Source organism: Pseudomonas sputi, from assembly GCF_021603585.1.
GTDB lineage: Bacteria > Pseudomonadota > Gammaproteobacteria > Pseudomonadales > Pseudomonadaceae > Aquipseudomonas > Aquipseudomonas sputi.
In genome coordinates this window covers 287,813-345,483 of the sequence record NZ_BQHI01000006.1, presented here as the reverse complement: position 1 = coordinate 345,483, position 57,671 = coordinate 287,813, and the positions used below count along the sequence as shown (strand labels likewise).

Annotated in this window: 45 protein-coding genes, 1 tRNA gene and 1 pseudogene (2 of these 47 running past the window's edge); 26 read left to right on the top strand and 21 right to left on the bottom strand. The window is 60.6% G+C overall.

What is annotated here, in order from left to right:
* The 5 genes from eprS to L6D81_RS11930 form a co-directional block, all read left to right on the top strand.
* Nucleotides 1–2,209 carry the 3' portion of an autotransporter serine peptidase EprS gene (gene eprS / locus L6D81_RS11950; RefSeq protein WP_236179616.1) on the top strand. 743 nt of this gene lie to the left of the window's left edge, so the window shows 2,209 of its 2,952 coding nt (coding positions 744–2,952); the start codon falls outside the window, past its left edge; it ends in the stop codon at nt 2,207–2,209.
* Nucleotides 2,210–2,318: 109 nt separating this feature from the next.
* The gene (locus L6D81_RS11945; RefSeq protein WP_236179614.1) at nt 2,319–5,405 is read left to right on the top strand and encodes an autotransporter serine protease; all 3,087 of its coding nucleotides are present in this window, start codon (nt 2,319–2,321) and stop codon (nt 5,403–5,405) included.
* A gap of 58 nt (nt 5,406–5,463) precedes the next feature.
* Complete coding sequence (locus L6D81_RS11940; RefSeq protein ID WP_236179612.1) at nt 5,464–7,152, top strand: polyurethane esterase; 1,689 nt, start codon at nt 5,464–5,466, stop codon at nt 7,150–7,152.
* A 100-nt stretch (nt 7,153–7,252) separates the two neighbouring features.
* Nucleotides 7,253–9,106: a polyurethane esterase gene (locus L6D81_RS11935; RefSeq protein ID WP_236179610.1), complete on the top strand. Its 1,854-nt coding sequence runs from the start codon at nt 7,253–7,255 to the stop codon at nt 9,104–9,106.
* A 159-nt stretch (nt 9,107–9,265) separates the two neighbouring features.
* On the top strand, nt 9,266–9,640 hold the full coding sequence (locus tag L6D81_RS11930; protein WP_236179608.1) for a hypothetical protein: 375 nt from the start codon (nt 9,266–9,268) through the stop codon (nt 9,638–9,640).
* Between the two features lie 58 nt (nt 9,641–9,698).
* Here L6D81_RS11930 and L6D81_RS11925 read toward each other — a convergent pair whose 3' ends face one another.
* On the bottom strand, nt 9,699–9,923 hold the full coding sequence (locus L6D81_RS11925; RefSeq protein ID WP_039768348.1) for a YgdI/YgdR family lipoprotein: 225 nt from the start codon (nt 9,921–9,923) through the stop codon (nt 9,699–9,701).
* A 197-nt stretch (nt 9,924–10,120) separates the two neighbouring features.
* Between L6D81_RS11925 and L6D81_RS11920 the strand changes: the two genes are divergently transcribed.
* The 4 genes from L6D81_RS11920 (at nt 10,121) to L6D81_RS11905 (ending at nt 16,634) form a co-directional block, all read left to right on the top strand.
* Nucleotides 10,121–11,773 (top strand): VRR-NUC domain-containing protein, encoded by a 1,653-nt coding sequence (locus L6D81_RS11920; protein ID WP_236179606.1) that lies wholly within the window; start codon nt 10,121–10,123, stop codon nt 11,771–11,773.
* Nucleotides 11,770–14,088 carry an ATP-dependent DNA helicase gene (locus L6D81_RS11915; RefSeq protein WP_236179604.1) on the top strand — a complete coding sequence of 773 codons (2,319 nt, stop codon included), beginning with the start codon at nt 11,770–11,772 and terminating at the stop codon, nt 14,086–14,088. The genes L6D81_RS11920 and L6D81_RS11915 overlap by 4 nt, the downstream gene beginning before the upstream one ends.
* A gap of 10 nt (nt 14,089–14,098) precedes the next feature.
* Nucleotides 14,099–16,018: a hybrid sensor histidine kinase/response regulator gene (locus L6D81_RS11910; protein WP_236179602.1), complete on the top strand. Its 1,920-nt coding sequence runs from the start codon at nt 14,099–14,101 to the stop codon at nt 16,016–16,018.
* A gap of 79 nt (nt 16,019–16,097) precedes the next feature.
* Nucleotides 16,098–16,634: a hypothetical protein gene (locus tag L6D81_RS11905; protein WP_236179596.1), complete on the top strand. Its 537-nt coding sequence runs from the start codon at nt 16,098–16,100 to the stop codon at nt 16,632–16,634.
* A 27-nt stretch (nt 16,635–16,661) separates the two neighbouring features.
* Here L6D81_RS11905 and L6D81_RS11900 read toward each other — a convergent pair whose 3' ends face one another.
* The 3 genes from L6D81_RS11900 to L6D81_RS11890 all read right to left on the bottom strand — a co-directional run bounded on the left by L6D81_RS11900 (nt 16,662) and on the right by L6D81_RS11890 (nt 20,256).
* Nucleotides 16,662–18,023 (bottom strand): cation:proton antiporter, encoded by a 1,362-nt coding sequence (locus L6D81_RS11900; RefSeq protein WP_236179595.1) that lies wholly within the window; start codon nt 18,021–18,023, stop codon nt 16,662–16,664.
* Nucleotides 18,024–18,154: 131 nt separating this feature from the next.
* Nucleotides 18,155–19,012 carry a glucose 1-dehydrogenase gene (locus L6D81_RS11895; RefSeq protein WP_236179594.1) on the bottom strand — a complete coding sequence of 286 codons (858 nt, stop codon included), beginning with the start codon at nt 19,010–19,012 and terminating at the stop codon, nt 18,155–18,157.
* A 95-nt stretch (nt 19,013–19,107) separates the two neighbouring features.
* Nucleotides 19,108–20,256 carry a MalY/PatB family protein gene (locus L6D81_RS11890; RefSeq protein ID WP_236179592.1) on the bottom strand — a complete coding sequence of 383 codons (1,149 nt, stop codon included), beginning with the start codon at nt 20,254–20,256 and terminating at the stop codon, nt 19,108–19,110.
* A gap of 218 nt (nt 20,257–20,474) precedes the next feature.
* Between L6D81_RS11890 and fdnG the strand changes: the two genes are divergently transcribed.
* Genes fdnG through fdhE form a run of 4 tightly spaced genes read left to right on the top strand, consistent with a single transcriptional unit; the run spans nt 20,475 to nt 26,070 of the window.
* Complete coding sequence (gene fdnG / locus L6D81_RS11885) at nt 20,475–23,540, top strand: formate dehydrogenase-N subunit alpha (protein WP_236179590.1); 3,066 nt, start codon at nt 20,475–20,477, stop codon at nt 23,538–23,540.
* 14 nt (nt 23,541–23,554) lie between these two features.
* The gene (fdxH, locus tag L6D81_RS11880) at nt 23,555–24,490 is read left to right on the top strand and encodes a formate dehydrogenase subunit beta (RefSeq protein ID WP_236179588.1); all 936 of its coding nucleotides are present in this window, start codon (nt 23,555–23,557) and stop codon (nt 24,488–24,490) included.
* The gene (locus L6D81_RS11875; RefSeq protein WP_236179586.1) at nt 24,487–25,140 is read left to right on the top strand and encodes a formate dehydrogenase subunit gamma; all 654 of its coding nucleotides are present in this window, start codon (nt 24,487–24,489) and stop codon (nt 25,138–25,140) included. Before fdxH ends, L6D81_RS11875 begins: the two co-directional genes overlap by 4 nt.
* Before the next feature lie 3 nt (nt 25,141–25,143).
* Nucleotides 25,144–26,070, top strand: a complete 927-nt coding sequence (gene fdhE / locus L6D81_RS11870; protein WP_236179584.1) for a formate dehydrogenase accessory protein FdhE — start codon at nt 25,144–25,146, stop codon at nt 26,068–26,070.
* A gap of 3 nt (nt 26,071–26,073) precedes the next feature.
* Here the strand turns inward: fdhE and L6D81_RS11865 are convergent, their stop codons facing one another.
* Both L6D81_RS11865 and L6D81_RS11860 read right to left on the bottom strand, forming a co-directional pair.
* Nucleotides 26,074–27,405, bottom strand: a complete 1,332-nt coding sequence (locus tag L6D81_RS11865; protein WP_236179581.1) for an ATP-binding protein — start codon at nt 27,403–27,405, stop codon at nt 26,074–26,076.
* A complete protein-coding gene (locus L6D81_RS11860; RefSeq protein ID WP_236179579.1) occupies nt 27,402–28,127 on the bottom strand; it encodes a response regulator in 726 nt (241 codons plus the stop codon). The genes L6D81_RS11865 and L6D81_RS11860 overlap by 4 nt, the downstream gene beginning before the upstream one ends.
* A 149-nt stretch (nt 28,128–28,276) precedes the next feature.
* Between L6D81_RS11860 and L6D81_RS11855 the strand changes: the two genes are divergently transcribed.
* From L6D81_RS11855 to L6D81_RS11835, 5 genes are all read left to right on the top strand, one after another.
* Nucleotides 28,277–28,588 carry a hypothetical protein gene (locus L6D81_RS11855; protein ID WP_236179578.1) on the top strand — a complete coding sequence of 104 codons (312 nt, stop codon included), beginning with the start codon at nt 28,277–28,279 and terminating at the stop codon, nt 28,586–28,588.
* A 17-nt stretch (nt 28,589–28,605) separates the two neighbouring features.
* Entirely contained in the window at nt 28,606–29,286 is a 681-nt protein-coding gene (locus L6D81_RS11850; RefSeq protein WP_236179576.1) for a DUF3313 domain-containing protein, read from the top strand.
* Nucleotides 29,287–29,337: 51 nt separating this feature from the next.
* A complete protein-coding gene (gene selA, locus L6D81_RS11845) occupies nt 29,338–30,744 on the top strand; it encodes an L-seryl-tRNA(Sec) selenium transferase (protein ID WP_236179574.1) in 1,407 nt (468 codons plus the stop codon).
* Complete coding sequence (gene selB / locus L6D81_RS11840; RefSeq protein ID WP_236179572.1) at nt 30,741–32,657, top strand: selenocysteine-specific translation elongation factor; 1,917 nt, start codon at nt 30,741–30,743, stop codon at nt 32,655–32,657. Before selA ends, selB begins: the two co-directional genes overlap by 4 nt.
* Nucleotides 32,658–32,663: 6 nt before the next feature.
* Nucleotides 32,664–32,759 (top strand) — tRNA-Sec (locus L6D81_RS11835).
* Between the two features lie 9 nt (nt 32,760–32,768).
* Here the strand turns inward: L6D81_RS11835 and L6D81_RS11830 are convergent.
* Nucleotides 32,769–34,061, bottom strand: a complete 1,293-nt coding sequence (locus tag L6D81_RS11830; RefSeq protein ID WP_373874303.1) for an OprD family porin — start codon at nt 34,059–34,061, stop codon at nt 32,769–32,771.
* Between the two features lie 210 nt (nt 34,062–34,271).
* Between L6D81_RS11830 and L6D81_RS11825 the strand changes: the two genes are divergently transcribed.
* Entirely contained in the window at nt 34,272–36,467 is a 2,196-nt protein-coding gene (locus tag L6D81_RS11825) for an OsmC domain/YcaO domain-containing protein (RefSeq protein WP_236179568.1), read from the top strand.
* Nucleotides 36,468–36,691: 224 nt separating this feature from the next.
* Nucleotides 36,692–37,906 carry an aldose 1-epimerase family protein gene (locus L6D81_RS11820; RefSeq protein WP_236179560.1) on the top strand — a complete coding sequence of 405 codons (1,215 nt, stop codon included), beginning with the start codon at nt 36,692–36,694 and terminating at the stop codon, nt 37,904–37,906.
* Nucleotides 37,907–37,915: 9 nt separating this feature from the next.
* Here the strand turns inward: L6D81_RS11820 and L6D81_RS11815 are convergent.
* The 5 genes and pseudogenes from L6D81_RS11815 to L6D81_RS11795 all read right to left on the bottom strand — a co-directional run.
* Nucleotides 37,916–38,047 (bottom strand): annotated as a pseudogene (locus tag L6D81_RS11815) (magnesium chelatase subunit ChlI family protein); the annotation flags it as partial.
* 47 nt (nt 38,048–38,094) lie between these two features.
* Nucleotides 38,095–39,393, bottom strand: a complete 1,299-nt coding sequence (locus tag L6D81_RS11810) for a carbohydrate porin (protein ID WP_236179557.1) — start codon at nt 39,391–39,393, stop codon at nt 38,095–38,097.
* Between the two features lie 84 nt (nt 39,394–39,477).
* Entirely contained in the window at nt 39,478–41,883 is a 2,406-nt protein-coding gene (locus tag L6D81_RS11805) for a glucose/quinate/shikimate family membrane-bound PQQ-dependent dehydrogenase (RefSeq protein ID WP_236179555.1), read from the bottom strand.
* 423 nt (nt 41,884–42,306) lie between these two features.
* A complete protein-coding gene (locus tag L6D81_RS11800; RefSeq protein ID WP_236179553.1) occupies nt 42,307–43,071 on the bottom strand; it encodes an SDR family oxidoreductase in 765 nt (254 codons plus the stop codon).
* A 23-nt stretch (nt 43,072–43,094) separates the two neighbouring features.
* A complete protein-coding gene (locus L6D81_RS11795) occupies nt 43,095–43,892 on the bottom strand; it encodes an SDR family NAD(P)-dependent oxidoreductase (RefSeq protein WP_236179551.1) in 798 nt (265 codons plus the stop codon).
* 106 nt (nt 43,893–43,998) lie between these two features.
* Here L6D81_RS11795 and L6D81_RS11790 point away from each other — a divergent pair, with 106 nt between their 5' ends.
* The 4 genes from L6D81_RS11790 (at nt 43,999) to betT (ending at nt 47,822) form a co-directional block, all read left to right on the top strand.
* Nucleotides 43,999–44,967, top strand: coding sequence for a GlxA family transcriptional regulator (locus L6D81_RS11790; protein WP_236179549.1), 969 nt, complete (start codon nt 43,999–44,001; stop codon nt 44,965–44,967).
* 110 nt (nt 44,968–45,077) lie between these two features.
* Nucleotides 45,078–45,308 (top strand): hypothetical protein, encoded by a 231-nt coding sequence (locus tag L6D81_RS11785; protein ID WP_085747576.1) that lies wholly within the window; start codon nt 45,078–45,080, stop codon nt 45,306–45,308.
* Between the two features lie 106 nt (nt 45,309–45,414).
* Nucleotides 45,415–45,654, top strand: a complete 240-nt coding sequence (locus L6D81_RS11780) for a hypothetical protein (protein WP_236179546.1) — start codon at nt 45,415–45,417, stop codon at nt 45,652–45,654.
* A 200-nt stretch (nt 45,655–45,854) separates the two neighbouring features.
* Nucleotides 45,855–47,822, top strand: coding sequence for a choline BCCT transporter BetT (gene betT / locus L6D81_RS11775; RefSeq protein WP_236179544.1), 1,968 nt, complete (start codon nt 45,855–45,857; stop codon nt 47,820–47,822).
* On the opposite strand, the gene L6D81_RS11770 is transcribed toward betT, so the two are convergent.
* From L6D81_RS11770 to L6D81_RS11750, 5 genes are all read right to left on the bottom strand, one after another.
* On the bottom strand, nt 47,819–47,962 hold the full coding sequence (locus L6D81_RS11770; RefSeq protein WP_236179542.1) for a hypothetical protein: 144 nt from the start codon (nt 47,960–47,962) through the stop codon (nt 47,819–47,821). The two genes, betT and L6D81_RS11770, sit on opposite strands and share 4 nt — an antisense overlap.
* A 17-nt stretch (nt 47,963–47,979) precedes the next feature.
* Nucleotides 47,980–48,285, bottom strand: a complete 306-nt coding sequence (locus tag L6D81_RS11765; protein WP_236179540.1) for a DUF6388 family protein — start codon at nt 48,283–48,285, stop codon at nt 47,980–47,982.
* A 66-nt stretch (nt 48,286–48,351) separates the two neighbouring features.
* A complete protein-coding gene (locus L6D81_RS11760; protein ID WP_236179538.1) occupies nt 48,352–49,512 on the bottom strand; it encodes a D-alanyl-D-alanine carboxypeptidase family protein in 1,161 nt (386 codons plus the stop codon).
* 165 nt (nt 49,513–49,677) lie between these two features.
* Nucleotides 49,678–51,015, bottom strand: coding sequence for a sensor histidine kinase (locus L6D81_RS11755; RefSeq protein WP_373874301.1), 1,338 nt, complete (start codon nt 51,013–51,015; stop codon nt 49,678–49,680).
* Between the two features lie 25 nt (nt 51,016–51,040).
* Nucleotides 51,041–51,721, bottom strand: a complete 681-nt coding sequence (locus L6D81_RS11750; RefSeq protein ID WP_236179530.1) for a response regulator transcription factor — start codon at nt 51,719–51,721, stop codon at nt 51,041–51,043.
* Nucleotides 51,722–52,107: 386 nt separating this feature from the next.
* Here L6D81_RS11750 and L6D81_RS11745 point away from each other — a divergent pair, with 386 nt between their 5' ends.
* Nucleotides 52,108–52,311: a hypothetical protein gene (locus L6D81_RS11745; protein ID WP_236179528.1), complete on the top strand. Its 204-nt coding sequence runs from the start codon at nt 52,108–52,110 to the stop codon at nt 52,309–52,311.
* Nucleotides 52,312–52,457: 146 nt separating this feature from the next.
* On the opposite strand, the gene L6D81_RS11740 is transcribed toward L6D81_RS11745, so the two are convergent.
* The 3 genes from L6D81_RS11740 to L6D81_RS11730 form a co-directional block, all read right to left on the bottom strand.
* Nucleotides 52,458–52,844, bottom strand: a complete 387-nt coding sequence (locus L6D81_RS11740; protein ID WP_236179526.1) for a DUF1850 domain-containing protein — start codon at nt 52,842–52,844, stop codon at nt 52,458–52,460.
* Nucleotides 52,841–54,868: a TRAP transporter permease gene (locus L6D81_RS11735; RefSeq protein WP_236179524.1), complete on the bottom strand. Its 2,028-nt coding sequence runs from the start codon at nt 54,866–54,868 to the stop codon at nt 52,841–52,843. The genes L6D81_RS11740 and L6D81_RS11735 overlap by 4 nt, the downstream gene beginning before the upstream one ends.
* A gap of 75 nt (nt 54,869–54,943) precedes the next feature.
* Nucleotides 54,944–55,894, bottom strand: coding sequence for a TAXI family TRAP transporter solute-binding subunit (locus L6D81_RS11730; RefSeq protein WP_236179522.1), 951 nt, complete (start codon nt 55,892–55,894; stop codon nt 54,944–54,946).
* 194 nt (nt 55,895–56,088) lie between these two features.
* Here L6D81_RS11730 and L6D81_RS11725 point away from each other — a divergent pair, with 194 nt between their 5' ends.
* Nucleotides 56,089–57,411: a chloride channel protein gene (locus L6D81_RS11725; RefSeq protein ID WP_236179520.1), complete on the top strand. Its 1,323-nt coding sequence runs from the start codon at nt 56,089–56,091 to the stop codon at nt 57,409–57,411.
* Here the strand turns inward: L6D81_RS11725 and L6D81_RS11720 are convergent.
* Nucleotides 57,400–57,671: the 3' portion of a DUF2254 domain-containing protein gene (locus tag L6D81_RS11720; protein ID WP_236179674.1), read on the bottom strand. Its footprint extends 1,024 nt past the window's final position; 272 of the gene's 1,296 nt are visible here — the last part of the coding sequence; the start codon falls outside the window, past its right edge; the stop codon is at nt 57,400–57,402. The two genes, L6D81_RS11725 and L6D81_RS11720, sit on opposite strands and share 12 nt — an antisense overlap.

Sequence of the window (57,671 nt, the reverse complement as noted above, 5' to 3'; positions counted from 1 at the left end):
GGATCTGGAAGGCCACTGGCTGGCGGTCTCCGGACTCGATCAAAGCAATCAGCAGAAGTACAACCAGTGCGGCATCGCCAAATACTGGTGCATCACCACGCCGGGGGCGAAGATCGACAGCACCATTCCCGACGGCGGTTATGCGATCAAGTCCGGCACCTCGATGGCCGCGCCGCACGCCACCGGTGCACTGGCGTTGGTGATGGAGCGCTACCCGTACATGAACAATCAGCAGGCTCTTGAGGTACTGCTGAGCACGGCTACCCAGCTCGATGGTTCGGTGACCGATGCACCGACCGAACGGGTCGGCTGGGGCGTGGCCAACCTGTACCGGGCGATGCGCGGGCCGGGTCAATTGCTCGGGGTGTTCGACGCCAATCTGGCGGCCGGACAGAGCGATGTCTGGAGCAATGACATCAGCGACAAGGCGCTGATCCAGCGTCAGAGCGAAGACCTCGCCGAGCACAGCGCCTGGCAGCAGACCCTGCAAAGCAAGGGCTGGCAGAACGGTGTGCCGGCCGGTGCCAGCCAGCAGGATCAGACTGATTACGCCGTGGGCATGGTTCGCGACGCAGCGGCGGCCGGCCGGGTGTATCAAGGCAGCCTGATCAAGTCCGGTGACGGGCGACTGGTTCTGACCGGGAATAACAGCTATCGCGGACCGACCACGGTCAACGGCGGCCTGCTGACGGTAAACGGTTCGCTGACCTCGGCCGTGACCGTCAATGACGGCGGCACCCTCGGCGGCTCCGGGCGCATTGGCGCACTGACCGCCAACAGCGGCGGCCGCGTGGCACCGGGCAATTCGATTGGCACCTTGACTGTGGCCGGTGACGTGACCTTCGCGCCGGGTTCGACCTACGCCGTAGAGTTGTCTCCCACCAACAGCGACCGCATCGTCGCCGGCGGCATCGCCTCCATCAACGGCGCCACTGTGAGCCTGTCGCTGGAAAACAGCCCGACGCTGCTCAGCACCACCGAGGCCAGAAGCCTGCTTGGCCGGCAGTACGACATTCTGCAAGCGGCGGGCGGCATTCAGGGTCGGTTCGGTGCGGTACTGCCGGATTATCTGTTCATCGGTGGCAGCCTGGCCTACAGCGGTAACGGCATCGGCTTGAATGTCGAGCGCAACGGGACATCGTTCGCCAGCGTCGGCCAGACGCCGAATCAACGCTCCGTGGCCACGGCCGTCGAAGCTCTGGGCGCGGGCAACTCCGTGTACGAAAGCCTGCTGTTGTCGGCCACCGCCAGCGACGCGCAACAAGCCTTTCAACAGTTGAGCGGCGAAATCTACCCGGCCCTGGGCTCGGTGCTGATCAATGACAGCCGCCAACTGCGCGACGCCATTGGCGAACGCCTGCACGATGCGCAAACCACGCAAAGCAATGGCTGGATCAAGGCCCTCGGCGCCTGGGGCACTACCGATTCGCGCCATGACACCGCCGGTTACAGCACCTCCATCGGTGGCTTGCTGGCCGGTGTCGACGGTGCCGTCGACGAGCAGACTCGCATCGGTCTGGTCACCGGTTACAGCGACAGTTCGCTGAGCATGGGCTCCGGCACCCATTCTTCGGCCAAGGTCGACAGCTATCACCTGGGCGCCTACGCCGGTCACGACCTCGGCGCCTGGCGCCTGAGCACCGGCGCTGCCTACAGCTGGCATCGCGCCGATGTGAAACGCGACCTGCAGTACGGCAATGTCAGCGCCAAACAGAAAGCCAAGGTCGATGCCGCCACCACTCAGGTATTTGGCGAAGCGGCTTATCGACTGAACCTGCAACCGCTGGCCCTGGAGCCGTTCGCCAACCTGGCTTACGTGCACCTCGACACCGACGGCTTCACCGAGAAGGGCGACGCTGCGGCATTGAAAAGCAATGACGATCAGCGCGACGCGGTGCTCAGCACCCTCGGCGTGCGGGCGATCAAGACCTTTGACCTGCCGTCCGCGCAGAAGCTGGCAGTCAGCGGCCATGTTGGCTGGCAGCACAGCCTGACCGACATCGACTCTGAACAACATCTGCGTTTCGCCAGCGGCCGTGCGCCTTACACCGTAGAAAGCTCTGCGCTGGTGCGCGACGCTGCGCTGGTTGGCGTGCAGGCCAGCCTGGCACTGACCCGCGACGTGCGGGTGAACCTCGATTACACCGGACAACTGGCCAGCCGCGAGAAGAGTCACGGCGTGGGCCTGAGCCTTAACTGGCAGTTCTGACTGATCGCAACTGATCGTGACTGATTGATCGTTCCCACGCGGGAGCGCGGGAACGATCACGAGGCTGAACACACGGATTTTTCGCAACATCACTAAGGAAGGTCGCTGGATGAAAAACAACAACACCCCCGCGCAATCGGGTGGCTGCTTTCGCCTGAAAACCCTCAACGTCGCCTTGCTCTGCGCACTGGCCACCTGGGGCAGCGCACACGCGGCGCCCTATGTGGAAAACGGTCGGGCAGGGGATCCGGGCAGTTGGCGCAGCGCCGAATTTCAGGCTGACTGGGGCCTGGGCGCCATCGGTGCCGATCACGCCTACGCCGCCGGTTACACCGGCAAGGGCGTGAAACTGGGAATCTTCGACCAGCCGGTCTACGCCGCGCACCCGGAGTTTTCCGGCAGCAACAAGGTCATCACCCTGGTGACCTCGGGGATCCGCGAATACACCGACCCGTATATCCCGGTCAAAGCCGGGGACGCGTTCCGCTATGACGGCTCGCCCTCGGTCGGTTCCGACGGCAAGCTCGGCGCCCACGGCACCCACGTCGGTGGTATCGCCGCCGGCAGCCGTGACGGCGGGCCGATGCACGGTGTGGCGTTCGGCGCACAGATCATCAGCGCCGACAACGGCGATCCGGGCCCGGAAGACGGCATTGTGCGCGGCAACGACGGCGCGGTGTACAAGGCCGGCTGGGATGCGCTGATCGCCAGCGGCGCGCGGATCATCAACAACAGCTGGGGGATCGGCATCACCGACCGTTTCGACCTCGGTGGCCGCGACCCGGCGTACCCGCACTTCACCGTCAACGACGCGCAACTGCAGTTCAACGAGATCCGCACACTGCTGGGCACCAAACCCGGCGGCGCCTACGACGGCGCAATCGCCGCCGCGCGCAGCGGGATCGTGACGATTTTTGCGGCGGGCAACGACTACAACCTGAACAACCCGGACGCCATCGCCGGCCTCGGTTATTTCGTACCGGACATCGCGCCGAACTGGATCACCGTTGCCGCCCTGCAAAAGAACCCGGATCTGGCCAGCGCCAACCCGTACATCATGAGTACGTTCTCTTCGCGCTGCGGCTACACCGCGAGTTTCTGCGTCTCGGCACCGGGTACGAAAATCTTCAGTTCGATCATCGAAGGCACCAACGCCGACAACCTGACCACCGGCTACAAGAACTACAACGGCACCTCCATGGCCGCGCCGCACGTGGCCGGTTCCATGGCGGTGCTGATGGAGCGCTTCCCGTACATGTCCGGCGATCAGGTCGCCAGCGTGTTGCGCACCACGGCCACCGATCTCGGCGCTCCGGGCATCGACGCCCTGTACGGCTGGGGCATGATCAACCTGCGCAAGGGCATCGACGGCCCGGCGATGTTCGTCACCGAGCAGGACATTCCCGAAGAGTTCCGCATCCAGGGCGCCTACGGCAGCGGCCAGTTCGTGGCCGATCTGCCAGGCATCGGCGCGATCATCGATGCAGGCAAGCCCACCGAGCGCGTGTGCAACGACATCACCTGCGGGCTCGACACCTGGCGCAACGACATCTCCGGCCACGGCGGTCTGACCAAGCAAGGCATCGGCACCCTGGTGCTGACCGGCAACAACACTTACAGCGGCCCGACCCTGGTCAATCAGGGGCGACTGGCAATCAATGGCTCGCTGCAATCGGCGGTCACGGTCAATGACGGTGGCATTCTCGGCGGTAACGGCCGGATCGCCGCGCTGACCGCCAACCGCGGCGGCACCGTGGCGCCGGGCAACTCCATCGGCACCTTGAACGTGGCCGGTGACGTGACCTTCGCACCGGGTTCGACCTATGCGGTGGAAGTGTCACCAACCAGCAGCGACCGGATCGTCGCCGGCGGCAAAGCATTGATTGAAGGGGCGACAGTGACCATGTCGCTGGAAAACAGCCCGACGCTGTTGACCACGGGCGAAGTGAAAAGCCTGCTCGGCACCCAGTTCAACATCTTGCAGGCAGCGGGCGGGATTGAAGGGCAGTTCGGCCAGGTATTGCCCGACTATGCGTTCCTCGGCGGCACCCTGGCTTACTCGGCAAGCGGTGTGCAACTGGACGTCGGCCGTAACGGCGCCTCGTTCGCCAGTGTCGGCCTGACGCCGAACCAGCGCGCGGTCGGTGCTGCCGCCGAACGCCTTGGCGCCGGCAATGCGTTGTTCGAAACCCTGTTGCTGTCGCCGTCGGCAGCCGCTGCGCAGGAGGCCTTCCAGCAACTGTCCGGCGAGATTCATCCAGCCATCGGCACGCTGCTGATCAACGACAGCCGCTACCTGCGCGATGCCGTGGGCGAACGTCTGCGCGAGCGCGATCTGTTCGATGCCGGCGCACCGACCGATGACCGCAGCAACGCCTGGCTCAAAGTGCTGGGCGCCTGGGGCAAGAGCGATGGCGGGTCGAAATACGCCGATTCCACCAGCTCCATCGGCGGCCTGCTGGCCGGGGTCGACGGTTTGATCGCTGAAGATACCCGCCTGGGTTTCGTTACTGGTTATAGCGACAGCTCGCTGAGCATGGGCGAGGGTACGCATTCGTCCGCCTCGGTCGATAGCTATCACCTGGGCGCGTACCTGGGGCATCAGATCGATGCACTGCGTCTGACCGCCGGTGCGGCCTACAGCTGGCATCGCATCGACGTCAAACGCGACCTGCAGTTCGCTGGCGTCAGCGGCAAACAGAAAACCAAGCGCGATGCGACCACCGCGCAACTGTTCACCGAAGCGGCCTACGACCTGGGCCTGCAACCGATGAACCTGGAGCCGTTCGCCAACCTGGCCTACGTGCACCTCAGCAGCGACAGCTTCACCGAGAAGGGTGATGCCGCCGCACTGAAGGGCGGTGAAGACAACCGCGATGTGGTGTTGTCGACCCTCGGTGTACGGGCCAAACGCACGTTTGCCCTGTCGGAGAAACACCAGCTGGAACTGGGTGCAAGCCTGGGCTGGCAGCACAACCTGAGCAACGTGGATGCCGACAGTCACCTGGCCTTCGTCAATGGCAACAGTGCGTTCACCGTGCAAAGTGTGTCGATGGATCGAGATGCAGCGGTGGTCGGCGTGCGCGCCGGGCTGGCGCTCAATCGCGATGTCCGGGTCAACCTGGACTACAACGGGCTGATCGGTTCCAACGAAAAGGACCACGGTGTGGGTCTGACGCTGGACTGGCAGTTCTAAGGTGTAGCGGCAGTTCTGCACAGAACTGCCGTTTTTTGAAAGGAAGAGAGAGCACAACATGGGATTGTTCGATTACAAAAATGCCGACGGCAAAGCGCTGTACAGCGATGCCATTGCCCTGACGCTGTATGCCTACACGCCGACCGGCCAGGCCTTGCCCGGCACCGGCTGGAAGCCGATCGGCGCCACGGCGCTGGGCTATCAGGGCAAGGTCGGGGCGCAGGGCACGTTCTTCGGCGAGAAGGACGGCTTCACCAGCGCCGAGGCCGAAGTGCTCGGCAAGTACGACGCCGCGGGCAAGCTGATCGGCATCGGCGTGGCCTTCCGGGGCACCGGCGGGCTGGGTTACAGCGACACCTTCGGCGACATGAAAAACAACCTGCTGGCCGCCATCGGCCCGTCGGACTACGCCACTCAGTACGCGAAGAACGCCTTCGACAACCTGCTCAAAGCGGTGGCGGCTTTCGCCGTCGCCCATGGCATCGCGGCCAAGGACGTGCTGGTCAGCGGCCACAGCCTCGGCGGCCTCGGGGTCAACAGTGTGGCGGAGTTGAGTGCGAGCAACTGGGGCGGGTTCTTCAAGGACGCCAACTACATTTCGTTCGCCTCACCGACCCAGAGCAGCACCGGCAGCAACGTGCTGAACATCGGTTACGAGAACGACCCGGTGTTCCGCGTGCTCGACGGCACCACGTTCAGTACCGCGTCGATGGGCAAGCACGACAAGCCGCACGATTCGACCACCGACAACATCGTCAACTTCAACGACAACTACGCGTCCACCGCGCAGAACCTGGTGCCGTTCAGCATCGCCAATCCGCTGAACTGGTCGGCCCACAGCTCGCTGGGGTATGCCGACGGCCTGAATCGGGTGATCGCGTCGACGTTCTACGGCCTGACGCACAAGGACTCGACGATCATCGTCTCCACCCTTGAGCAAGCGTCGCGGGGCAAGACCTGGGTCGAGGATCTGGGCCGCAGCGGCGAGCCACACACCGGCAGCACGTTCATCATCGGCACCGACAGCGGTGACTGGCTCAAGGGCGGGGCGGGCAACGACTTCCTCGAAGGTTTGGGCGGCGATGACCGTTTCCGTGACGACGGCGGCTTCAACATCCTGCTTGGTGGCCAGGGCCACAACACCTTCGAGCTGCAAAAACCGCTGCAGAACTTCAGCTTCGCCAACGACGGCGACGGCACGCTGTACGTGCGTGACGCCTACGGCGGCATCAGCATGACCCGTGACATCGGCGCGCTGGTGAGCAAGGAGTCGGGTTCGTGGTGGGGCAGCAAGGAAATCACCTGGACCGTCACCGCCAAAGGCCTGGCCAACGGCGCCGAACTGACCCAGTACAACCATTCGCTGAGCGGCGGCGCCATGGGCGACACCCTGAAAGCCACCGCTGACGGCGACTGGCTGTTCGGCCTGGGCGGCAACGATCACCTGCAAAGCGACAAGGCCCACGTAACCTTCGTTGGCGGCGCCGGCAATGACGTGATGAGCGCGGTGGGTGGCAACAACACCTTCCTGTTCAGCGGCGCGTTCGGCTTCGACGCGATCAATGGCTACCAGGGCAGCGACAAACTGGTGTTCATGGGCGTCGAGGGTGCGGGGCAGGGCTACGACTACAAGCAGCACGCGGCGCAGTCCGGAAGCGATACCGTGCTGAAGATTGGCGACTTTGCCGTGACGCTGATCGGGGTCGGTGTGGCTAACCTGTCGGATTCGAGTTTCGTCTTCGCCTGACAAACGAAAGTTGTACTGAAATGCTCCGGGGCGCCTCGGGAGGGGCGTTCTGGTTGTGAGCTATCTCTGAACAATTCCAACAAAGAGAGAGGCAACAGCAATGGGTGTGTATGACTACAAGAATTTCGGTACGGCGGATTCCAAGGCGCTGTTCAGCGACGCCATGGCCATTACGCTGTATTCCTACCACAACCTCGATAACGGCTTTGCCGTCGGTTATCAGCACAACGGCTTCGGCCTTGGCTTGCCGGCCACGCTGGTGACCGCGCTGATCGGCGGCACGGATTCCCAGGGGGTGATCCCCGGCATCCCGTGGAACCCCGATTCGGAAAAAGCCGCGCTCGACGCGGTGAAAAAAGCCGGATGGACCCCGATCACGGCCTCGCAACTGGGGTACGAGGGCAAGACCGACGCCCGCGGCACCTTCTTCGGCGAAAAGGCCGGCTACACCAGCGCCCAGGTGGAAATCCTCGGCAAATACGACGCTCAGGGCCATCTCACGGAGATCGGCATCGCCTTTCGTGGCACCAGCGGCCCGCGGGAAATCCTGATTGGCGACTCCATCGGCGACGTGATCAACGACTTGCTCGCCGCGTTCGGGCCCAATGATTACGCGAAGAACTACGTCGGTGAAGCCTTCGGCAACCTGATGAACGATGTGGTGGCGTTCGCCAAGGCCAACGGCCTGACCGGCAAGGACGTGCTGATCAGCGGCCACAGCCTCGGCGGGCTGGCGGTCAACAGCATGGCGGACTTGAGCACCAGCAAATGGGGCGGGTTTTTCCAGGATTCCAACTACATTGCCTACGCCTCGCCGACCCAGAGCAGCACCGACAAGGTGCTCAACGTCGGCTACGAAAACGACCCGGTGTTCCGCGCCCTCGACGGCTCGACCTTCACCGGTGCCTCGCTCGGCGTGCACGACGCGCCCAAGGAATCAGCGACCGACAACATCGTCAGCTTCAACGACCACTACGCCTCGGCGGCGTGGAACGTGCTGCCGTTCTCGATCGTCAACATTCCGACCTGGATCTCGCACTTGCCGACCGCCTATGGCGACGGCATGAACCGGGTGATCGAGTCGAAATTCTACGACCTGACCAGCAAGGACTCGACGATCATCGTCGCCAACCTGTCGGATCCGGCGCGGGCCAACACCTGGGTGCAGGACCTGAACCGCAACGCCGAAACCCACAAGGGCAGCACCTTCATCATCGGCAGCGACGGCAATGATTTGATCCAGGGCGGCAGCGGCAACGATTATCTGGAGGGCCGCGCCGGCAACGATACGTTCCGCGATGGCGGGGGCTACAACATTGTGCTCGGCGGTTCGGGCAACAACACCCTGGAGTTGCAGAAGTCGGTCAATACCTTCGATTTCGCCAACGACGGCGCCGGCAACCTGTACATCCGCGATGCCAACGGCGGGATCAGCATCACCCGCGACATCGGCAGCATCGTCACCAAGGAGCCGGGCTTTCTCTGGGGCCTGTTCAAGGATGACGTGACCCACAGCGTCACGGCGGACGGCCTGAAGGTCGGCAACAACGTCACCCAGTACGAATCGAGCGTAAAGGGCACCGGCGCCGCCGACACCCTCAAGGCCAAGGCCAGCGGTGACTGGCTGTTCGGACTGGACGGCAACGACCATCTGATTGGCGGGGCGGGCAACGACGTGTTCGTCGGTGGCGCCGGCAATGATCTGCTGGAGTCGGGCGGTGGGGCGGATACCTTCCTGTTCAGCGGCGGGTTCGGCCAGGATCGCGTGGTGGGTTACACCGCCAACGACAAACTGGTGTTTCTCGGCGTGCAGGGGGTGTTGCCGGGCGAGGACTTCCGCGCCCATGCCTCGACGGTAGGGCAGGACACGGTGCTGAAATTCGGCGCTGATTCGGTGACGCTGGTCGGGGTTGCGTTGAACAGCCTGAGTGCCGACGGGATTGTGATCGCCTGACCGCAAGGATGGGGAGGGAGCGTGCTCCCTCCCCACCGCGAAAGTGACTCACCAGCCATTCCCTGACTCCAATCCCTGCACCAACAGGAAATGCGGCCTAAAGCCATGACGGCAACGTTCGTCATTCAAGGGCTGCCAACGAGTACAGGAGATTCACACGTGAAAGGTTTCAAGGGGTATATCGGTGTTGCGGGGCTTGTGCTGCTGTCGGCCAATGCCTGGGCCGATCTGCCTCACAGCTCGATTCTGAGTCGCTATGGCGTGACACCCGATCAACTGCCGGAACCGGCCAAAAGCGAAGACGCCAAGCCCGTCGAAGAAAAAAGCCGTTTTCATATCCAGCCTGAACAACCGTTCGTGACCCTCCGCATCGGCGAAGACCATGAGCCGGAGATGACCGGCAACCTGAGTATCGACCGCATGGCGCAACAGGAGCGTCAGCGCTGCCAGCGCTTGCAGGAAGAACTGGTTCGCCGCGGCGAGCGTCCCTTCAGTTGCGACGGCTCCCTCCCGGGCATGGCGTTACCCCGCTGATGAATGCAAAAAAGGCTGCGATCCCACAGGGTCGCAGCCTTTTTTGATGTTTTATCCGTCAGTCTTCTTTGCGCACGGTTGCCACTTCGTCGGCACGTACACGCACCTTGGCGCCGGAAATATCCTTGAACTCGTAGAAGCCATCCTCGGTTTTGGTATCGGGCATGTCTTCGGTCAGGTACTGGGTGCCGTTCTGCAGGGTGACCACCGTTGGCGTCGAGCAACCGGCCAGCGTCAACAGCGCAGCGACTGCCAGCGGGATACCCAGGGTTTTGATTTTCATAGGACGGCTTCCTCATTCATTTCGACCATTGTCGGTCCTCTAACGCGGTTGGTGCCATGACACCCGAAAAAGTTCGATGGACACGTGAAAAAAACTGCGTTCACGGTGCCACTGATCCTTTTCCGTTTGCGCCCGCCGGGGCAGGCTGGTATCTGTACGCATAACCAGTACTCGCTTGCCATGGCCCCGAATCTACCGTGACTGCCAATCCCCTCGACGACCCGTTCTATTACCTCAACAACTTCCGCCAGGTGCTTGATTGGCTTGAGCTTCGTTATGCCGATGTCATGAGCGAAACGGAACATGCCTTCATTCGCGACTTCAAGGCACTGCCGCGTCCGTCCCAGGGTTTGCTGGTGCGTATGGTGATGCGCAAGGGCGTGCATTTCCGGGCCGGCAAGCTGAATTACACGGAAATCGGCGACATCGCCGAAGCGGCGCAACCGCTGCTGGAGCATGGCTGGCTCGATGAACAGGCACCGTTGTCGATGGCGGAGCTGTTCGAGATTTTGCTGAAGGCGGAGCTTCTGCAGGTCTTCGGCCCGGCCATCCACCAGCCCCGAGGCAAGAAAACCGACTGGCTAGCGCTGTTGCAGGAACAATTTCCCGAGCCCCGCAGTTTTCAGCAGTGGTGTCCAACGCTGGCGGATCGGCTGTTCAGCCTGACGCTGATGGACCTGTGCGATCGCTTTCGTCTGATGTTCTTTGGCAACCTCTATCAGGACTGGTCAGAGTTCGTGCTCGCCGACCTTGGCATCTTTACCTACGAAAAAGTCGAATTCAGCGCCGATTCCCGTGGCTTGCGCAGCCGTGCCGACGTCGATGCGTGCCTGTTTCTGCACAACTGCCAGCTGTATTTCGAAGCGGGCGAACCACTGGAGCCGATCGTCGAACAGGTCGCGGCGCTGCATTTCGACAACCCTTGGCTGCAACGCCGGCGCGGCAAACTGTTGTTCCAGATCGGCCAATACTGCGAGCGCCTCGGCGAATTTGCCCTGGCGTTGAAGATCTATCGCGATTGCGCCTACCCTGGCGCGCGATTGCGGATGATCCGTGTGCTGGAACGCAGCGCCGAATACGCACTGGCACTGGAACTGGCGGTCATCGCCGAGCAGGCGCCGGAAACCGCCACCGAACAACAGGGCCTGCAACGGCTGGTGCCGCGTTTGCGGCGCAAGCTCGGCGGGCCACCGATCAAGCGCACGGCGCCGGGCATGGTGGAACGGCTGGATCTGCACCTGCCGCGTCTCGATCCGGCGTTGTCGGTGGAGTATCACGTTCAGGCGCACCTGCACGAAGCAACGGGTCCGGTGCATTACGTGGAAAACAGCCTGATCAATTCACTGTTCGGCCTGCTGTGCTGGCCGGCGATCTTCGCGCCATTGCCGGGCGCGTTCTTTCACCCGTTCCAGCGTGGCCCGGTGGATTTGCTCAATGAAGACTTCCAGCTCCGACGCGCCGAGCTGTTCCAGGCTTGTCTGGCCGAACTCGACGACGGCCGTTATGCCGACACCATCCGCGTGCGGTTCGCGACGAAGTGGGGGGTGCAATCGCCGTTCGTGTTCTGGGGTGCGCTCAATGAAGAACTGCTGGAGCAGGCCTTGGCCTGTCTGCCGGCCGAACACCTCAAACACTGGTTCAGCCGTCTGCTGCTGGACATCAAGGCCAATCGCGCCGGCATGCCGGACCTGATCCAGTTCTGGCCGCAGCACAAGACCTACCGGATGATCGAAGTCAAAGGCCCGGGCGATCGCCTGCAGGACAATCAGCTGCGCTGGCTGGAGTTCTGCAACACGCATCGGATGCCGGTCGCCGTGTGTTACGTGCAATGGGCGGAGCAAGGCGCTTGAGCTACAGCATCGCGGTGCGGGCGCTGTGCGAATTCACCGCAAAAACCGGTGACCTCGACTTGCGCTTCACGCCGTCGCCGACCGCGCTGGAGGGCATCGCCGGGCATCGCACGGTGGCGTCCCGGCGCAACGACGCCTACCAGAGCGAAGTGGCGCTGGAGGGCACATTCGGGCCGTTGAGGGTCAAGGGCAGGGCGGACGGCTACGACCCGACGCAGAACTGCCTGGAAGAAGTCAAAACCTACCGCGGCGACCTGAGCAAGCAACCGGCCAATCACCGTTCCCTGCATTGGGCCCAGGCGAAAATCTACGGCTGGTTGATGTGCTGTCGATTGCAGCTTGAGCAGATCAACCTGGCGCTGGTGTATTTCGACATCGTCACGGAAAAGGAAACCTGCCTGGTCGAGGTGTTCAGCGCCGATACGTTGCGGCAGTTCTTCGAACAGCAGTGCGGTCTGTTCCTCGCGTGGGCCGAACAGGAAATGGCCCATCGCGAAGCGCGCAACCGCGCGGCGCAGCAGCTGAGTTTTCCCCATGCCGCGTTTCGCCCCGGCCAGCGTCACCTCGCCGAATCGGTGTTCAAGGCTGTCAGCACCGGCCGCTGCCTGATGGCCCAGGCTCCCACCGGCATCGGCAAGACCCTCGGTACTCTGTTTCCGATGCTCAAGGCCCTGGCGCCGCAGCAATTGGACAAGGTGTACTTCCTCACCGCCAAGACACCCGGACGCAAACTGGCGCTGGATGCGGCGCAAGTGCTGTTCGATCACAGCGAAACCTTACCCCTGCGGGTGCTGGAAATGGTCGCCCGGGACAAGGCCTGCGAACACCCGGACAAGGCCTGTCACGGCGAGTCCTGCCCTTTGGCCGAGGGCTTTTACGACCGTTTGCCCGCTGCCCGTAAGGCTGCCAGCCAATTGCGCCTGCTGGATCAGGCCGCGCTGCGAAGCGTCGCGGCGCAGCACGGGCTATGTCCGTATTACCTGAGCCAGGAAATGGCCCGCTGGGCCGATGTGGTGGTGGCGGACTACAACTATTACTTCGATTTCAGCGCGCTGCTGTTCGGTCTGGCCCAGTTCAATCAATGGAACGTTGCGGTGCTGGTGGACGAGTCGCACAACCTGGTCGAACGCGGGCGGCAGATGTACAGCGCCACCCTCGATCAGGCGACATTGGCCAACGTGCGCAAAACCGCGCCCGAGGCCCTGAAGAAGTCGTTGCAGCGGGTCAACCGAGAATGGAACGCGCTGCACAACGACCAGTCGGCGCCGTATCAGGCCTACGACAAGGCACCGGAAAAACTGCTGCAGGCGCTCTCATCCTGCACGGCGAGCATCGGCGACTACCTCAACGATCACCCGCAAGGGCTCGACAGCGCACTGCAGAACTTCTATTTCGAGATGCTGCAATTCGGCCGGGTCGCGGAACTGTTCGACGCGCATTACCTGTTCGACATCAGCAAACGTGACCTCCAACGCAAGCGCCCGCTATCGCAACTGTGCCTGCGCAACGTGGTGCCAGCGGCGTTCATCGGCCCGCGCCTGAGTTCGGCGCGCAGCAGCGTGCTGTTTTCCGCCACCCTCAGCCCGCGCCACTATTACGCCGACTTGCTCGGCACCCCGGCCGACACAGTCTGGATCGATGTCGAGTCGCCGTTCAGCGCCGAGCAATTGCAGGTGCAGATCGTCAGCCGGATTTCCACGCGTTTCGCGCACCGTCAGGCATCGCTGGAACCGATTGTCGAGCTGATCGCCCGCCAGTTCAGCGAACGTCCGGGCAACTATCTGGCGTTCTTCAGCAGCTTCGATTACCTGCAACAGGTCGCGCAGTTGCTGGCCGAGCGACACCCGCACATCACTCGGTGGCAACAATCCCGAGGCATGGCCGAAGGGGCGCGGCAGGATTTTCTCGATCAATTCACCGCCGACAGCCAGGGCGTCGGCTTCGCGGTGCTCGGCGGCGCGTTCGGCGAAGGCATCGATCTGCCCGGCGCGCGGCTGATCGGCGCGTTCATCGCCACCCTCGGGCTGGCCCAGCTCAACCCGGTCAATGAACAGATGAAGCGGCGCATGGCCGCGATCTTCGGGGCCGGCTACGACTACACCTACCTGTTCCCCGGCGTGCAGAAAGTGGTGCAGGCCGCCGGTCGGGTGATCCGTACCCAGCAGGATCGCGGCGTGGTGATGCTGATCGATGATCGCTTTGCCGAAAGTCGTATCCGGCAGTTGCTGCCGCGCTGGTGGCAACTCGACCACACAGAAGCCGCTGTCCATTGCTCCGGTTTGACGCATACTCCTGTCATTGAGAATTTGCTTTGAGCCAAGCCTGATGAGCGAGAACAAGAAGTCCGCTGCAATCGAAGACATGCGCTTTCGTTTGCTGATCGATGCGGTGGTCGATTACGCGATCTACATGATTGACCCCGATGGCATCATCACCAGCTGGAACTCCGGTGCCAAACGCTTCAAGGGATACGAAGAAGCCGAAATCCTCGGCGAGCACTTTTCCCGGTTCTACACCGATGAGGACCGTGCAAACGGCTTGCCGCAACGGGCACTCGAAACGGCGATCCGCGAAGGCCGGTTCGAGGGTGAGGGCTGGCGGGTACGCAAGGACGGCACGCATTTCTGGTGCCACGTGGTGATCGATCCGATTTTCAGCCCGAGCGGGCAACTGCTCGGGTTCGCCAAGATCACCCGCGACCTGACCGACCGCAAGATGGCCGAAGAAACCCTCAAACAGAGCGAACAGCAGTTTCGCCTGCTGGTGCAGGGCGTCACCGACTATGCGATCTACATGCTCAGCCCCGAAGGCCGGGTGACCAACTGGAACCCCGGCGCGCAGCGAATCAAGGGGTACAGGCCGGATGAGGTCATCGGCCAGCACTTCTCGATGTTCTACACCCCCGAAGACCGTGAAGCCGGTGAGCCTCAGCGGGCCCTGGAGACCGCAGTGCGTGAGGGCCGCTTCGAGAGCAAGAGCTGGCGTCTGCGCAAGGACGGCACGCGATTTCTGGCGCATGTAGTGGTCGATGCGATCCGTGGCGAGACCGGCACTTTGCTCGGGTTTGCCAAGATTACCCGCGACGTCACCGAGGCCACCGAGGCACAACAGGCACTGGAAAAAACCCGTGAAGCGCTGTTCCAGGCGCAGAAAATGCAGGCCATCGGCCAACTCAGCGGTGGCATCGCCCACGACTTCAACAATCTGCTGACGGTGATCCTCGGTAACCTGGAAATCGTGCGCAAACGCGTAGGCGACGACCCGAAGGTCAGCCGTCTGCTGGAGAACGCCACCCAGGGCGCCTTGCGCGGCGTATCACTGACCCAGCGCATGCTGGCCTTCGCCCGGCGTCAGGAGCTCAAGACCGAACCGATAGAAATCCCGAAACTGGTGCAGGGCATCACCGGGTTGTTGCGCAGCTCGCTGGGGCCGGCCATCCGCATCGAAACGCAGTTTCCCGAAGACCTGCAAGCGGTGCTGGCCGACAGCAATCAGCTTGAGCTGGCGGTGCTTAACCTCGCCACCAACGCCCGTGACGCCATGCCCGGGGGCGGCAGCGTCACCCTCAGTGCCGAACCCGAAGTCGTGCTCGAACAGCACGATTCAAGCCTGGCGCCCGGGCGCTATGTCTGCCTGCGGGTGACCGATACCGGGGAAGGCATGGACGCTGCCACTCTGGCGTCGGCGAGGGATCCGTTTTTCACGACCAAAGGTCTGGGCAAGGGCACTGGCCTTGGGTTGTCGATGGTGCACGGGTTCATCGAACAACTGGGCGGTCGATTCATTCTGAACAGTACCCAGGGGCAGGGCACCACCGCGGAACTGTGGTTGCCCGTCGCCATCGACGGCGTTGCCCCCAACCCGGTTGGCCCAATGGTGTCCTCCGATACCGTGCCGCGCCTCAGCGTGCTGGTGGTGGATGACGACAGTCTGGTGCGCACCAGCACGGTCCTGCTGCTGGAAGACCTTGGCCATCGGGTCGTCAGTGCAAACTCCGGCGCCCAGGCGTTGGAGATGTTTGGTCAGGGCGAGGTCATCGACCTGATGATCACCGACATGGCCATGCCGAAAATGAGTGGTGCGCAACTGGCTCACGCCGTGCGTCTGCTCAAGCCGGATCTGCCGATCATCCTCGCCACCGGCTATGCCGAACGCCTCGAAGGCTTTGCCGCAGGGTTGCCGCGATTGTCGAAACCGTTCAATCAGCTGAATCTGATGGAGATCATCGCCCAGTCGATGAAGTGAACCGGGGGGGAGGACGGGATCCAGCTGAACTTGTCCGATTCCGGACGCCTCCAAACGCTTTGTTTCCGGAGCGTTTCCCGTGCCACGCATACTGACCCAACCGACCGCCGAAGAAGCCTTGACTGAACACGATGCCAAAATGTTCGGCTCACCCAAGGAACGACTGGATTTCTACCGACGGGAAATCCAGTACGAAACCAGCATTCTGGCCAACCGCACCGACGCCTACCTGGCCGCGCAATCGTTTCTGGTGATTGCGTTTGCGTCCTGCATGGCCAACCTCAACCCCGAGTGGGGCAAATTGTTCACCCTGGTGGTGCCACCGTTTCTGGCGCTGCTCGGGCTGCTCAGTTCGCTCAACGCCTGGCCGGGAATCCGTGCCGCCTACGACATCATCGATCATTGGCACTTCAAGCAGAGTGAACTGCTGCGCAGCGAACCGCTGATGGGGCTGGCTTATGACGAATCGCCGCTGTTCAGCGAAATGGAATCGAGCCACAAGGGCTACCGCAAGTCACTGCTGTTTTCCATTCGTACGCCGTGGATCTTTGCCACGTTCTGGATGTTGCTCGGCAGCTATGCGTTCTACATTCAAGTGACCAACCCGGGAAGCTGAAAGCACCACCGCGCTCAAACCCACCCGTCAGGGGTGATCCTGTTCGGGTTCGCCCGGTTTTTTACGCCGCGCGTAGCGGGCGAGAATCGGCTGGGTGCTGATACCGTGCAGCAGAATACTCAGTGCCACCACCGAAAGGGTCAGATCGGTGCACAGCGTGGCCACGTTGTCGGTCAGCCCGTGGTTCAGCGCATAGAAGAGGTAGAACAGACTGCCGATGCCGCGAATACCGAACCAGCCGATGAGCAGTCGCTGGCGTCGTGCAAGCAGTGAGCCCCATGGCATCAACGCCACGCAGGCCGGGCGAATGACACAGAACAAGACCCCGCCGACCAGCAGCGCGCGCCAATCCCAGTGACTGACCAGCACCACACCCAGCAGCGTGACCAGAAACACTTCCATCGCCCGTTCCACCAGACCGCCGAACGCGAGCATGTCGCCCATCATGATGCCAGCCGCCACCTGGCTGTCTTCCAGCCGCTCGGTATCGCCGTGCACCGCCTGCTGCGGCTCGACGTTCTGATGACCGACAACCGGTTGCACCATGTGCTCGGCGGGCGGTTGGTGGGCGCCGGTAGAATTGACTTCTTCCTGACGCAAGCCGAGGCCGGCGGCGAATACCGACAGAAAGCCGTAGCCACCCATGGATTCAGCCACGACATAGGCCAGCGCAATCAACGCCAGGGCCAGATAGTCGTTGGGGCTGAGGGTGCTGTCATCGTTGTGGATGCGCAGTGACAGGGTCAGGCGGCCGATGCCGCGGCCCATCCAGTACCCGCAGAGCAACCCGGCGGGAACTGCCCAGAGCACGCTGCGCAGTACCCACTCGGGCCATTCGGCGGCAAGCCCTTCACCGCGCAGCAACAACAGACCGAGGATCACGAACGCAAAGGCGATCCCGTCATTGAGCCCGGCCTCGCCGGACAGGCCGAACCGCACGCTGTCGACGTCCCGCGCATCGTTAACCTGCACCAGCGCCGCGAGCACCGGGTCTGTAGGCGCCAGAATCGCTCCGATCAACAGCGAAGGGCCCCAATCCAGGTTCAGGCCAAAATGCAGCAACAGGCAGACGCCAATGATCGTCAGCACCATCACCGGGCCCGCCAGGCCAAATGCAATCCGCCAGCGTTTATCGCGCAACGGCAACCGCAACTTCAAACCGCAGACGAACAGGGAAAACAGCACCGCGACTTCAGTCAGGTGCTCCATCCACAAGGAGGCTTCGTCCAGCGGCAGTTTCAGCAGATCGAGGCCCGCCGGCCCGATGCCGACGCCCAGCAGCAGACAGACAGCCGATGTTGTGACCGGCATCCAGCGCAGGTACGACGACGTCAGCGCCAGGGTCAGCAGCACGGCACCGAGTACCGCCACCCAGATGATGAAGTTCATGCCGCACGACCCGTGAGGTCAGTTCGATGCCGCCCCGACATGACGACCTCCTGATTTCTTGCAACCCGAGTGGGCCATAAAGGTATGGAGAGGTCGCCCTGTCCAGCGGTTCACTTTTTCTGGCAAGCGGTTCAGAGCATCGGTTTGCCGCCGGTCACGCCATAGCGCTGGCCGGTGATGTAGCTGGCTTCATCCGATGCCAGCAGCACGTAGATCGGCGCGACCTCCACCGGCTGGCCGGGACGGCCGAGTGGCGTTTGCTCGCCGAAGTTCTGCACTTCCTCGTCCGGCATGGTCGAGACGATCAGCGGCGTCCAGATGGGCCCCGGCGCCACGCAATTCACGCGGATCTCCCTTGGGCCGAGCATCTGCGCCAGCCCACCGGTGAAATTGGCGATGGCGCCTTTGGTGGTCGCATAGGCGAGCAGGGAGGGCTTGGGCATGTCCGAATTGATCGAACTGGTGTTGATGATCGAGGCACCGGGGCCCATGTGTTTGATGGCGGCCTGGCACAGGCGGAAGATCGCGGTGATGTTGACGTCGAAGGTCATCACCCATTCGTCATCGGGAATTTCCTCGAAGGTTTCGTGGGTCATCTGGAAAGCTGCGTTGTTGACCAGCACATCGATGCGGCCAAAGCGCTCGACGGTTTTGTCGACCAACGCCTGGCACTGGGCTTTCTGTGCGATGTCGCCGGGCAGCAACAGGCACTGGCGGCCGGCCTGTTCGACCCAGCGCGCAGTCTCTTGGGCGTCTTCGTGTTCGTTGAGGTAGGCGACCGCTACATCGGCACCTTCGCGGGCGAAGGCGATCGCGACCGCCCGACCGATGCCACTGTCGGCACCGGTGATCAAGGCAATCTTGCCGGCCAACCGACCGGAGCCGGTGTAGCTCTGTTCGCCGCAATCGGGGTACGGCTCCATGTTGCGCTGGGAGCCGGGAACTGCTTGCGCCTGTTTCGGGAACGGGGGTTTTGGGTAATCGGTCATCGTCAATCTCCGGGTCTCATGGCAGGTAGGCCGGTTGACCCGGCCCGCTCGAGCTGAGTTCGATCGGATTGACGCTTGGGTTTGCCCTGACTCGATTACCGGGACTTGAGGGCTCGCTCCATCCGGGCAATGCCTTCTTCCAGCATCGACCGCGGGCAACCAAAGTTCAGGCGCACGAATGGCTGGCTGTGGTCGCCAAAGTCCAGGCCCGGGCTGAGGCCGACCCGGGCGCGGTCCAGGAAGAACTTCTGCGGGTCGTCCAGATCCAGCGCCGAGCAATCGAGCCAGGCCAGATACGTGCCTTGCGGCACATTGAGGGTCACGCCGGGCAAGCGGTTGCGCACCGCTTCCACCAGCCAGTCACGGTTGGCTTGCAGGTACTGTTTCAGTGCCTCAAGCCAAGGGCCGGCTTCGCTGTAGGCCACGCGGGTGGCTTCCATGCCCAGCGGGTTGACGCTGTCGACCATGCCGCAGCGGGCGTGGTTGACCCGCTCGCGCAGGGCAGCGTCCTGAATGATCATGAACGAAGTCTTCAGACCGGCGATGTTGTAGGCCTTGCTCGCCGACATCAGGGTGATGGTGCGGCGGGATATTTCCGGGCTCAGGGATGCGGTCGGAATGTGCACGCGGCCGTCGTAGCACAGCTCGGCGTGGATCTCGTCGGAGATGATCCAGGCGTCCTGGGCCACGCAGATGTCTGCCACCGCTTGCAGTTCTTCACGGTCGAAGACTTTGCCGATCGGGTTGTGCGGGTTGCTCAGGAGCAGGGCGCCACCACCTTTGAGCGATTCACGCAAGGCGTCCAGCGCAGTGGTGTAGGTGCCGTCGGCCTGGGCGTTGAACTCCAGTTCAACCTTGTTCAGACCCCAATGGCCCGGTGCGTGGCGCAGCGGCGGGTAATTCGGGGTTTGCACCACGACGTTCTGCTGCGGTTGCACCAGCGCCTTGAGCGCCATGTTGAAGCCCGACTCCACGCCCGGCAGGAAGATCAGTTCCTGGGGTTTGACCCGCCAGGCGAATTTGTTCCAGAGGTCGGCGACGATGGCCTCGCGCAGGTTGTCCTGGGCCACGCTGTAGCCGACCAGTGGGTGCAGCAGACGTTGTTGCAGCGCCTCGATGACCACCGGCGGCGCGGCGAAATCCATGTCAGCGACCCACATCGGCAACACGTCGGCCGGGTAGCGGCTCCACTTGGTGCTGCCGGTGTCGTGGCGGTCGAATACCTGATCAAAATCGAAAGTCATGCGCGGTCTCTAAGAGCGGAGAGGGGTCGTGGCCGCCATGATAAGCCCCATCTTCTGCGGGTGCGAACTTGTGACCCAAGGATGGCCGACGGTCGGTTTTCACACAGGTCGCAGAGGCTTTGTCTACAGTGAAAAAGTCGGCACTGATGTGCCGCAACCGTGATTGTCCAGAACAAACCCGGCACCAGTACCGGGTTCCACCTGATCAGGAGTGCACGATGGATCTCAGCCGTCGTCAGTTCTTCAAGGTCGCCGGTATCGGCCTTGCAGGCTCTAGCCTGGGCGCGTTGGGCATGGCCCCGACGCTGGCCTTCGCCGAGCAGGTGCGCCACTTCAAGCTTGCCCACACCCATGAAACCCGCAACACCTGCCCGTATTGCTCGGTCGGTTGCGGCTTGATCATGTACAGCCAGGGCGATGCGGCGAAGAACGTTGCGCAAAACATCATCCACATCGAAGGCGACGCCGACCACCCGGTCAACCGCGGCACCCTGTGCCCGAAAGGCGCGGGCCTGCTGGACTTCATTCACAGCCCCGGCCGCCTGCAGTACCCGCAGGTGCGCAAGCCCGGCAGCAGCGAATGGACCCGGATCACCTGGGATGAAGCCCTCGACCGCGTCGCCGACCTGATGAAGGCCGACCGCGACGCCAATTTCGTCGAGCAGAACGCCCAGGGCCAAACGGTGAATCGCTGGCTGACCACCGGATTCCTCGCGGCGTCGGCGGCGTCCAACGAAGCGGGCTACATCACCCACAAGGTGATTCGCAGTCTCGGCATGCTGGGGTTCGATAACCAGGCGCGTGTCTGACACGGCCCGACGGTGGCAAGTCTTGCCCCGACGTACGGCCGTGGAGCCATGACCAACACCTGGACCGATATCGCCAATGCGAATCTGATCCTGGTGATGGGCGGCAATACAGCAGAAGCGCATCCTTGCGGCTTCAAATGGGTGACCGAAGCCAAGGCGCACAACGCCGCGCGGCTGATCGTGGTCGATCCGAGGTTTACCCGGACCGCGTCCGTGGCCGATTACTACGCGCCGATTCGCACCGGCAGCGACATCGCGTTCATGGGCGGGCTGATCAATTACCTGCTGACCGAGGACAAGATCCAGCACGAATACGTGCGCAACTACACCGACGTGTCGTTCATCGTCAGAGCCGGATTCGGCTTCGAGGACGGACTGTTCACCGGTTACGACGCGGCCAAGCGCAGCTACACCGATAAATCCACCTGGGGTTACGAGCTGGGTGACGACGGCTTCGTCAAAGTCGACCCGACCCTGCAGGATCCGCGCTGCGTCTATCAACTGATGAAGCAGCATTACAGCCGCTACAACATCGACCTGGCGAGCCAGATCTGCGGCATGCCGGTCGATGCCATGAAGAAAATCTGGGAGGAAATCGCCACTTGCTCGGTGCCGGGCAAGACCATGACCATTCTCTATGCGCTGGGCTGGACCCAACACTCGATCGGCTCGCAGATCATCCGCAGCGCGGCGATGGTGCAATTGTTGCTGGGCAACGTCGGCATGCCCGGCGGCGGGGTCAACGCCTTGCGCGGGCACTCCAACATTCAGGGCCTGACCGACCTCGGTCTACTGTCCAACGCGCTGCCGGGTTACCTGAGCCTGCCCACCGACATGGAGCAGGACTACAACGCCTACATCAAGAAACGCACGCAAGTCCCGTTGCGGCCGGGGCAACTGTCCTACTGGCAGAACTACAGCAAGTTCCACGTCAGCCTGATGAAAGCCTGGTACGGCGCCAATGCCACCGCCGAGAACCAGTGGGCCTATCACTACCTGCCGAAACTCGACATCCCCAACTACGACATCCTCAAGGTGTTCGATCTGATGGGGCAGGGCAAGGTCAACGGCTACATGTGCCAGGGCTTCAACCCGATTGCCGCATTGCCGGACAAGAACCGGGTGATGGCGGCGCTGGCCAAACTGAAATGGCTGGTGGTGATGGACCCGCTGGCCACCGAGACCTCGCAATTCTGGGAACACGTCGGGCCGTTCAACGATGTGAAGAGCGCCGACATCCAGACCGAAGTGATTCGGCTGCCGACCACCTGCTTTGCCGAAGAGGAAGGCTCGCTGGTCAACAGCAGCCGCTGGCTGCAATGGCACTGGAAAGGCGCCGACGGCCCCGGCGAGGCGCGCACCGACGTGCAGATCATGAGTGCGCTGTTCCTGCGCCTGCGTGAGCGTTATCAGGCCGAGGGCGGCAAGTTCGCCGATCCGCTGCTGAAACTGTCGTGGCCGTACAAGATCGCCGAAGAACCCTCGCCGGAAGAGATCGCCAAAGAGATCAACGGCTACGCCACCACTGATTTCACCGATGCTACGGGGGCGGCGATCAAGGGCAATTCGCAACTGGCCGGGTTCGCCCAGCTCAGGGATGACGGCAGCACCGCGTCCGGTTGCTGGATCTTCTGCGGCAGCTGGACCGAAGCCGGCAACCAGATGGCCCGTCGCGACAACAACGACCCTTATGGCATGCATCAGCATCAGGGCTGGGCATGGGCCTGGCCGGCCAACCGGCGGATTCTCTACAACCGGGCCTCGGCGGACGTCGCAGGCAAACCCTGGGATCCGAAAAAACGCCTGGTCTGGTGGAACGGCAAGGCCTGGGGCGGCACCGACGTGCCGGACTACAAGGCCGACGTGCCGCCGGAAGCCGGGATGAACCCGTTCATCATGAACCCCGAAGGCGTGGCGCGGTTCTTCGCCGTCGACAAGATGAACGAAGGGCCATTCCCCGAGCACTACGAGCCGTTCGAAACGCCGATCGGCATCAACCCGCTGCACCCCGAAAACAAAAAAGCCACCAACAACCCGGCGGCGCGGATCTTCGATTCGGTGTGGGACAGCCTCGGCGTGGCCAAGGATTACCCGTACGCCGCCACCAGTTACCGGTTGACCGAGCATTTCCATTTCTGGAGCAAGCACTGCAAGTTGAACGCGATTGCCCAACCCGAGCAATTCGTGGAAATCGGCGAAGTGCTGGCGAAAGAGAAGGGCATCGTTGCCGGCGACCGGGTGCGGGTCAGCTGCAAGCGCGGGTTCATTGAAGCGGTGGCGGTGGTGACCAAAAGGATCCGGCCGCTGCAGGTCAACAACCAGGTGGTGCACCAGATCGGCATTCCGCTGCACTGGGGCTTCACCGGCCTGACGCGCCACGGTTACCTGACCAACACCCTGGTGCCGTTCCTCGGCGATGGCAATACACAGACCCCGGAATCCAAGTCGTTCCTGGTCAACGTGGAGAAGCTCTGATGGAGAATCTTTAGATGGCCAGCCAAGACATCATTGCCCGCTCGGCCACCACCACCCCGGCGCCTTCGATACGCGATCAGGAGCAGGTGGCCAAGCTGATCGACACCACCAAATGCATCGGCTGCAAGGCCTGTCAGGTCGCGTGCTCGGAATGGAACGAGTTGCGCGACGAGGTCGGCCACAACCACGGCACCTACGACAATCCACAGGACCTGAGCGCCGATTCATGGACGCTGATGCGCTTCACCGAGCACGAAACCGACGCCGGCAACCTCGAATGGCTGATCCGCAAGGACGGCTGCATGCATTGCGCCGAGCCCGGTTGCCTGGCGGCGTGCCCCAGCCCCGGCGCGATCATCAAGCACGCCAACGGCATCGTCGATTTCGATCAGGACCACTGCATCGGCTGCGGTTATTGCATCACCGGTTGCCCGTTCAACATCCCGCGCATTTCGCAGAAGGATCACAAGGCCTACAAATGCACTTTGTGTTCGGACCGGGTGGCGGTGGGGCTGGAACCGGCCTGCGTAAAAACCTGCCCGACCGGCGCCATCGTGTTCGGCACCAAGGACGACATGAAGACCCATGCTGCCGAGCGCATCGTCGACCTGAGAAGCCGAGGCTTCGACAACGCCGGTCTCTATGATCCTGAAGGCGTCGGCGGCACTCACGTCATGTACGTGCTGCACCACGCCGACACCCCGAAAATCTACGCCGGTTTGCCGGACAACCCCCAGATCAGTCCGCTGGTGGGCTTGTGGAAAGGCATCAGCAAACCCTTGGGCCTGCTGGCCATGGGGGCGGCGGTGCTGGCCGGGTTCTTCCATTACGTGCGGGTCGGCCCGAACCGGGTCGAGGACGATGAACATCCCGATCCGCCCGACACCTCGGTGCACGTCGTCGATCCGGCGGTGCACACCTTCGACCCACGCGGGGAGGGCCGGCCATGAGCAACAAGACGATCCTGCGCTACACCGCCAACCAGCGCACCAATCACTGGCTGGTGGCGATTCTGTTCTTCATGGCCGGGCTGTCGGGGCTGGCGCTGTTTCATCCGTCGATGTTCTGGCTGACAAATCTGTTCGGCGGCGGGCCATGGACGCGGATCCTGCACCCGTTCATGGGTGTGCTGATGTTCGTGTTCTTCTTCGGCCTGGTGTTTCGCTTCTGGCGCTCGAACTTCTTTATCGACAACGACTGGAAGTGGCTGCGGCGCATCGACCGGGTGCTGGTCAACGATGAAGAGACCGTGCCGGCGGTGGGCAAGTACAACGCCGGGCAAAAGCTGCTGTTCTGGACTTTACTGCTGTGCATGCTCGGCTTGCTGTTCACCGGGCTGGTGATCTGGCGCGCGTATTTCAGTCACTACTTCGGCATCACCACCATCCGCTGGGCGATGTTGCTGCACGCGCTGGCGGGGTTTGTGCTGATCCTGAGCATCATCGTTCACATCTACGCCGGAATCTGGATCAAGGGTTCGGTGGACGCGATGATGCACGGCTGGGTCAGTCGCGCCTGGGCCAGGAAACACCATGCACTCTGGTATCGCGAGGTGGAGAGCAAAGATCCGCCGGAGCGACCGGTCACGAAAAAGGGCTGACAGTTGCCAACCATCCTTGAACCCGGAGAAATCGAAGCGGCGGCCAGTTCGCCGCCGTTTCTGCATTTGCCGCCGCATAACCTGTTCATGTTGCGGGCCCAGCGCCTGGAGCGTTTGGCCGACGGGCATCCGCTGGCCGATTACCTGCACTTGATCGCCGGGTTGTGCCGCGCTCAGCAGCAAATCCTCGACGATCCGCCCTCGACCGCGCCGCGTGATGAACAGAGACTGGAAGTCTGCCGGCAGCACGGCATGCCACCGTTCGCCGCCGACACTTTGATTCGCGAAGACATCTGGCAGCTCTATCTCGAGGCCTTGCTCCAGCGCTATGTCGCACCCGAGCAACCCGCCGTGATCGAGGCCGTGACCACGCTGCGCATCGCTAGCCCCGGCCAGCGACGCGCCTGGGCCGTGGCATTGGTCAGCGGCCAGTATTCGCTGGTGCCGGCGGCGCTGGTGCCGTTTCTCGGGGCGGGGCTGCAAGCGGCGTGGAGTCACTGGCTGCTCAGCACACCCAACCTGCAACTGACGCCCGGCGACAGCCTCAGCCAGTGCCCGGCCTGTGGCTCGCCGGCCATGGCCGGAGTGATCCGCCATCGCGGCAAGCACAACGGCCTGCGCTATCTGGTGTGTTCGCTGTGCGCCTGCGAATGGCATGTGGTGCGGGTCAAGTGCGTGTATTGCGAGCAGAGCAAAGGGCTGGAATACCTGAGCCTGGAGGATGACCGCCACGCCGCCAATCAGGCGCCGTTGCGCGCCGAAGTCTGTCCGGGCTGCAACAGCTACCTGAAGTTGCTGTATCTGGAAAACGATGGAGAGGGCGAGGCGCTGTCGGCGGATCTGGGCAGCCTGCTGCTCGACATGCGCCTGGCTCAGGACGGCTATCAGCGGCTGGCGCCGAATCTGTTGCTGGCGCCCGGCGACGAATAGCCCTCAGCGATGGGGCAGTTCAACCCGGGCGCGTAAGCCGCCGCTGCGGCGATTGTGCAGACTCAGCTCTCCACCCTGTTCACGAATGATTCCCCGGGCCGCCGAGAGACCAAGCCCGACACCGCCGGTGTCGCGGTTGCGCGAGGTCTCGAGACGGAAAAACGGATCGAACACCCGCTCCAGCGCATCCTCGGGAATTCCCGGCCCCTCGTCTATCACCTCGATGCGGATCGATGCATCATCGCTGCTCAGCGCCACGCTTGGGCGTTGTCCGTATTTCACCGCGTTATCCAGCAAATTGACGATGACCCGTTTGATGCCCAACGGCCGGCCGTTGTACACCACATGTGCCGGACCGGTGAAACCGATGTCGATGTGCTGATCGCGGTAGTCATCGACGATGGTTTGCAGTAACTCCGACAGATCGAACGCAGTGGATTGTTCCAGGTGGGTGTCTTCCCGGAAGAACGCCAGGGCAGCGTTGATCATCGATTGCATTTCCTCGATGTCGCGGATCAGTTTGCCCTGATGGTCGAGGTCCTCCATGAATTCGCTGCGCAGGCGCATCCGGGTCAGCGGTGCGCGCAAATCATGGGAGATGGCGGCCAGCATGTGGGTGCGCTCGCCGATGAAGTGCTGGATCTGCGCCTGCATCGTGTTGAAGGCGACGATGGCCTGACGGATTTCGTGCGGGCCTTCAAGGTGGATCGGTGGTGCTTTCAGATCCCCACCGAAGCGCCGGGCCGCATGGGCAAAGCGCTGCAACGGCTGGGCCAGTTGGCGTGTGGCCAGCCAGGCGACCAACAGCGTGGCGACCAGGCCCAAGGCAACGATCACGGCGATTCGCACGTTCAGGCTCAATCCCCAACTGCGCTCCGGCGGCGTGAACGACAACCAGCTGTCATCGCCCAGCCGTACCAGCGCCACGTAGTGCGCCCGAGGGCTGCCGGCGGGCCAGTCATCGGGGTTGAAGACGTCGATCTGTCGGTCATCGCCAAGCAATTGCCGCAGCGCCGGCACTTTTCCAGCCTCGACCTGTTCGCCGCCCCCCGGCAGACCGAAGTCGACCCAACGGGGTTTCCACAACACGTCGAGCATCGGGCTGCTGGCGGCGCTGGCCAATTGCGGACGCAAGGCCGCCGGCGCCGCCTCGATCACTCGCGTGGTGGCGGCGATTTGTTCCAACAGCCCGGTGCGCTCGATCGGCGGTCGGGCCCAGATTCCAGCGACCTGAACGAACAGCGCGTTGAGCAGCAGCGAAGCGAGCATGGCCGCGACGATCGTCAGTGCAATCCGCCGACTGAGAGTGTCGCGCCGCAGCATCCGGCCGATCATGAGCGGCTGACCTTGGCAGTGAACATGTAGCCGCCGTTGCGCACGGTTCGGATCAGGTCCGGGCGCTTGCTGTCCGGTTCGATCTTGCGCCGCAGCCGGCTGATCTGCACATCGATGCTGCGGTCATAGGCGTCGTGGCCCTGGCCGTGGGTCAGGTCGATCAGTTGCTCGCGGGTCAGGATGCGTTGCGGGTGTTCGAGCAACACCAGCAGCAGGTCGAATTCGCCGGCGGACATTGGAATCATCACGCCTTCGGGTGAGCGCAGTTCGCGGCAGGTGATATCCAGATGCCAACCGGCGAAGGCCATGACCGGCCGTGAAGGCTCGACGCCGAACGGAGCGTTCTCACCGACCCGACGTTGCAGGGCGCGCACCCGGGCCAGCAATTCCTGCGGGGCGAAGGGTTTGGTGAGGTAGTCGTCGGCGCCCAGTTCCAGGCCGACAATGCGGTCGCTCAGCTCGGCCATGGCCGTGAGCATGATGATCGGAATGCCCATCTGCGCCCGAACCTTCTGGCACAGGCTCAGGCCACCTTCGCCGGGGAGCATCAGGTCGAGGATGATCGTGTCCGGCCGCGCCTGCGCAATGGCCGCCCACATGGCCTCGCCATGGGCGGCGACATCGACCTGATAGCCGTGCTGAACGAAGAACTTCTTCAGCAAGGACAGAATTTCCCCGTCGTCATCGACGATCAGCAATCTGCTCACGTTTGCGCAATCCATGAACCCAAAAGAAGCGCATCTAAAACCATTTCGATGCGCCGGTCATATATTTCAATCCTGCAACATTTCTTCAGCGCGGACATCAGCCGGACATCGTCGGGCAAACATCCGCAGGCACTCTGCACGCCTTCCAACCAAGGGGGCTCAACATGAAGGACATGAACAGCGGCTACATCACCCGGGACCATGGCGCCGTGCGCCCGTTGATCCTGACCCAGCGCACCACCGCGCCGGGCCCGGACACACCGATTCTGTTCCAGGAGACGTGCCTGGGGCTGGCCAACGATCAGAGTCAGTTGATCCTGCGCCGCTATTTCGAACGATTCAGCCCGACCGAGGCCCATTGGGTCGAATACCTCCATACGATTTCTACCGCCGAATTCATTCAATGGATCATGACCCACGGCCAGTTGCGCATCGAGTGCTCCGACAACACCCCGCACAGCCACGTCCACGCCTGAACAAGGAAGTACCATCGATGAGTAACCATCGCTCACTGGCTGTGCTGTTTGCCGCCACCCTCAGCCTGTCGGCGTGCAGCAGCAAGAAGCTTCCGGCCGAGCCGCAGGCCGGGTTTCTAAGGGATTACAGCGTGCTCAAGCAAGGGCAGACCGCTTCGGGGCAGACGATCCTGAGCTGGGTCAGCCCGGCATTGGCGAGGGGCCGTTACACCCAGGTTTACCTGGCGCCGAGCCAGTTCTACCCACGGCCCGAGCCTTCGCAGCGCATTCCCCAAAGCACCTTGTCGGGCGTGACCCACTATTACGACGCAGCCCTCAGGCTGGAGCTGGGCAAAGTGCTGCCGCTGGCGTCGAAACCCGGCCCGGACACGCTGATCGTCAAACCGGCCATCACCCAGGTCGCCGCCAGCACTCAGGGCCTGCGTTTTTATGAATGGCTGCCGGTGACGCTGGTCGCGGCCGGGGTGAGCAGCGCCACCGGCATTCGTGACCGGGACAGTGAGATCGCCACGGAAGTGTCCTTCGAAGACGGTTCGACCGGGGAGGTCGTGGCCGAGGTGGTGCGCAAGGGCAAGGGCGTGCCGCTGGAGAACGACAAACAGGTCATGACGCCCGATAACGTGAAAGCCGTCCTCGATGGCTGGGCCACGGACTTGAGTCAAACCTATGTGCCGGTTCAGCGAGCCGCGCTGCGCTAGAGGCAGGGTGGTCTAACATCATCAGGCGTATTTCGATTTCGGGAGTGCCTGATGTCCGTGAGTGTTGCCCTGCGGTTACCGTCGATAGACAGCCTGTTGCGCCACCCCGCGTGCCAGCCCTTGGCCGAGCGTTACGGACGCGAGGCCCTGTTGACGGGGTTTCGCCAGTTACTGGATGAGTTGCGCGAAGCGGTGGTGGCCGGGCAATTGACCGCCGTTGAAATCAGCCCTGAAACCCTGGCCGGAAGGGTGTCTGAACGCCTGGCACTGAAGCAGCGCAGTCAGGTGCGCCGGGTGTTCAACCTGACCGGCACAGTCCTGCACACCAACCTCGGCCGGGCCTTGCTGCCCGAAGAGGCCATTGAAGCCGTGCAACTCGCGGCGCGCTATCCCTTGAATCTCGAATTCGATCTGGCCAGCGGCAAGCGCGGTGACCGCGACGACCTGATCGAAGGCCTGATCCGCGAACTCACCGGCGCCGAAGCCGTCACCGTGGTCAACAACAATGCCGCCGCCGTATTGCTGAGCCTCAACAGCCTCGGCGCGCGCAAGGAAGGCATCATCTCCCGGGGCGAGCTGATCGAGATCGGCGGCGCGTTCCGCATCCCCGACATCATGAGCCGCGCCGGCGTGCGCCTGCACGAGGTTGGCACCACCAATCGTACCCATGCCCGCGACTACGAGGCGGCTATCAGCCCACGCAGCGGCCTGCTCATGCGCGTGCACGCAAGCAACTACAGCATCGAAGGTTTCACTGCTCGGGTGCCGACTGCCGAACTGGCGGCGCTGGCCCATCGACATGGTCTGCCGCTGCTCGAAGACCTCGGCAGCGGCAGTCTGCTGGACCTGACCCGTTGGGGCTTGCCGGCGGAACCGACGGTACGCCAGGCACTGCTCGATGGCGCCGACATCGTCACCTTCAGCGGCGATAAATTGCTGGGCGGGCCGCAGGCGGGGGTGATTGTCGGGCGCAAGGACTTGATCGCGAAGATCAAGAAGAACCCGCTGAAACGTGCGTTGCGGGTCGACAAACTGACCCTGGCGGCACTGGAAGCGGTGCTCGGGCTCTACCGCGACCCCGATCGGCTGGCCGAGCGCTTGCCGAGCCTGCGCCTGCTGACTCGGCCGCAAGCCGACATTCTGGCCCAGGCCGAACGCCTGCAACCGGCCTTGTCTCAACGGCTGGGCGAGGGCTGGACCGTGACGGCGATACCGGCGCTGGGCATGATCGGCAGTGGCAGCCAACCGGTGGCACGCCTGCCAAGCGCCGCATTGTGCCTGCGCCCGCAAGTATCGAAACGCCTGCGCGGACGTTGCCTGCTGAATCTGGAAGCCGCGTTTCGCGCCTTGCCGGTCCCGGTGCTCGGGCGCCTCGATGACGACGCGTTGTGGCTGGATCTGCGGCAACTCGACGATGAACCGGCCTGGCAGGCGCAACTCGGGCAGTTGCAAACGTGATCGTCGGCACGGCGGGGCACATCGACCACGGCAAGACGTCACTGCTGCAAGCGCTGACCGGGCAAACCGGCGACCGCCGCCCGCAGGAACGCGAACGCGGGATGACCATCGACCTCGGTTATCTGTACGCCGAACTGGCGCCTGACGCCGGGCTGACCGGTTTCATCGACGTGCCGGGCCATGAGAAATTCACCCACAACATGCTGGCCGGCGCGCAGGGTATCGATCTGGTGTTGCTGGTGGTGGCCGCGGATGACGGGGTGATGCCGCAGACCCGCGAGCATCTGGCGATTGTCGAGTTGCTGGGCATTCCACGGGCGCTGGTGGCGATCACCAAGTGTGATCGGGTCGAGGCGGGCAGGGTGGAAGAGGTTCGCCGGCAAGTTGAAAGCCTGCTGGCGTCCGGGGTCTATGCCGGAGCGCCGCTGTTGACGGTTTCCAGCGTGACCGGCGAGGGTGTCGATGCGCTGCGCCAGATGTTGTTGCAGACGCAGGGTGCAATACAGGCGCGCAGTCGCGAAGGCGGGTTTCGTCTGGCGATCGACCGGGCATTCAGTGTCGCCGGTGCCGGGATCGTGGTGACGGGGACGGCGCTTTCGGGTTTGGTTGCGGTGGGTGACAAGCTGAGTCTGGGCCCGACGGGCAACACCGTACGGGTCAGAGGCCTGCACGCGCAGAATCAGGCCGCCGAACAAGCCTTCGCCGGCCAACGGGTGGCCCTGAACATCAGCACGGATCGTCTGGAGCTCGGGCAGATTCATCGTGGCCAATGGTTGCTTGCCCAATGGCTGCACGCGCCGACCCAGCGGCTGGACATCGAATTCCAGCTGCTGCCGGGCGAACGGGTTTTTCAGCATTTTCAGCCGGTGCACCTGCATCTGGGCACGCAGGACGTGATCGCCCGGGTCGCCTTGCTGGAAGGTTCGAGTCTGGCACCCGGCGAGCGCATGTTTGCGCAATTGCTGACCAACGTCCCCGTGCACGGCGTCAACGGTGATCCGTTGATCCTGCGTGATGCCAGCGCCCAGCGCACGCTCGGCGGTGGTCGCGTGCTCGATCCCTTCGCCCCGGCCCGCCAGCGGCGCAGCCCGGAACGGCTGGCGCAACTGCGCGCACTGGCGATCAGCGCCGAGCTGGAACAGGCCTTGCCGACGTTGCTGGAGTACAGCGCAAGCGGCCTCGACCCGCAACGCCTGGAGCGTCAGTTCAATCGTCCGCGTGACGGCTGGACGCTGCCGGACAACGTCCGATTGATCGAAACCCGGCAAGGGCCGGTGCTGTTCAATGCGCAGCGCTGGGGCATGCTCAAGTTCACCTTGCTGGAACAACTGGCGCGCTTTCATGAGATGGAGCCCGATCAGATGGGCCCGGATCGCGACCGTCTGCGGCGCTTCAGCGGTTTGAGCCTTGAGCGCGCGACCTTCATCAGCCTGCTGGAAGCATTACTCGTTGCCGGCTCGCTGGTCGCCAGCGGCCCATGGTTGCACTTGCCCGACCATCAGGTGCGCCTGAGCGCCGACGACGAAACCCTGTGGCAGGCGTTGCAACCGTTGTTCGAACAGGCCGGTTTCGATCCGCCGTGGGTCCGTGACGTGGCGAAAGTCGTCGATCAGGAAGACGCGACCGTCCGATTGCTGCTGCGCAAACTGGCGCGCCTTGGCGTGATGCACCAAGTGGTGCGCGACCTGTTTGTCACGGACATCACGCTGCGGCAAATGGCGGCGGTGCTGCTGCGCCTGGCGGAGGAAAATCCGCAGATCGAAGTCACGGCGTTCCGCGATGCGCTAGGCTTGGGACGCAAGCGCAGTATTCAGATCCTCGAATACTTCGACCGGCTGGGCCTGACCCGGCGTGTCGGCGAAGGCCGGCAAATCCGCTCCGACAGTGCGCTGGCGAACTCCGGCGCGAACTGAGTTCAAGGAAGGCAATCGCGCCCGGTGGCGCGGCCGGGCTTCAAACCCGGTTGGGGACGGCATCCGTTCCCGGGCAGGTTCGACTCCGGCTGCCTTCCGCCAATTTGCCCTTCAAAAACCCAGCGGGTACTGGATCACCACGTAGATCCGGTCGATGTCGTCGCCCGCCTGGGCGCTGTTGGCCCGGTGCGACACGTGGGACAGTTGCACCGACAGATCCTTGGCCGCGCCGGACTGGACGATGTAGCGCAGATCGATGTCGCGTTCCCAGTGTTTGCCGCCGTCTCCTTGCTGTGGCTGGTATTGACCGCTGTCCGCATCGAACGGGTTATAGGCGCCGCCCCTGGGCGCGTGGGTGCCGTCGATGTGGCTGCCGGACACGTAGCGGGTCATGAAATTCAGCCCCGGAATGCCGAAGGCGCCGAGATCGAGGTCGTAACGTGCTTGCCAGGAGCGTTCGTGGGCGCCGTTGAAGTCGGCGTATTTGATCGAGTTGGCCAGGTAGATCGAGTCGCCGCCGACGAAATCGAACGGCGTGTCGCCATTGATGCGTTGCCAGCCGAGCATGACCGCGTGGGCGCCAAAGGTGTATTTGCCCGAGAGGCTGAACGCGGTGTTGTCGATGTCGCCGGCCAGCGCCTGCCCGGTGTCGCGGGTGTGGTAGACGTTGGCATCGAGCAACAGCCCGGACTGTTTGAAATGCAGGTTGGCGTAGTACTGGCGCCAGGTGTCGCTCAGCTCTGACGCATACAGCGCGCCGCTGAGCGGGCTGTCGCTGAACAGGTCGGTGCCGACAAAACTGATGCTTTCGCCTTGGGTGCTGGCGCCATAGCCCTGAAAGTCGCCTTTGCCGGAGGAACTGTCCTGATTCTTGAAGGCCGTGAAGCGCCCGGCCACAACGCGGGCGCTATCGATTTCGCGGCTGTCGAGCAGAAAACCCGTGGCGTACTCCGGTTGCAGGCGTTTGTCCGAGGTATCGAACACCGGCGTTTCCACGGTCATTTCACCGAAGGCGAGGGTGGTTTTCGAAGCCTTGAGCTTCAGCGCACCGCCGGCGCTGGAATACTCGCTTTCGCTCCGACCATCGCTGTCCACCGGCAACAGCCCGGTGCCGGAGTGCCCTTTGCCGCCATCGAGTTTGAACCCATAAAAGGCGTGGGCATCAAGGCCAAATCCGACGGTTCCTTGCGTGAAACCGGATGCGAAAGTACCGATAAACCCTTGAGTCCATTCCTGTTTGTAGTTTTTTTCGGCGGGTGAGGGCGAGCGGTAATCGTTGCTCAGGTAGAAGTTGCGGCTGAGCACTTCGGTCTTGGCGTCATCGAGAAAATCGCTGGCGCACGCGGTATCGGCGAGCCCGCCAATCAGTAAGGCCAGCGCGAGGCGCGGTCTGGATAAAACCATCATGTGTCAGCAACCAGGATTGGCGGAAGATGACGCCATGTTCACGCGGATCGGCTGCCGGCGATTGAGCGCATGTGCTGAGTTGAATGTGTGAACAAGCGTCATGTTCCGCCGGCCGGCTCAGGATGGATTGCTCAAAGCACAAGACTTCACGCTCAAAAGCCGGATAATGGCGGCCAATTTGTTTAGCCCGCTATTCTGGTAACCCGCATGGAAATCAAGGTCAATTTTCTCGACAACCTCCGACTCGAAGCCAAGTTCGATGACTTCACGGTGGTGGCCGATCAACCGATCCGTTACAAGGGCGATGGCTCTGCACCGGGTCCGTTCGACTATTTCCTGGCGTCGTCGGCCTTGTGCGCGGCTTACTTCGTAAAGTTGTACTGCAGCACCCGCAATATCCCGACTGAAAACATTCGTCTGTCGCAGAACAACATTGTCGATCCGGAAAACCGCTACAACCAGATCTTCAAGATCCAGGTCGAGCTGCCGGCGGACATCTCCGAGAAGGATCGCCAGGGCATCCTGCGCTCGATCGACCGTTGCACGGTGAAGAAGGTGGTGCAGGCCGGGCCAGAGTTTGTGATCGAGGAAGTCGAGAACCTCGACGCCGATGCCCAGGCCTTGCTGATGCCGGTTTCCACCTCAGGCGCGGGCACCTGCATTGCCGGCAAGGACCTGCCGCTGGAACAAACCATCGCCAACATGTCGGGGATTCTGGCCGACCTGGGCATGAAGATCGAAATCGCTTCGTGGCGCAACATCGTGCCTAACGTCTGGTCATTGCACATCCGCGATGCGCAGTCGCCGATGTGCTTCACCAACGGCAAGGGCGCGACCAAAGAGGGTGCGCTGGCCTCGGCGCTGGGCGAATTCATCGAGCGGCTGAACTGCAACTTCTTCTACAACGATCAGTTCTGGGGCGAAGAGATCGCCAATGCCGAGTTTGTGCATTATCCAGACGAGCGCTGGTTCAAACCGGGCGCCAAAGATGAGTTGCCCGTAGAGATCCTCGACGAATATTGCCTCGGTATTTACAACCGCGACGGCGAACTGCGCGGCTCGCACCTGTACGACACCAACTCCGGCAACACCCAGCGCGGCATTTGCTCGCTGCCGTTCGTGCGTCAGTCCGACGGTGAGGTGGTGTATTTCCCGTCCAACCTGATCGAAAACCTGTTTCTGAGCAACGGCATGAGCGCCGGCAACACCCTGGCCGAAGCCCAGGTGCAGTGCCTGTCGGAAATCTTCGAACGGGCGGTCAAGCGCGAAATCCTCGAGGGCGAAATGGCCCTGCCGGATGTGCCGCAAGAGGTGCTGGCGAAATACCCGGGCATCCTCGCCGGGATCAAGGCGCTGGAAGAGCAGGGCTTCCCGGTGCTGGTCAAGGACGCATCGCTGGGCGGTGAATTCCCGGTGATGTGCGTGACGCTGATGAACCCGCGCACCGGTGGCGTGTTCGCCTCGTTCGGCGCGCACCCGAGTTTCGAAGTGGCGCTGGAACGCAGCCTTACCGAGTTGCTGCAGGGCCGCAGCTTCGAAGGCCTCAACGACCTGCCACAGCCGACCTTCTCGGGCCAGGCCGTGACTGAGCCGAACAACTTCGTCGAGCACTTCATCGATTCCAGCGGCGTGGTGTCGTGGCGGTTCTTCAGCGCGAAGGCCGACTTCGAATTCGTCGAGTGGGACTTCTCCGGCAATGGCGAAAACTCCAACGCCGAAGATGCCGCGACGCTGTTCGGCATCCTCGAAGACATGGGCAAGGAAGTCTACATGGCGGTCTACGAGCACATCGGCGCCAAGGCCTGCCGTATTCTGGTGCCGGACTATTCGGAGATCTACCCGGTAGAAGACCTGATCTGGGACAACACCAACAAAGCGCTGCAGTTCCGTGCCGACATCCTCAACCTGCACAACCTGAGCAAAGTCGGCCTGCGCAACCTCGTCAAAGGCCTGGAACACAGCGAGCTGGACGACTACACCGATATCACCACGCTGATCGGCATCGAGTTCGACGACAACACGCCATGGGGCAAGTTGACCATCCTGGAATTGCGCCTGCTGATTTACCTCGCCTTGCAGAAGTTCGAGCAGGCCAAGGATCTGGTCGAAGCCTTTCTGCAATACAACGACAACACGGTCGAGCGTGGTCTGTTCTATCAAGCAGTCAACGTCGTGCTGGAAATGGAACTGGACGAGGATCTGCAGCTGGAAGATTACGAAGCCAACTTCCGCCGCATGTTCGGCGACGAACGCATGGATGCGGCGATCGGCTCGGTCAACGGCAGCGTGCGCTTCTACGGTCTGACGCCCACCAGCATGAAGCTGGAAGGGCTGGATCGACACCTGCGCCTGATCGAGAGCTACAAGAAACTGCACGCGGCGCGAGCCCACGTCGCGGGTTGATTGTTTTTGCAGCGCGCACACGACAAACGCCCCGACTTGTTCGGGGCGTTTGTTTTTGTGATGCGAAGATGAAAGAAGGCCTTCGAGCCCATCAACTGGCGGTCTGCGATTTGCGGTTTGTCCGATCCTTTCCTGGAACCGCCGTTGCGTCGCTTTTTTTATGCTTGCTGAAACGTTTCATCACGTTTATAAAAAAGGTTACAACTCCAAGAAAGGCTGCTGCCATGACCCCGCTCAAACTCGTTGTTGCCCTCAGCGCACTGTCCGCTGCCTCCCACGCCATGGCCTGGGATTACGTTCTGCTCGACACCGACAAAGCCGCTCAGAACTGGCAGATCACCAGCCAGCAACTCGGCGTGAAAACCGACAAACCCTTCAGCGTCAGCCTGCGTACCTTGCATGGCGGTCGGCAGGAGGGCGTCAGCATTGTCGACATCGATAACGGCACGATGAAACTCTCGGTGGTGCCGACGCGAGGAATGAACGTCTTGCAGGCCTCGGTCGGCAATGTGCGAATGGGTTGGGATTCGCCAGTCAAGGAGGTGGTCAATCCGTCCTTCATCGAACTCAATGGCCGCGGCGGTCTGGGTTGGCTGGAGGGTTTCAATGAGCTGGTGACCCGCTGCGGATACGAATGGGTCGGCCACCCCGGCGTCGACAACGGCGAACTGCTGACCCTGCACGGTCGGGCTGCCAACATTCCGGCGAACAAAGTCACCCTGCACATCGATGAAACGCCACCGTACGCCATCACCCTGCGCGGTGAACTGAAAGAGCAGGCGTTCAAGAAAGTCGACTTCTCCGTCGCCACCGAACTGGTCACTGAACCGGGCAGCGTCGTGTTCGCCCTCAACGACACCCTGACCAACAACGGCGACTATCCGAAGGAATACCAGGCGCTGTACCACAGCAACTTCAGCACCCCGTTTCTGGAGCAAGGCGCTCGTTTTGCCGCGCCGGTGAAACAGGTGTCGCCGTTCAACGACAAGGCCCAGAGCGATTTGGCTGAATGGCAAACCTACCGCGCACCGACCAAGGACTACGACGAAACGGTTTACAACGTGGTGCCGTATGCCGATGCCAAGGGCGATACGTTGACCGTGTTGCATAACAAGGCCGGCAGCCTGGGCGTTTCGGTTGGCTTCAATACGCAAACATTGCCGGTGTTTTCCCTGTGGAAGAACACCGATACCCAAGGTCAGGGTTACGTCACCGGGCTGGAGCCGGGGACAAGTTTTTCCTACAACCGCCGTTATCAGCGCCCACTGAACCTGGTCCCCACCATCGGGCCGAAGGAACACAAAAACTTCCGCATCAGCTACAGCTTGTTGGCGGATAAGGCGGCCGTGGACAAGGCCTTGAAGCAGGTGAGCGAGATTCAGGGCGGGCGGGAGACTGAGGTGCGGCAGGCGCCGTTGGTTGACCTGACCAAGGGCTGACACCGGCTGGAGCGTTCTTGGCCGATACCGCAGCACCTCGGCCAAGTGTTCGGGCCCGATTCCGTCGGCTGCTACAAGGTCCGCCAGCCAGTGCGCGACCTTGAGCTGTCGATGGGCTGCTCGCAATGACAGAGACTGCCGGCACTTGGCCGGCCAAGTCAGTCATTCACGATCAGAGATCGTCGGCGTCAGAGCGCAGCTTTCACCTGCAATCCAAACACCAACGCATTGTCGATGTCCTGCCCGGAGAACGCGCCCGGTTCGATGATGTATTGCACATTCGGGCGCAGCGTCAGCCATGGAGTGGCTTGATAGCCGTAGCCGAGTTCGATCAATTGTTCGGCGCTGTCCAGATTGGGGAACGCGGCGCCATTGGCCACGGCGGTGTCCTGCAGTACATCGCGGCTGCGCGGGTTCGGCACTGCGCGGCCGTAGCCCAACGCCACAGTGTCACGCGGGCGGCCTTCAAAAGGCTTGTACAGAACCAGGCCGGTGCCGTACCACTTGCTGAACGGCGAAGCCGCTTCGCTGGCCGCCGAGTATTGGCCGAAGGCATGCAGGCTGCGCCCTTCCGAGGTGTCCGAAGCCCAGACGGTCTGGTCGATCAGGACGTAGTGACCGCCGCGCCCGGACACTTCCTTGTCACTGCCGATGCGTTTGACGTCGGAGCTGTCGTAGTAATAACCCACCTTGTACTCGCCCGGCAGTTTGCCTGCCTGCTTGTAGACCAGCTCGATCGGCACCACGGTGCCGGTGGTGTGTTTCGGGCCCAGGTGCCAGGCACGGCTGGAATTGCCGTTACTTTGCGGATCGACATTGAACGCGGCCACGCGCAGTTGCCAGGCCGGGGACAGGTCGTATTTCACCCGCACACCCAGATGCGCGTTGGGGTAGTTGGTCCAGCCGCTGCCACCGGACATGTTCAGCGGATGGCCGCAGAAACCGGCGTTCATGAAGTTGCAGAGAATGCCGCTGTCCAGCCCGCCGAGGTCGTTGCCCATGGCCATGTAGCCGAGTTTGACGTTCAGCGCCGGGGTCAACAGGCTGCGCTCGTAGCTCAGCTCGGTCAGGCGGGTGTAGAGGCCGCCGTAGTTTTCCTGGATCGGCAAACGGTTGCCGACCAGGTCTTCGGAGGCACTGTTGCCGCGTCGATCGTTGATGGTCAGCTGAATCTTGCCGGCGTTGTCCACGCCGTACAGCTTGCTCAGGTCGAACTGCGCGCCGAGTTTGATGTTTTGCGAGTAACGCGCCGAGCGATGCAGGCCGCCATCGGCGTTGTAGGCGGTTTCGCCGGTGTAATCACCGGTGAACTTGATGCCGTCTTCGTCGAGCTGGTGGCGCAGGCCGCCCCAGTCGCCGGTCAGGGTGTTGCGGGTGAACACGTTTGAATCGGTGTCGGCAAGAGCGGGCAGGACAGCGCCGCAGGTGAGACCGAACAGCATGCCGGTGAAAACCCCGGCGTGAGAAAAGCGAACAGCCAATGACATTGCGCAAATCCAGAACGAAGGACATGAAACGACGCGACACCCGAAGGTGCCGCGCACAAGTGAAGTGAAGGGGGACGCTGCGGTTTACGGCAGGGCGTACGCCATCACGTAGTCGCCGCGATCGGTCGACTGGCGAGCGCCACCGGCGGTGATGACCACGTATTGCTTGCCGGTTTTCGGCGACACATAGGTCATCGGGCCACCCTGGCTGCCGACCGGCAGACGCGCTTTCCAGATTTCTTCACCGTTGGCGCTGTTGAACGCGCGCAGGTAGAAGTCTTGAGTACCGGCGATGAAGATCAGGCCGCCCTGAGTCGACAGCGTGCCGCCGAGGGTTGGCAGACCGATCTTGATCGGCAGGTGCATGCGGATGCCGAGCGGGCCGGTGTCTTCAACGGTGCCGACCGGAACTTGCCACGCGACTTTCTGGGTTTTCATGTCGATGGCGGTCAGCGTACCGAACGGCGGGGCCTGGCACGGAATGCCGGCGACCGACAGGAAGCGGTTTTTGTTCACGGCGTAAGGCGTGCCCTTGAGCGGCACCGCGCCCATGCCGGTGTTCAGCGCTTCGCCACCGGAAGAGACCTGAGCCTTGTTCTGCGACGGAATCATCTGAATCCACAGGCCCAGGCGCATGTCGTTGACGAAGATGAAACCGTGCACCGGGTCAGTGGAGATGCTGCCCCAGTTCATGCCGCCCAGCGAACCCGGGAAACTCAGGGATTTGTCAGTGCCCGGCGCGGTGTACAAGCCGTCGTAACGCATCGACTTGAAATCGATCCGGCACAGCAACTGGTCGTACGGCGTGGCGCCCCACATGTCCGATTCAGTCAGGTGCTGGGCGCCGATCTGCGGCATGCCCACCGATTTCGGCTGGGTAGGGGAGTACGGCTCGTTGGGGATATTGGCAGCCTTGACCGGCACTTCTTTAACGTCGGTCAACGGTTTGCCGGTAGCGCGGTCGAGCACGTAAATCTGCCCGGCCTTGGTGCCGATGACCACCGCTGGCACGGTTTTACCGTCCTTGGTGAAGTCGATCAGGCTTGGCTGCATCGGCAAGTCGAAGTCCCAGAGGTCGTTGTGCACGGTCTGGAATACCCACTTTTCTTCGCCACTGTTGGCGTCCAGCGCCAGGACGGAGGCGCCGTAGGTGTGATCGAGTTTGCTGCGCTCGACACCATAGATGTCGGTGGACGAACTGCCCATCGGCAGGAAGATCGTATTGGTCGCCGGGTCATAGGACATCGGCGCCCAGCTGTTCGGCGTGCTGCGCACATAGGTGCTGCCGTCTGCCGGTGCCTTGCGATCGGTTGGATTGCCCGGGTCGAAGGCCCAGCGCATGGCACCGGTCATGACGTCGAAACCGCGGATCACGCCGCCTGGCATGTCGGTTTGCACGTTGTCAGCCACACGACCGCCAACCACCACGGTGGTGCCGGCCATCAGTGGCGCGGAGGACAGTTGATAGTAACTGTCCGGGACATCACCCAGACCAGCCTTCAGATCGACCTGGCCGTTGTTGCCGAAACCCCGGCAGAACTCGCCAGTGTCGGCATCGACCGCGATCAGGCGGGCGTCGATGGTATTCGTCAGCAAACGACGCGTGCAGTTGGCGACCGGAGCGGTCGGGGTTTCAGTCACTGGCGAGCTGGCCGGTTTGACGACGGCGGTGCTGGCGTCGAAATACGCCATGCCACGGCAACGCTGCCAGACTTTGGACTGAGCGTTGATCGCGTTTTTCCAGAGCTCTTTACCGGTATCGGCATCCAGCGCAATCAGGTTGTTGTGCGGGGTGCAAATGAACACCTTGTTGCCGATCTGCAGCGGAGTCAGCTGGTCTTCGGCGCCATTGCCGTCGCTCTCGGCGATGTCGCCGGTGTGGTAGGTCCACGCCACTTTCAGCTTGTCGACGTTGCTGCGATTGATCTGATCCAGCGCGGCAAAGCGGCTGCCGCCCTCGGTATTACCGTAATGCGCCCAGTCTTTTTGCGCCTTTTCCGGCTCGACCGGCGTCAGGCCCGGGCCGGTGCCGGTCGGGGCGACAGTCGGGTGCGCGACGAACATGTTGCCGGCAGCCACGGCCAGTCCAACGGCCAGAACAGCCGCAACGCCGTAAGCACCGCGACCTGCAACGTCACCATTGGCGCGTTTGAGCAGCGGATAGACCAGCGCGACCACCAGACCCACAGCGCTGAACATGAACAGGCGCGAGAACACTGGCCAGAACACAAGTCCTGCGTCGATCACGGCCCAGATGGCGGTCCCAACCAGAAACGCCGCGAACAGCCAGGCACCGGCAGGCTTGCGCCGCGCGATCAGCAGACCGGAAACGGCCATCGCCAGACCACCCACCAGGAAGTACCAGGAGCCTCCCAGGCTGACCAATTTCACACCGCCAGCGGCCAGTGCCAGGCCGAGCAGAGCGATGACCACGCCCAGCCCGACCAGAATGAATGTTGATATGCCCGAGAGGCGTTGACTCTGCTTCACGTTGAATGTCCCGTTGAAATGAGGCGAGCATTATATAGTTAGGTAACTACCTAGTTAAATCACTAAATCAGAATGAAGTGTAGTTTGCGGCTCGAAGGCGCGTCGGATCGGGGACGGTAGGTTCCTGTGAGGCTGCAAGCGATATTGAAATGCGGTTGAAAGTCGCTTTTCTGCCAGGGGATGTGGGAGTTTTGACAGGTAGTGGCCACGCCCGGGCTTCGGCTGATTAGACTAATGGCTAACAGCGCCAGCTTCATCGTGAAGACATCGTTCGCGTAGATGACCTTCAGGTATTCGTGACCACGGCGACCTTCTTCAGGCAGAAGCAGATCGCAGGAAGACTTCCCGCATGTTGCGGAAAATACAAAGCTGCCAGCCTTCCATCAGGGAGGGCTGGCAGCCTTGACGACAGATGGCTTCGACTCAGGCGACCGGAATCGGGTTCTCTACCAGTGCCTGGTTGAACTGGTTGATCAGCGCGTGCTCATTCATACCCTGGTTGGCGCGCAACGGGACAACCCGATCCACCAACACCTCAGTGGTCGCCGTCTCGAGTTTTTCCAGGGTTTCCTGAATGAATTCGTCGAGCGGCATGGCGCGCTCATCGCCGCTTTTGTGAATCAGGTCGGTGTCGACCCACGGCGGTGCAATCTCCAGCACTTTTACGCGGGTGTCGCGCAGGGTGAAGCGTTGCGACAGCGAGTAGGAATGAATGGCCGCCTTCGTCGCCGAGTACAACGCGGTCGCGGCCAGCGGCAGGTAGGCCAACACGGAGCTGTTGTTGATGATAAAGGCTTCGGGTTGACGCTTGAGGTGTTCGACGAATGCAGCGCTGACACGTACCGGGCCGAGCAGGTTGGTTTGCAGCAGGCTCACCGCCTGTTCGTCGTCGTAGTCGCCCGAGGCGGGATTATCGAACGGCATGATCCCGGCGTTATTGATGATCACGTTCAGCGCGGGATGGCGGCGTATGACTTCCTGGGCGACTGCCTTGATCTGCTGCGGGTCATTGATGTCCAGCTGCACCGTGTCGATTCCGGGGTTGGCTCGGGCGATCTCATCCAGCAGGGCCTGGCGACGCCCCGCGATGATGACTTGATTGCCGCGCTGGTGGAACGCCTCGGCCAAAGCGCGGCCAATGCCGGAAGTGCCGCCGGTGATGAAAATCGTGTTAGCGCTGAGTTTCATGATTCATATCCTTTAGATAGCGATCAGTTGGCGTTGTAGCGCGGTGCGAGCCGGTTGCTCGAAAGTTCGGAGAACAAGGCTTGGCGGCTGGCTTCGTAACGCTCGTAGCCTTGCAGGTCGTGCATCGAGGGGATGGAGATCAGCACGCCGTTGTCGAAGTCCTGCAGGGCGCCGGCGACCAGGTCCTGGGCCGACATCACGATGCCCGGATCCAGATGCTCGACAGGCAATCCACCGATCTGCCAGAAGTCCGTTGCGGTCGCGCCGGGCAGGACAGCCTGAATCCGGATGCCTTTATCCGAGAGTTCCTTGTGCAGGGACTGGGTGAATGCGGTGACGTAGGCTTTACTGCCGCCGTACACGCCGTTGAGCAGCTCTGGCGCCAGGCTGACGATGGACGAAATATTGATCACGGCGCCTTGTTCACGGGCGACAAAACCTGGAATCGCGGCGTAGGTCAGGCGGGTGAGGGCGGTGACGTTCAGCGTGATCATCTCGGCCATCCGCTCGACATCGCTCTCCAGCAGGCCGGTATGGGTGCCGATGCCGGCATTGTTGACCAGCAAGGTGATGCTGGCGTCCTCACGCAACTTGCGTTCTACCTTGGCGAGGTCCTCCGGGCGGCCGAGATCTGCCTGCAACACTTCGATGTTCTGCCGGGTTTCGGTAGTCAGACGGCTGGCCAGTGTGTTCAGACGTTCACGGTTGCGTGCCACCAGCACCAGGTCGTACCCGCGGCGGGCAAGGTGTTCGGCGTAGATCGAGCCGATGCCGGTGGACGCGCCGGTAATGAGCGCAGTGCCTTTGTATTGTTGCGTCATGATCAAGCTCCGTGGGGTTGGGTGTGGAGCCATGATGAAGGAGGGGGGTGATGTCTTAAACGACGTATATGGTAGTGTTTAAGGACATTCAAAAAGGAGTTCAGTCATGCATCGCGTCGGCTATCTGATTACCGAAGGTTTTCAGGTGATGTCCCTGGCAACCCAGGCTGTATTCGAGTTCGCCAACATCGTCGCGGGGGAAGAGATCTACAAGGTCCAGAACTTCTCGATCGGCGGCGGCACAGTGCGTTCCTCGCTGGGCATGTACATCGACACGCTCCCTCTGGGCGCCCCGGGATTGGCTGACACCTGGATGATTACCGGTACGCTGACCCCGTTGAACCCTCCGGGTGAAGAGGTGCTGGCCAGTGTGCGCGCCTTCGTCGACGGAGCCCGACGCACAGCGGGTCTGTGCACCGGTTCGTTCGTTCTGGCACAGGCTGGTGTTCTGGACCATCGAAGGGCGACCACCCACTGGGCGTATGCGAACAAGCTCCGTGAGCTGCATCCGAAAATCGAGGTCGAGGAAGACCGGATCTTCATCGTCGACGGTCCCATCTGGACGTCGGCTGGCATGACAGCCGCGCTGGACATGGCGCTGGGCATGGTTGAAAAGGACTTGGGGACGGACATGGCGAGGTCGGTGGCGCACAAGCTGGTCATGCATCAACGGCGCTCGGGCGGGCAATCCCAGCATTCGGAACTGCTCACGCTTGCTCCAAAGTCTGACCGTATTCAAAGTGCGCTGGAGTATGCGCGCACGCACCTGGATCGCCCGCTCAGCGTGGAGGAACTTGCCGACGTCGTGCACTTGAGCCCCAGACAATTCACCCGGGTGTTTACCGCCGAGACAGGTCAGTCACCGGCCAAGGCTGTTGAAAGCCTGCGTCTGGAGGCCGCTCGCCTGATGATCGAGCAAAGTCGTCACAGCATGGACCGCGTGGCGAAGGAAACGGGATTTCGAGACCGTCGCCACATGCGCGAAGTGTTCATGCGAGGGTTTGGCGTTCCGCCGCAGGCGGTTCGACGAGATGCCAGATTCCACGAGCGGCGTATCCGCACCGAGCAAGAATGACGAGACTGCGTTGCGCGGACATTGAATAGATTTGCGAGGTGTATTGAGAGAGCAGGCCCTTGTTGCTGAAAGGGGTTCTGTCACAAATCGGAGTCCGGTTGGGTGGCGATGTGGAAGGCGTGGTGTTGGGCGAAAAGATCCAGCGGGAAGCCGATCGGCTGCTGGCGCAGATTGTCCGGGCAGACTCGATGATCATTGCTGTCAAGGCAGGGGCGAGGGCGGATGGTTTCGTGCTGGGACTGGAAACCGGCGGTGCTTTGCGTGCCGGCGATGCCGAGAGGCTTTACATCATTTTCGAAGCCGCGCTGGTGGAGCGTTTGAAGTCATTGTCGCGAGGCTGATCAGAGCGGCTGATTGAATCGAAATGCATGAACAGCCATCTACTTGAACTATAAGCTGACCACTCAGTCAGGATGGTTGACGATTACTATTCTGAGGGTGTCATCCATGCGCAATTACACGATCACGTATCTGTTCAACGATCAGCCCCGTACCCATCAGCTTGAACTGCAACAGCCTGAATTGCCCATTCAGGACGCGGCCATGCACGTGTTGCAGTTACATTTCGGGGACGGTGAGAACAGCCTGATCATGCCTGATGCTGACTCCACACCCGAGGAGATTATCGAGCAGGCGAGCCTGGTCGGAATCACTCGGATCGAAGTGGTGGATGCTCAAGGCGAGTAGGGCGATCCGGAACCTTCGAGCATCCAGGCTATCCCATCCTAGTGCTACGCTAAGCGCTGTGATCCGAGTGCCTTTGGGCGTTCGGTTTTTATTTTCACTTAATGTCATTGACCCGCAGGTGTAACGGAACATGGCGCTGAAGGGCAACCCAAAGCGCCACCTGATACGTCAAGGATGTGCTTTATTTCCAGGTGACTTGCATGACACCCAATGCCGACCCAAACGCCGAACCTACGCTCAACCCGCCGGTTTTTTACACCTCAGCTGTCATCCTGCTTCTCTTGGTTCTATACGCCAGCATCTTCCATAATCATGCCCAAGTCGTGTTCGCCAATGTCCAACATTGGATCATTACCAATGTGAGCTGGTTTTATATATTGGCGGTAGCCATCATTCTCGGCACAGTGGTTTTCCTCGGCATGAGCAGGTACGGAGACATCAAGCTGGGGCCGGATCACAGTACCCCGGACTACAGCAGCACGACCTGGTTCGCGATGCTGTTCTCGGCGGGCATGGGCATTGGTTTGATGTTCTTTGGTGTGGCTGAACCCGTCATGCACTTTCTCAATCCGCCCGTGGGGGACGGCAGTACGGTTGCGGCCGCCCGCGAGGCGATGAAAATCACCTTTTTTCACTGGGGGCTGCATGCTTGGGCGATCTACGCCATCGTAGCGATGATCCTGGCTTACTTCAGTTATCGGCACGGCTTGCCATTAACGCTGAGGTCTGCCCTGTATCCGTTGATTGGTGATCGCATCTACGGCCCTATTGGCCACGCTGTCGATATCTTCGCGATCATCGGGACCGTTCTAGGCGTCGCCACCTCACTTGGCTTTGGTGTCTCTCAAATCAATACGGGACTCAACGCCCTGTTCGATATACCGATCAGCACAACAGTGCAAATCATCTTGATCATTGCCACAACAGCCCTGGCCACAATCTCTGTCGTCACTGGCTTGGACAAGGGGGTACGTCGACTTTCCGAGCTCAACCTGAGCCTGGCGGTTCTGTTGCTTGTAATGGTCATCGTGCTTGGACCGACGGTGTTCATTCTGCAAACCTTCGTACAGAACACTGGAGGTTATCTTACGGAAATCATCAGTCGAACCTTGAACCTGTATGCCTACCAGCCTACGGACTGGATTGGCGGGTGGACGCTGTTCTACTGGGGCTGGTGGCTGGCCTGGTCTCCGTTCGTGGGTCTGTTCATCGCTCGTATTTCTCGTGGCCGAACTATTCGTGAATTCGTGACGGGCGTTCTGCTGGTGCCGGCGGGTTTCACACTGCTGTGGATGACGGTGTTTGGTAATACCGCGATTCACATGATTCTCACAGACGGGCTGTCAGACCTTGGAGCGGCCATCGATAAGGATACATCCCTCGCATTATTTGCCTTCCTCCAGCACTTCCCATTTTCCGGGGTGATCTCACTGGTTGCCATCGTCATGGTCTTAGTGTTTTTTGTGACTTCCGCAGACTCCGGGGCAATGGTGGTTGATATGCTGGCCTCGGGAGGGTCTACGAAAACACCAGTCTGGCAAAGGGTCTTCTGGGCTTGCAGCATGGGCTTGGTGGCAATCGCACTGCTGTTGGCCGACGGTCTGAAAGCGCTACAGACAGCGACCATTGCCAGCGCATTGCCGTTCACCATCATTCTTCTTTTCAGCATGCGAGGATTGCTCAAGGCGCTGAAGCTCGACGCCACAAAGCGCGGATTGCGTTATCAATCACTTTCGCCAGGCACGGCTCGTGGCACGGGGGGCTGGCAACGCCGGCTAAGAACCATGGCCATGTTCCCGCGTCGAGCTCATATACTTCGCTTCATTTCAGAGACCGCAAAGCCGGCCTGCCAGTCGGTGGCGGAGGAATGGCGCAAGCAGGGCTATTCTTGCAATGTCGAGGATGTGGAGGACGGTAGCGTTCGGCTCAGCGTTGGAAGTGCTGATAATCCTGAGTTCATTTATGAGGTGCGACCCCATCCCTACAACATGCCCAGCTTTGCAATAAGTGACACGCAGGATGATGAGCGTAAATACTTTCGAGCCGAGGTACATCTACGTGAAGGGGGGCAGGATCACGATATTATGGGATGGTCTCGCGAAGACGTGATTGGGGATATCCTTGATCAGTACGAGCGACATATGCATTTTCTTCACCTCACCGGCTAGCCTTCTGGGCTGCACCGCACGGAAAAAATGCCAGAGAACTCGCCTCGGCCATTGAGTCCGAGGCTAAAGGGCGTTGATATCCAAAACTGTGAAAAATCATCAGGAATATCAATGCCCGCTGAAATATCTTCAAAACTCATGATCGTCCTCCAATGACTTAAGAAGTCTGCCCGTCAATTCCATTCAGCTTGCAATACTCCTCCCACTCCATTTCTACCATTTCTGCTATTTCTCGATGAAACGCTAGAGTCAGATATTCAAGTTCTTTGGGAGACTCGGAAATCAGGGTAAGCGTCAGTTCCCACACCTCGATCCCCAAGCGCTTGGCTTCTTCTTCAAAGGCTGACTCGATACATGCCTTTTTCTCTTCCTGACTCAGTCCTTGGACGGCGTCATTCAGTGATGAGTTGCCATTGAAGAACTTCGACAGTGCAAATTCTCTTCGCAAGTCATCGGAGGTCATCGGATGCTCCTGCTCAGTGAGTTCTCCGACGATTTCCACGCCGGTGCGAGGTCACGTCGGCCACGGTCATGCAGTCACAGGTTCATCGAACCAATCGCGGATGGTTTTGTAAAAAAACAGATGCATCGTGTCCCACCAACGTATCCACCAAACACCGGATTCACCGTCTTCAAGTGTTATCAATGGCAGGCTCCCAAGTTTCTGCTCAGCTTCGTACAGATCCAGTTGGCCAACGATGGTGCCAGCAGAAATAGGCGCCTCGAGAGGTCCATCAATCTCCAGTCGTGTCTCTACCTCGCGATTCTCATTTTTTGGCAAGGTGAGGGTCAGATCGTCCAGTAGTCCTACAGCGATCAACCGTTCTTTACCTTTCCACAGCGTAGGCCACGAGAGTATCTCCCCTGCTTTTTTGTACGTTCGGGTATCAAAGTAGCGAAAGCCATAACCCATGAGCTTTTCCGTTTCTGCCGTGCGTTTATGTACGCTGCTGGCACCCAATATCACACTGATCAGGCGTCGCCCGGCTCGGTGCGATGACGCCACCAAGCAATAGCCGGCGGCCTCAGTATGGCCAGTCTTCAAACCGTCAAAGCTTGCGTCGCGCCATAGAAGCAGATTGCGATTGGCCTGCCGAATACCGTTCCAGGAAAAGTGTTTTCTGGAGTAAAGGGCGTAGGACTGAGCCCCTTGGCTGATGATTGCCCGAGCCAGCAAAGCCATATCGCGAGCGGATGAATAATGCTCTGGATCCGGCAGCCCGGTGGAATTCGCAAAATGTGTGTTACCCATACCTAGTTCAGATGCGGTCGAATTCATCATCCCGACGAAGGCACCCTCACTTCCGGCCACATGTTCGGCGAGGGCAACGCTCGCGTCATTTCCAGAGTCGATAATCACGCCGCTGAGCAAATCGCGAACTGAAACCGAGCTGCCTGGATCAAGAAACATTCTTGAACCCCCCGTACGCCAGGCATTTTCGCTAATGGAGCTGATGTCATCAGCTTTGACATGCCCGGCCTTGATTTCAGCTGTGGTAACAAACGCGGTCATCATTTTCGTCAGGCTCGCAGGGGGTAAGCGCATATCGCTGTTGTGACTGGTAATCACGCTACCCGTAGCCGCGTCGATCAGTATCCAGGCTTTAGCCCCGAGCTTGGGCGGCGCCGGGATCATCGCCCCAGGTGAGTGGGTTTCACCCAGTGCAGGGTTGGCGAAGACTATTTGCATCGTTAGACAGAGCACTGTTAACACAAGCGGGGACAACAGGTATCTCACAAGGAAGAGGCCTTGGATCAGTAAAATGTGCTGCAAAGCTAGCCCTGAGCTCGGGAGGGGCTCAAATTAAGCTGGATTAAGTAAAATTTAATGTGCAGATACCGGTAAGTCCGTAGATCAAGGGGACACCATCGGGCAGACAATCAAGACGCGGGTACCGCTATGCATGGTGGTGGGCTGGATATCCAGCGTGTAGCCGTGCAATTTCACGATGGCCGCGACCAGGGACAATCCGAGGCCATGCCCAGGCTGCATTCTGCTGGCATCGCCTCGGTAGAGCCTGCGGATGACATTTGTACGGTCTGTCTCGGGTATGCCAGTCCCATCGTCAGCAACTTCAATGATGACCGATGATGCCTCGATACTTCCTCGCAATTTGATGTGGCCTCCCTCTGGGGTAAATTTAATCGCGTTATCGAGCAAGTTGACCAAGGCTTCAAACATCAACGAAGAGTCGCCATACAACTGGGGCAGGTCATTGGTTATTTCCAGGGAGAGCGTCTGAGAACGATCTAGAGCTAAAGGCTCATAAAATTCATGAGCCTGCTGCAGCAGCGCCATGATTTGTAACGGCGCAAAGGCCGAGCGGCGACGAATGTCATCGAGTTCAGCAACCCGAAGCAAGCCTTGAAAACGCACCATGATCGATTCGCTTTCTTCAAGGGCTTGATTCAATATTTGCTCATGATCACTGTCCATAGGCAGTTGCTGGAGCTGATAAAGCCTTGCACGCAGCCGTGTTAGTGGCGTACGCAGATCGTGGGCGACTCCATCACAGACGCTCTTTACCTCATGCATCAGTTGCTCGATATGATCGAGCATCGTATTCACGGCGCTCGCCAGCATATCCAACTCATCGCGGCGAGCGGATAAGGGCAAGCGCTCCGACAAGTTGCCAGAAACGATACTTTCGGTACAAAGCTGCAGGCGTTTGACGCGGCGTAACGGCAGACGCCTCAACAAATACCAGCCAATCAATCCGGGGATGAGTGTTAACGAAAATCCCCACATCAATGCCTGCTCGATAATCCCGCCAACGGCCAAGATCGAGCCACCGTCGCGCGCCAGAATAAGAATATGCCCGTCAGGGCGGCGTGCTAAGAGGGCATAACTGCTTCTGGTTTCCTTGTCAGGTAACGCAATGCTCAGTCCGCGCTCGAGATAATGAACCTTGCCATCATCGGGCAAATTGGAGCGCAGTTTGAGCAAGTCTCCGGCAACGTGTTGTCCGTCGGCAGTGAACAATCCGTAAGCATCAATCCCGGGGGTTGAATAGGCTTCACTGGCAGCCAGTTCTTGCACCAGTTTTTCGTCATCGATTTTTTGATAATAGTGGGCCCGCTGCAATAACGTTCGCTCTGCAACGGTCCCCAGGTAGTGGGATATTTGCCAGTACAACACTCCGGTGAAGAGCGCGCCCCAAACCACAAAAAACACGGCGTAGAACCCGATCAATCGACTACCGGACGAGCGCCATTCCTCAGTCTTTGGGAGTAAGGACATAGCCGGTACCACGTATTGTATGAATGACGGGAGTACCTTCGTCACCCTCGAGCTTTTTGCGCAGCCGCCCAATGTGAACATCAATGATGTTCGTCCCAGGATCAAAGTGATAACCCCAGACCTCTTCGAAAAGCATGGTCCGGGTGACCAATTGACCGGCATTGCGCATCAGGTAATTGAGTAGCTTGAATTCGGTCGGTAGCAACAGGATGTGCTCGTCATTTCGAGTCAGTTTGTGCTCAACCAGATCCAGTTGCAGGTTTCCGCAACAGAGTTGCGGACGGCTTGTATCCGCACTGGTGCGCCGAAGCAACGCATCAAGACGGGCAACCATTTCGATAGCAGAAAAGGGTTTGGTCAAATAGTCGTCGCCGCCAGCGCGCAGCCCCTGAACACGCTCATCGACGTCTGAAAGTGCGCTGATCATCAGGACCGGCGTTTGAATTCCGAGACTACGCAATGTACTGACAATCGTCAGTCCGTCAAAATCGGGAAGCATTCGATCCAAGGTAATGGCGTCAAAACCACCTGCAATCGCCAGTGCCAGCCCGTCACGTCCAGTCGCAGCCCATTTTGAACTGAAACCGTGGCGTTGGAGTTCAGCGGTGATGATTTCCGCCGTAACCTCGTCGTCCTCTATGACCAACGCGCAACTCATACCGTCCTCCGCTTCCGCCTGCTTTTAGTGCTTGCCACTCGATTCCGAGAGCCTAAGCAGGTCTACCTTAATGACCCGCCCTGCGGCCAAAGATTAAAAATTCTTAACCCACCTTAACCATGATGCCTGCAAAAGCACGAATACATTCACAACCAGACAAGCCCCGTACCGAGAGGAAGAAGCGCATGACCCCGTATCTGGCGTTCTTTTTGTTGGCCTTTGGTTTGGTATGTACCTACGCAGGTCAGGTCACGGAGCGAAGCAATCAGGCATGACTGATTCGGGGCTGAGGCGGTCAGCGCGCCTCTTGCAACCAACAAGTTCCTACTGATGTCCGTTGTGTATAAATGCAAATCAATGGTTGGCTTCCGCCCCTGGAGCACCCTATGACTCGGCAAGAAGAGTTTTTGGCAAAAGCCTTGGAAATACACCATGAGTACGAACAGGCGACAGCGGCCATCCGCGACATGATGAGTAAAAACATGGCCCAAGGTTCTGAGTGGGACGCTGCGGTCGCCAGGCAGCTTGCAGCTCTTGATACCTGGATGGAGTTGCCGAGAGGTTACGGAGATTTCCGGGCCAACCCCTGATGCCTATAAGGCAGGCATCTGGGGCGTTTCGTCGAAGCGTACTCAAGGGAGCGGCTTCTTCGATCATTGAACCAAGCCAGGAGGCGATTATTCGCGCGATACCTCCATAGGCGCCTTTTCAGGCAATCGAATCGATGACCGCCGCATCAATTGCTCTCACAACTCCAGATTTGTATGAAGGGCTGGCTGTTGGTCGGTTCTCCAACCCATCGACTCATGAAGTGACACGTCCCCTCCACACATAATTGATAATCTCCAGCCTCAGGCGTTCGTCCCAGACGCAGAGGTTGAAGCGGTGGCACCTGTCGACGGTAGTGCCAACTGCCGTTCTCCAGTCGAGCATCCTCGGGAACTTCCATTCCCGCGCCACTGCCTCGGATTCTGGCCTCCATCAACACCAGGCCATGTTGAGTGACGCGATAGTCCTCCTCCCAACGAATCTTCTCGATGGTGTGGTTCCACGCCAGTGTGAACTGCGAAATGGGTAACTGGGCCCAGGCGACACCCGCCAAGCCCATGCACAATCCAATCATGCGTCAGCCGTCCCGACCTGATGCGACCGCCAAAGGTGTTGCAGGATTACCAGCAACCCAAGTGCGAAACCAAGTTCATCGGTCAGGGGCAACGCCACGATCAATAGCGCACCCGCCCCCACACACAAGATGCGTTCCCATAGCGCCATCTTCTGCTGTAAGTAACCCGTTGAGGCCATTCCCCACAGACCGACCGCCAGCGTCGTCTTGATCAGCATGTAGGCCGTCATCCATAAACTGTCACCTTGCAACATGAGCGCAGGGTTGTAGACGGCCATGAACGGAATAATGAATCCAGCGAGGGCAATACGCACGGCCCATAGGCTGATCCGGAATCCGGCTTCCTTCGCAATGGGTGCTGCGGCAAAGCAGGCGAGGGCCACCGGTGGAGTCAGGTCGGCGAGGATTCCGAAATAGAACACGAACATGTGTGACACGATCAGGGGCACACCCAGTTCCAACAGCGCAGGTGCTGCGATTGAACTGGTAATGATGTAGTTGGGGATGGTCGGAATGCCCATCCCGAGCACCAGGCAAGTGATCATTGTGAGCACCAGTGACAGCAGCAGGTTGTCCCGGCCAATGGCCAAGATATAACCCGCAAAAGTCGAGGCTACACCGGTCAGAGACACCACGCCGATGATGATGCCCACCAGTGCACAGGCAATCCCCACAGGTACGGCATGTCGTGCACCTTCGACCAGCGCATGCAGGCAAATCGTCAGCGTTTTCCGGCCACCTTTGATGAGTCCGCACATGAACACCAGCACTGCGATGACTAAAAAAATCACGCTGATTCCCAGCTGGAAGAATCCGGTGCACAGAACCCCGAGGGCAATCCAGAACGCACAACGCAGGCCCAGGCTGTGCACTCTCAGGATGATCGCCGAGCCAAGAATGACGATGGCCGTCAGTGCCAGCCCCACCATGCCGGAGAACAGAGGCGTGCGACCGGAAAACAGTAAGTAAACCAGAACCACCAGTGGAATCAGCAGATACCAGTTTTCCTTTACAGCGCCTAGCGCACTGGGACATTGGTCCTTGGGGAGGCCTTTGAGGTTCGAGCGCTTAGCTTCCAGATGCACCATCCAGAATACCGACCCGAAGTAAAGAATCGCGGGAATCAATGCCGCCTTGGCAATCTCAATAAACGGTACGTTGATGGTTTCAGCCATGATAAAGGCAACGGCCCCCATCACTGGCGGCATTAACTGGCTGCCCATGCTGGAGGTTGCTTCGACCCCGCCGGCAAACGCTGCCCGATAACCAAAGCGCTTCATCAACGGGATTGTGAATTGTCCTGTCGTCACAACGTTGGCAATCCCCGACCCGGTAATGGTTCCCATCAATGCCGAGGAGGCGACCGCAACCTTGGCCGGCCCGCCGAGCTTGTGACCGAACAGTCCCATCGCGAAATCGGTGAACAGCTTGATCATGCCAGCCTGTTCTAAAAACGCACCGAACAGGATGAACAGGAAAATGTAGGTGGCCGAAACGTAAGTGGGTGTTCCGTACAGCCCTTCAGTGCCGAATGAAAGTTGATTGATGATCTGGTCAAATCCATATCCCCGGTGTGCCAGGTCACCGGGCAGATACTCACCAAACAAGCCATAGGCCAGGAACAGGCCACAGATGACGGGCAATGCTATTCCCATTACCCGTCGTGCGGCTTCGAACACCAATGCAATCAGGACGAGACCGATGACGGTGTCTGCGATCGTCAGATCGCCTGAGCGCTGAATCAGGTCGGCCTCGAACACCCACTGATACAACGCCGTAGCAATCCCGGCCAGACTCAATACCCAAGCCAGCGGCTGCCAAGGACGATCCTTGCCGTAAGCCGGGTAGCTCAGAAAGACTACCCAAAGCAAAAAACCGACGTGTACGGCGCGTAATATCTGACTTGAGATGGGGGCAAACGCTGCGGTGACGATCTGAAAAATCGAGAACAGCAACGCCACGTAAAACAGGGTTTTTGGCCAGTCTCGCGGATTCGCAGAGATGCCCTGATGCTCGTCACTCATTAGCTGCCTACCTCACGACCACATTGAAAAGAGCGAACGAAGGCGCTGCGGTCTACGCCGCAACGCCTTGTGCCGTTACAACGCGCCTTTTTCCTTGTAGTAACGTTCCGCGCCCGGGTGCAGGGCTATCGGCAGGTTTTTCGCTGCATTTTCCAGTTTGATGTCCTTGGCCGCCGAATGAGAGTTGCCCAGACGGGGCAGGTTTTCGAACAACAGCTTGGTCATTTCATAAGCCACTTCATCGGGCAAGTCGGCACGCGTGACCAGAATGTTGGTGATCGCCACCGTCGGCACCGCTTCAGGTTGCCCGTCATAGGTATTGGCCGGAATCATGGCGCCCTGATAGGCGGGGTTGCCGATTTTTGCGACCACTTCAGTCGGGATCGCAACGTAGTTCAACGGCATGACAGAGGACAGATCGCGAATGGCCGCCATGCCCAACCCGGAAGATTGCAGGGTGGCATCCAACTGCCTGTTCTTGATCAATTCAACAGATTCGGCAAAGGGCAGGTATTGCACTTTACCCATGTCTTCATAGGTCAGGCCTGCTGCCTTGAAAATCGCACGTGCGTTCAGTTCAGTGCCTGACTTTGGTGCTCCGACCGAGATGGTCCTGCCTTTGAGGTCGGCCAGGGTTTTGATGCCTGACTCTTTGCTGGCCACGATCTGAATATAGTTGGGGTAGGCCCCTGCGATGGCGCGCAATTTGGTTAACGGCGTGCTGAAACCGGCATCCTCCACACCGTTCTTCGCATCCGCTACAGAGTCCCCCAGTGCGAGTGCCAACTCTCCACGACCGGCTTGCAACAGGTTCAAATTTTCCACCGAGGCTTTTGTGGCTTGAACCGAAGTTTTCACGCCAGGGATGCCATCGTTGTAGATCTGTGACAGGCCAACACCAATGGGGTAGTAAACCCCACTGGTTCCGCCCGTCAGGATGTTGATGAACACCGGGGCGGCTTGAGCCGCAGTGGCGATTGCAAAGGTAGCGGCGGCCAGCAGGATGAAGCGGTTTTTTACTCGCATGGGAAATCTCCGTCTTGTTTTTGGCTTTATGCAGAGTGATTCCACTGTAGTTGATTCAGAGACGGATAGGGGGCTTGAGCCAGTCTTGGTGGTTGCTGCATGGATAGAACCGGGCCAGCGCCATTGGACGCCACCGCATATCCGGTTAGTCTTGCCTGCACCACAGTGCTGAAACTCAACGGGAATTCGCTCGGGTGATCAAACCGATACTGCTGTTGCGTCGCCGCTTCGCCTCCATACGCTGGCGTACACGAGTGACGCTCTGGGCTGCCGCCACCGTGGCGGGACTGCTTGTCGTGATGTTTGCCCGACTGGCCGATATGGCGCTGACGCAATTTACGCAACAGACTGCCGAACGACCCTGGTTGCCTTTCATCTATACCCCTTTGGTCGGCATGTTGGTCGTATGGTTGACCACCCGTTTTTTTGTAGGCTCCCAGGGCAGTGGCATCCCGCAAGTGATCGCTGCGACGCGCCTGGCGCATCAGGGCAAACGCGTCAACAAACTGGTGTCGCTGCGCATCGCCTTCGCCAAGATTGGCCTCGGCACGCTGGCGCTGACGGGTGGGTTTTCCGCTGGACGTGAAGGGCCGTCGGTGCAAGTTGCCGCTTCGATCATGCATTTTTTCCACCGTTACCTTCCCAATGCACGAATCATCCGCAGCGAAGATCTCATTCTGGCCGGAGGGGCGGCGGGGATTGCGGCAGCCTTCAATACACCGCTAGCCGGTGTGGCCTTTGCCGTCGAAGAATTGGGGCGCAAGCTGGAGACCCGTACAAGCGGGGTCTTGCTCAGTACGATCATCCTGTCGGGGATGGTCGCCATCGCCCTGCAGGGCAACTACAGCTATTTTGGCCACTTCGACATTCACGAGATCGGTCTGGATATCATCGTCCCGGTCGTGGTGACCGGAATTGGATGTGGGCTGCTGGGCGGGTTATTCAGCCGGATGTTGCTATGGCCCCAACGCCATCATCGATTCGTCCTCTGGGAGTGGCGGCGCATGCATCCCGTCTGGTTTGCCGGGGCGTGTGGCATGATCGTGGCGATATTGGGCTGGTTAAGTGGCGGCATGTCATTTGGCAGTGGCTACGGGATTACGTCGCAGATCATCGTGTCCGATGTCGGCCTGCCGTGGCACGCACCGATCACCCGTTTTCTCGCGACGGTAGTGACCTACTTCTCCGGTATACCGGGCGGCATATTTGCACCGTCCCTGGCGGTCGGGGCCGCCGTAGGTGCCAACGTCGCGGACTTCTTGGGTTTGGCTACACAGCCGATCATTGCGCTGTGCATGGTCGGTTTTCTCGCCGCTGTCACACAATCCCCCATCACCTCGGCGATCATCGTGATGGAGATGATCGACAGTCACGGGATGGTCATCAGTCTGATGGCAGTTGCCTTGATTGCCAAAGCCGTCAGCGCGCGAATGGGGCCCGAGTTGTACCAGCAGCTGGCTCGCGGCTTCCTGCAATCGCCGGATAAGGACGCCGTAACACCAAAATCAAATCAATAGGTTGTTCGAGTGAATCAGGGGGCGTGCCAATGCCCTGAGCCTGGCCTTGTCTTCGGCCAATGTGAGCGCGTGTTCGGCCCGTGTGAGTAAAAGGGTGATGTGCCTGGTACAGGCACTCTTGAACATCTCCGGATTGATCTGCGCCAGGCTGATCAAGGCCTTCATCATTCGAAGGTCTACTTCAATCAAGCTCGCCCCATCTCTGGCGATGGGGGCAAAAAAGTCGTCGAACAGATCACCGACTTCCAAACCGTGCAGGA

Bases quoted from the DNA above. Each gene is read 5' to 3' on its own strand.
- L6D81_RS11945 (WP_236179614.1), top strand. From the start codon at position 2,319: ATGAAAAACAACAACACCCCCGCGCAATCGGGTGGCTGCTTTCGCCTG.
- L6D81_RS11940 (WP_236179612.1), top strand. From the start codon at position 5,464: ATGGGATTGTTCGATTACAAAAATGCCGACGGCAAAGCGCTGTACAGC.
- L6D81_RS11935 (WP_236179610.1), top strand. From the start codon at position 7,253: ATGGGTGTGTATGACTACAAGAATTTCGGTACGGCGGATTCCAAGGCG.
- L6D81_RS11925 (WP_039768348.1), bottom strand. From the start codon at position 9,923: ATGAAAATCAAAACCCTGGGTATCCCGCTGGCAGTCGCTGCGCTGTTG.
- L6D81_RS11910 (WP_236179602.1), top strand. From the start codon at position 14,099: ATGAGCGAGAACAAGAAGTCCGCTGCAATCGAAGACATGCGCTTTCGT.
- L6D81_RS11900 (WP_236179595.1), bottom strand. From the start codon at position 18,023: ATGAACTTCATCATCTGGGTGGCGGTACTCGGTGCCGTGCTGCTGACC.
- L6D81_RS11895 (WP_236179594.1), bottom strand. From the start codon at position 19,012: ATGACCGATTACCCAAAACCCCCGTTCCCGAAACAGGCGCAAGCAGTT.
- L6D81_RS11890 (WP_236179592.1), bottom strand. From the start codon at position 20,256: ATGACTTTCGATTTTGATCAGGTATTCGACCGCCACGACACCGGCAGC.
- fdxH (WP_236179588.1), top strand. From the start codon at position 23,555: ATGGCCAGCCAAGACATCATTGCCCGCTCGGCCACCACCACCCCGGCG.
- L6D81_RS11875 (WP_236179586.1), top strand. From the start codon at position 24,487: ATGAGCAACAAGACGATCCTGCGCTACACCGCCAACCAGCGCACCAAT.
- L6D81_RS11865 (WP_236179581.1), bottom strand. From the start codon at position 27,405: ATGATCGGCCGGATGCTGCGGCGCGACACTCTCAGTCGGCGGATTGCA.
- L6D81_RS11860 (WP_236179579.1), bottom strand. From the start codon at position 28,127: ATGGATTGCGCAAACGTGAGCAGATTGCTGATCGTCGATGACGACGGG.
- L6D81_RS11855 (WP_236179578.1), top strand. From the start codon at position 28,277: ATGAAGGACATGAACAGCGGCTACATCACCCGGGACCATGGCGCCGTG.
- L6D81_RS11850 (WP_236179576.1), top strand. From the start codon at position 28,606: ATGAGTAACCATCGCTCACTGGCTGTGCTGTTTGCCGCCACCCTCAGC.
- selA (WP_236179574.1), top strand. From the start codon at position 29,338: ATGTCCGTGAGTGTTGCCCTGCGGTTACCGTCGATAGACAGCCTGTTG.
- L6D81_RS11830 (WP_373874303.1), bottom strand. From the start codon at position 34,061: ATGGTTTTATCCAGACCGCGCCTCGCGCTGGCCTTACTGATTGGCGGG.
- L6D81_RS11825 (WP_236179568.1), top strand. From the start codon at position 34,272: ATGGAAATCAAGGTCAATTTTCTCGACAACCTCCGACTCGAAGCCAAG.
- L6D81_RS11820 (WP_236179560.1), top strand. From the start codon at position 36,692: ATGACCCCGCTCAAACTCGTTGTTGCCCTCAGCGCACTGTCCGCTGCC.
- L6D81_RS11810 (WP_236179557.1), bottom strand. From the start codon at position 39,393: ATGTCATTGGCTGTTCGCTTTTCTCACGCCGGGGTTTTCACCGGCATG.
- L6D81_RS11800 (WP_236179553.1), bottom strand. From the start codon at position 43,071: ATGAAACTCAGCGCTAACACGATTTTCATCACCGGCGGCACTTCCGGC.
- L6D81_RS11795 (WP_236179551.1), bottom strand. From the start codon at position 43,892: ATGACGCAACAATACAAAGGCACTGCGCTCATTACCGGCGCGTCCACC.
- L6D81_RS11790 (WP_236179549.1), top strand. From the start codon at position 43,999: ATGCATCGCGTCGGCTATCTGATTACCGAAGGTTTTCAGGTGATGTCC.
- L6D81_RS11780 (WP_236179546.1), top strand. From the start codon at position 45,415: ATGCGCAATTACACGATCACGTATCTGTTCAACGATCAGCCCCGTACC.
- betT (WP_236179544.1), top strand. From the start codon at position 45,855: ATGACACCCAATGCCGACCCAAACGCCGAACCTACGCTCAACCCGCCG.
- L6D81_RS11770 (WP_236179542.1), bottom strand. From the start codon at position 47,962: ATGAGTTTTGAAGATATTTCAGCGGGCATTGATATTCCTGATGATTTT.
- L6D81_RS11765 (WP_236179540.1), bottom strand. From the start codon at position 48,285: ATGACCTCCGATGACTTGCGAAGAGAATTTGCACTGTCGAAGTTCTTC.
- L6D81_RS11760 (WP_236179538.1), bottom strand. From the start codon at position 49,512: ATGCAAATAGTCTTCGCCAACCCTGCACTGGGTGAAACCCACTCACCT.
- L6D81_RS11750 (WP_236179530.1), bottom strand. From the start codon at position 51,721: ATGAGTTGCGCGTTGGTCATAGAGGACGACGAGGTTACGGCGGAAATC.
- L6D81_RS11745 (WP_236179528.1), top strand. From the start codon at position 52,108: ATGACTCGGCAAGAAGAGTTTTTGGCAAAAGCCTTGGAAATACACCAT.
- L6D81_RS11740 (WP_236179526.1), bottom strand. From the start codon at position 52,844: ATGATTGGATTGTGCATGGGCTTGGCGGGTGTCGCCTGGGCCCAGTTA.
- L6D81_RS11735 (WP_236179524.1), bottom strand. From the start codon at position 54,868: ATGAGTGACGAGCATCAGGGCATCTCTGCGAATCCGCGAGACTGGCCA.
- L6D81_RS11730 (WP_236179522.1), bottom strand. From the start codon at position 55,894: ATGCGAGTAAAAAACCGCTTCATCCTGCTGGCCGCCGCTACCTTTGCA.